At 69.5% G+C, this 57512-nt stretch carries 47 protein-coding genes and 1 pseudogene (2 of these 48 cut by a window edge); 22 read left to right on the top strand and 26 right to left on the bottom strand.

Features of this window, described 5'->3' with window-relative positions; translation table 11 throughout:
- Nucleotides 1-1373, bottom strand: partial view of a glucan 1,4-alpha-glucosidase gene (locus WAE60_RS02290; RefSeq protein ID WP_337684751.1) — the 5' portion only. The gene continues 976 nt to the left of window position 1, outside the view; only the first 1373 of its 2349 coding nucleotides appear in the window; it begins with the start codon at nt 1371-1373; its stop codon lies beyond the left edge, outside the window.
- 40 nt (nt 1374-1413) lie between these two features.
- Complete coding sequence (locus WAE60_RS02285; protein WP_337684750.1) at nt 1414-2967, bottom strand: MFS transporter; 1554 nt, start codon at nt 2965-2967, stop codon at nt 1414-1416.
- Between the two features lie 298 nt (nt 2968-3265).
- Here WAE60_RS02285 and WAE60_RS02280 point away from each other — a divergent pair, with 298 nt between their 5' ends.
- Together WAE60_RS02280 and WAE60_RS02275 are read left to right on the top strand one after the other, a co-directional pair.
- Nucleotides 3266-4339 (top strand): LacI family DNA-binding transcriptional regulator, encoded by a 1074-nt coding sequence (locus WAE60_RS02280; protein ID WP_231499553.1) that lies wholly within the window; start codon nt 3266-3268, stop codon nt 4337-4339.
- A gap of 317 nt (nt 4340-4656) precedes the next feature.
- Nucleotides 4657-7008: a hypothetical protein gene (locus WAE60_RS02275; protein WP_337684748.1), complete on the top strand. Its 2352-nt coding sequence runs from the start codon at nt 4657-4659 to the stop codon at nt 7006-7008.
- Between the two features lie 191 nt (nt 7009-7199).
- Here the strand turns inward: WAE60_RS02275 and WAE60_RS02270 are convergent, their stop codons facing one another.
- Nucleotides 7200-8825, bottom strand: coding sequence for an alpha-amylase family glycosyl hydrolase (locus WAE60_RS02270; RefSeq protein WP_337684746.1), 1626 nt, complete (start codon nt 8823-8825; stop codon nt 7200-7202).
- Between the two features lie 492 nt (nt 8826-9317).
- Between WAE60_RS02270 and WAE60_RS02265 the strand changes: the two genes are divergently transcribed.
- The 4 genes from WAE60_RS02265 to WAE60_RS02250 all read left to right on the top strand — a co-directional run bounded on the left by WAE60_RS02265 (nt 9318) and on the right by WAE60_RS02250 (nt 16864).
- Nucleotides 9318-12080 (top strand): TonB-dependent receptor, encoded by a 2763-nt coding sequence (locus WAE60_RS02265; protein ID WP_337684744.1) that lies wholly within the window; start codon nt 9318-9320, stop codon nt 12078-12080.
- 115 nt (nt 12081-12195) lie between these two features.
- Nucleotides 12196-13695, top strand: coding sequence for a tryptophan halogenase family protein (locus WAE60_RS02260; RefSeq protein ID WP_337684742.1), 1500 nt, complete (start codon nt 12196-12198; stop codon nt 13693-13695).
- Nucleotides 13696-13732: 37 nt separating this feature from the next.
- Nucleotides 13733-14938 (top strand): winged helix-turn-helix domain-containing protein, encoded by a 1206-nt coding sequence (locus WAE60_RS02255; RefSeq protein WP_337684740.1) that lies wholly within the window; start codon nt 13733-13735, stop codon nt 14936-14938.
- A 108-nt stretch (nt 14939-15046) separates the two neighbouring features.
- The gene (locus WAE60_RS02250) at nt 15047-16864 is read left to right on the top strand and encodes a DEAD/DEAH box helicase (protein WP_029917075.1); all 1818 of its coding nucleotides are present in this window, start codon (nt 15047-15049) and stop codon (nt 16862-16864) included.
- 64 nt (nt 16865-16928) lie between these two features.
- Here the strand turns inward: WAE60_RS02250 and WAE60_RS02245 are convergent, their stop codons facing one another.
- Nucleotides 16929-18083, bottom strand: coding sequence for a glycosyltransferase 61 family protein (locus tag WAE60_RS02245; RefSeq protein ID WP_337684737.1), 1155 nt, complete (start codon nt 18081-18083; stop codon nt 16929-16931).
- Between the two features lie 752 nt (nt 18084-18835).
- Nucleotides 18836-20293, bottom strand: coding sequence for a coniferyl aldehyde dehydrogenase (locus WAE60_RS02240; protein WP_337684736.1), 1458 nt, complete (start codon nt 20291-20293; stop codon nt 18836-18838).
- Nucleotides 20294-20468: 175 nt separating this feature from the next.
- On the opposite strand from WAE60_RS02240, the gene WAE60_RS02235 reads away from it, so the two are divergent.
- Nucleotides 20469-21530 carry a GGDEF domain-containing protein gene (locus tag WAE60_RS02235; RefSeq protein ID WP_029917069.1) on the top strand — a complete coding sequence of 354 codons (1062 nt, stop codon included), beginning with the start codon at nt 20469-20471 and terminating at the stop codon, nt 21528-21530.
- A 101-nt stretch (nt 21531-21631) separates the two neighbouring features.
- A complete protein-coding gene (locus tag WAE60_RS02230) occupies nt 21632-22435 on the top strand; it encodes an enoyl-CoA hydratase/isomerase (protein ID WP_029917061.1) in 804 nt (267 codons plus the stop codon).
- 84 nt (nt 22436-22519) lie between these two features.
- Here the strand turns inward: WAE60_RS02230 and WAE60_RS02225 are convergent, their stop codons facing one another.
- Both WAE60_RS02225 and lipA read right to left on the bottom strand, forming a co-directional pair.
- Nucleotides 22520-22969: an SRPBCC family protein gene (locus WAE60_RS02225; protein ID WP_029917059.1), complete on the bottom strand. Its 450-nt coding sequence runs from the start codon at nt 22967-22969 to the stop codon at nt 22520-22522.
- Between the two features lie 2 nt (nt 22970-22971).
- On the bottom strand, nt 22972-23949 hold the full coding sequence (gene lipA, locus WAE60_RS02220) for a lipoyl synthase (protein ID WP_029917057.1): 978 nt from the start codon (nt 23947-23949) through the stop codon (nt 22972-22974).
- A gap of 83 nt (nt 23950-24032) precedes the next feature.
- Here lipA and WAE60_RS02215 point away from each other — a divergent pair, with 83 nt between their 5' ends.
- From WAE60_RS02215 to WAE60_RS02205, 3 genes are all read left to right on the top strand, one after another.
- The gene (locus WAE60_RS02215; RefSeq protein ID WP_337684734.1) at nt 24033-25091 is read left to right on the top strand and encodes an alpha/beta hydrolase; all 1059 of its coding nucleotides are present in this window, start codon (nt 24033-24035) and stop codon (nt 25089-25091) included.
- A gap of 143 nt (nt 25092-25234) precedes the next feature.
- A complete protein-coding gene (locus tag WAE60_RS02210; RefSeq protein ID WP_051696083.1) occupies nt 25235-26788 on the top strand; it encodes an AMP-binding protein in 1554 nt (517 codons plus the stop codon).
- Nucleotides 26789-26884: 96 nt separating this feature from the next.
- Complete coding sequence (locus tag WAE60_RS02205; RefSeq protein ID WP_029917052.1) at nt 26885-27280, top strand: DoxX family protein; 396 nt, start codon at nt 26885-26887, stop codon at nt 27278-27280.
- A 71-nt stretch (nt 27281-27351) separates the two neighbouring features.
- Here WAE60_RS02205 and lpdA read toward each other — a convergent pair whose 3' ends face one another.
- From lpdA to secG, 12 genes are all read right to left on the bottom strand, one after another.
- On the bottom strand, nt 27352-28752 hold the full coding sequence (gene lpdA / locus WAE60_RS02200) for a dihydrolipoyl dehydrogenase (protein WP_029917051.1): 1401 nt from the start codon (nt 28750-28752) through the stop codon (nt 27352-27354).
- Nucleotides 28753-28837: 85 nt separating this feature from the next.
- On the bottom strand, nt 28838-29314 hold the full coding sequence (locus tag WAE60_RS02195; RefSeq protein ID WP_029917050.1) for a glutathione peroxidase: 477 nt from the start codon (nt 29312-29314) through the stop codon (nt 28838-28840).
- A gap of 21 nt (nt 29315-29335) precedes the next feature.
- Nucleotides 29336-30643 (bottom strand): pyruvate dehydrogenase complex dihydrolipoamide acetyltransferase, encoded by a 1308-nt coding sequence (locus tag WAE60_RS02190; RefSeq protein ID WP_337684729.1) that lies wholly within the window; start codon nt 30641-30643, stop codon nt 29336-29338.
- Nucleotides 30644-30655: 12 nt separating this feature from the next.
- Nucleotides 30656-30763 (bottom strand): hypothetical protein, encoded by a 108-nt coding sequence (locus tag WAE60_RS02185; protein WP_231499552.1) that lies wholly within the window; start codon nt 30761-30763, stop codon nt 30656-30658.
- 385 nt (nt 30764-31148) lie between these two features.
- Nucleotides 31149-32507 carry a pyruvate dehydrogenase complex E1 component subunit beta gene (locus WAE60_RS02180; RefSeq protein WP_337684727.1) on the bottom strand — a complete coding sequence of 453 codons (1359 nt, stop codon included), beginning with the start codon at nt 32505-32507 and terminating at the stop codon, nt 31149-31151.
- On the bottom strand, nt 32504-33535 hold the full coding sequence (pdhA, locus tag WAE60_RS02175) for a pyruvate dehydrogenase (acetyl-transferring) E1 component subunit alpha (protein WP_029917042.1): 1032 nt from the start codon (nt 33533-33535) through the stop codon (nt 32504-32506). Before pdhA ends, WAE60_RS02180 begins: the two co-directional genes overlap by 4 nt.
- A gap of 163 nt (nt 33536-33698) precedes the next feature.
- A complete protein-coding gene (locus WAE60_RS02170) occupies nt 33699-33995 on the bottom strand; it encodes a septum formation initiator family protein (protein ID WP_029917040.1) in 297 nt (98 codons plus the stop codon).
- A gap of 353 nt (nt 33996-34348) precedes the next feature.
- A complete protein-coding gene (gene eno, locus WAE60_RS02165; RefSeq protein WP_029917039.1) occupies nt 34349-35629 on the bottom strand; it encodes a phosphopyruvate hydratase in 1281 nt (426 codons plus the stop codon).
- Nucleotides 35630-35733: 104 nt separating this feature from the next.
- A complete protein-coding gene (locus WAE60_RS02160) occupies nt 35734-36762 on the bottom strand; it encodes a retroviral-like aspartic protease family protein (RefSeq protein WP_337684724.1) in 1029 nt (342 codons plus the stop codon).
- Nucleotides 36763-36968: 206 nt separating this feature from the next.
- Nucleotides 36969-37151: a 50S ribosomal protein L32 gene (gene rpmF, locus WAE60_RS02155; protein WP_007671126.1), complete on the bottom strand. Its 183-nt coding sequence runs from the start codon at nt 37149-37151 to the stop codon at nt 36969-36971.
- 116 nt (nt 37152-37267) lie between these two features.
- Entirely contained in the window at nt 37268-38920 is a 1653-nt protein-coding gene (locus tag WAE60_RS02150; RefSeq protein WP_029917035.1) for a CTP synthase, read from the bottom strand.
- A 77-nt stretch (nt 38921-38997) separates the two neighbouring features.
- A complete protein-coding gene (gene secG, locus WAE60_RS02145; RefSeq protein WP_337684705.1) occupies nt 38998-39528 on the bottom strand; it encodes a preprotein translocase subunit SecG in 531 nt (176 codons plus the stop codon).
- Nucleotides 39529-39681: 153 nt separating this feature from the next.
- Here secG and WAE60_RS02140 point away from each other — a divergent pair, with 153 nt between their 5' ends.
- The gene (locus WAE60_RS02140; protein WP_029917032.1) at nt 39682-40200 is read left to right on the top strand and encodes a GNAT family N-acetyltransferase; all 519 of its coding nucleotides are present in this window, start codon (nt 39682-39684) and stop codon (nt 40198-40200) included.
- Between the two features lie 1014 nt (nt 40201-41214).
- Entirely contained in the window at nt 41215-41496 is a 282-nt protein-coding gene (locus WAE60_RS02135; RefSeq protein WP_156035778.1) for a hypothetical protein, read from the top strand.
- A gap of 3 nt (nt 41497-41499) precedes the next feature.
- Here WAE60_RS02135 and tpiA read toward each other — a convergent pair whose 3' ends face one another.
- Entirely contained in the window at nt 41500-42261 is a 762-nt protein-coding gene (gene tpiA / locus WAE60_RS02130; protein WP_337684699.1) for a triose-phosphate isomerase, read from the bottom strand.
- A 168-nt stretch (nt 42262-42429) separates the two neighbouring features.
- Here tpiA and WAE60_RS02125 point away from each other — a divergent pair, with 168 nt between their 5' ends.
- Complete coding sequence (locus tag WAE60_RS02125; protein WP_337684697.1) at nt 42430-44403, top strand: peptidyl-prolyl cis-trans isomerase; 1974 nt, start codon at nt 42430-42432, stop codon at nt 44401-44403.
- Entirely contained in the window at nt 44400-45935 is a 1536-nt protein-coding gene (gene trpE / locus WAE60_RS02120) for an anthranilate synthase component I (protein ID WP_337684695.1), read from the top strand. Before WAE60_RS02125 ends, trpE begins: the two co-directional genes overlap by 4 nt.
- Nucleotides 45936-45988: 53 nt before the next feature.
- Here the strand turns inward: trpE and WAE60_RS02115 are convergent, their stop codons facing one another.
- On the bottom strand, nt 45989-46198 hold the full coding sequence (locus WAE60_RS02115) for a hypothetical protein (RefSeq protein ID WP_029913427.1): 210 nt from the start codon (nt 46196-46198) through the stop codon (nt 45989-45991).
- Between the two features lie 161 nt (nt 46199-46359).
- Here WAE60_RS02115 and WAE60_RS02110 point away from each other — a divergent pair, with 161 nt between their 5' ends.
- The 4 genes from WAE60_RS02110 to WAE60_RS02095 are packed head-to-tail and all read left to right on the top strand — an operon-like array spanning nt 46360 to nt 50100.
- The gene (locus tag WAE60_RS02110) at nt 46360-46956 is read left to right on the top strand and encodes an aminodeoxychorismate/anthranilate synthase component II (RefSeq protein WP_337684694.1); all 597 of its coding nucleotides are present in this window, start codon (nt 46360-46362) and stop codon (nt 46954-46956) included.
- 3 nt (nt 46957-46959) lie between these two features.
- Nucleotides 46960-47988, top strand: coding sequence for an anthranilate phosphoribosyltransferase (gene trpD, locus WAE60_RS02105; protein WP_337684693.1), 1029 nt, complete (start codon nt 46960-46962; stop codon nt 47986-47988).
- The gene (gene trpC, locus WAE60_RS02100; protein WP_337684691.1) at nt 47985-48773 is read left to right on the top strand and encodes an indole-3-glycerol phosphate synthase TrpC; all 789 of its coding nucleotides are present in this window, start codon (nt 47985-47987) and stop codon (nt 48771-48773) included. Before trpD ends, trpC begins: the two co-directional genes overlap by 4 nt.
- Before the next feature lie 4 nt (nt 48774-48777).
- Nucleotides 48778-50100, top strand: a complete 1323-nt coding sequence (locus WAE60_RS02095; RefSeq protein WP_337684690.1) for a serine hydrolase domain-containing protein — start codon at nt 48778-48780, stop codon at nt 50098-50100.
- Between the two features lie 6 nt (nt 50101-50106).
- Here WAE60_RS02095 and WAE60_RS02090 read toward each other — a convergent pair whose 3' ends face one another.
- Complete coding sequence (locus WAE60_RS02090) at nt 50107-50706, bottom strand: isoprenylcysteine carboxylmethyltransferase family protein (RefSeq protein WP_337684689.1); 600 nt, start codon at nt 50704-50706, stop codon at nt 50107-50109.
- Between the two features lie 89 nt (nt 50707-50795).
- Nucleotides 50796-52540 (bottom strand): annotated as a pseudogene (locus WAE60_RS02085) (amidohydrolase family protein).
- 251 nt (nt 52541-52791) lie between these two features.
- Here WAE60_RS02085 and lexA point away from each other — a divergent pair.
- Together lexA and WAE60_RS02075 are read left to right on the top strand one after the other, a co-directional pair.
- Nucleotides 52792-53496 (top strand): transcriptional repressor LexA, encoded by a 705-nt coding sequence (gene lexA / locus WAE60_RS02080; RefSeq protein WP_029913406.1) that lies wholly within the window; start codon nt 52792-52794, stop codon nt 53494-53496.
- A 168-nt stretch (nt 53497-53664) separates the two neighbouring features.
- The gene (locus WAE60_RS02075) at nt 53665-54066 is read left to right on the top strand and encodes an energy transducer TonB (protein WP_337684686.1); all 402 of its coding nucleotides are present in this window, start codon (nt 53665-53667) and stop codon (nt 54064-54066) included.
- A gap of 4 nt (nt 54067-54070) precedes the next feature.
- Here the strand turns inward: WAE60_RS02075 and WAE60_RS02070 are convergent, their stop codons facing one another.
- Genes WAE60_RS02070 through WAE60_RS02060 form a run of 3 tightly spaced genes read right to left on the bottom strand, consistent with a single transcriptional unit; the run spans nt 54071 to nt 57199 of the window.
- Nucleotides 54071-54478 (bottom strand): GFA family protein, encoded by a 408-nt coding sequence (locus WAE60_RS02070; RefSeq protein ID WP_337684684.1) that lies wholly within the window; start codon nt 54476-54478, stop codon nt 54071-54073.
- A gap of 28 nt (nt 54479-54506) precedes the next feature.
- On the bottom strand, nt 54507-55154 hold the full coding sequence (locus WAE60_RS02065) for a glutathione S-transferase family protein (RefSeq protein ID WP_337684682.1): 648 nt from the start codon (nt 55152-55154) through the stop codon (nt 54507-54509).
- 2 nt (nt 55155-55156) lie between these two features.
- Nucleotides 55157-57199 (bottom strand): ComEC/Rec2 family competence protein, encoded by a 2043-nt coding sequence (locus WAE60_RS02060; RefSeq protein ID WP_337684679.1) that lies wholly within the window; start codon nt 57197-57199, stop codon nt 55157-55159.
- Nucleotides 57200-57365: 166 nt separating this feature from the next.
- On the opposite strand from WAE60_RS02060, the gene gltX reads away from it, so the two are divergent.
- A protein-coding gene (gene gltX / locus WAE60_RS02055) for a glutamate--tRNA ligase (RefSeq protein WP_337684677.1) crosses the window boundary here: on the top strand, nt 57366-57512 show its beginning. 1275 nt of this gene lie beyond the right edge of the window; the window shows 147 of its 1422 coding nt (coding positions 1-147); it begins with the start codon at nt 57366-57368; the stop codon falls past the right edge of the window.

Raw genomic sequence — 57512 nt, 5'->3', positions numbered from 1 at the left:
TAGTAGGCCTTCAGGTCGGCTTCCGAGAGCCAGCCCAGCTTCCACAGCTTCCAGCCCAGCATGATCGGCATGGCCGTCTGGTCCAGCTGGACGCCGACCCATTCGGTGGTGCCGTCCACCCAGGTCTTCTGCAGGAACCAGCCGCCGACCCCGGTATTGCCCTTGGTGCCGGCCTTGACCTGCACCTGCGGCAGGTAGTGGAAGGCCGCCAGCGGGGTCTGCTTGTCGCCCAGGGCCGCCAGGGCCATGGCGCACTGGTAGAAGTCGCGCGGCCAGACGGCCTTGTAGCCCGTCGAGGGCTTGGAGGCGTCGACCGTGTCGCCCCACGGGTTGGACAGCGAGGCGATCAGGGCGCCGGCATAGGTGCGGTCCTCCTGCACCTTCAGCATCAGGGCGCTGGCCTGGACCAGCTTGCCGCCGTCCTCCGAGGCCTCGCGCAGGCGCGGCAGCTCGGTCAGCGAAGCCAGATAGTCCTCCCACCCCACGCGGTCGCCTTCGCCGTTGTAGCGGGCCAGGACCTCGTCATAGCCGGTCTTCAGCGTGGCCGAGGCGGCCTGGTCGGCGGCGGCGGCGTTGGGGCCGAAACCGATGGCGTAGTCCACCGTCACTTCACCGTCCTTGATCTCGGCGACGCGACCCGTGAGCATGATCGCGCCACGGACATTCCCGGTGTCAGCATGGAGGTCGTTCAACTGGCCGTCGGCGGCCAGGTCCGTGAGCCCGTCCGTCTTGCCCAGGAAGCCCGCGCTGGCCGCGCTGAACGGTTGCGACCCCTTCAGGGCCAGGAACACGTCCTTCTCATTCGCGGTCAGGGCTGTGTTGCTGGCCGTCCCGGCGTCGTCGCCGCCGGTATTGGCCATATGCGGCTCGAGCAGCAGATAGGGCGTGATCGGTCCCTTCAGGGCCCGGAAGGTGACGCGAACGAACAGCGACTGGCGATCGGGATCCGTGAAGATCCGTTTCTCGATCTCGAACGCGCCGCCCTTGTGCGTCGTGGTGACCTTGTAGGCCGGCGATAGAGGACGTCCCGCCGCATCGACGTGGAGATACTCGGTCTTCGTCGTGGTGTCCGGTCCCTCGATCGCGATCCCGCGCGAGAACCGCACGGCAAAGCGCAGCTGCTTGATCTGGGCCTCGTGGATCAGGCCGTACATGGTCTCGGTCAGGGTCCCGTCGGCGATCGAGAACCACACCTTCGACACCGCGCCCGTCGGGCCGCCGTCCTTGTAGGCGCCGTCGACATAGGCCTCGTAGGACGCCCCGACGCCGGTCTTGGCGGCATAGGCCCAGGTGGTCGGGGTCTGGGCGTGAGCGGCGGCGCCCAGGGCGACGGCGGCCGTTGAAGCGAGCGCGAGCATCTTCAGGCAACGCATGGAACTACCTCGTGAAATGACGGCGTCGATGAGACGCGATTCAAGCTTTTGACAGGACTTCGGGCGCCGGGACGGCGGCCGGCGCGGCCTTGGGCTCGCCCACGTCGCGGACCAGGAACACGCAGGCGGCGGCGGCCAGCATCCCGCCCGCGCCCAGGACCAGGGCCCAGATCGCCTCGCCGCCGAAGAACGCCCTCAGCAGCAGGCCCAGGATGGTCGCGGCCAGCAGCTGCGGGATGACAATGAAGAAATTGAAGATGCCCATGTAGACGCCCATCTTCCGCGCCGGCAGGGCGCCCGACAGGATCGAGTACGGGGCCGACAGGATCGACGACCAGGCGAAGCCCACGCCGATCATCGGCAGCCACAGCAGGCCGGGGTCGCGGATCAGCGGGAAGACCGCCAGGCCCAGGCCGCCCAGGCCCAGGCACAGGGCGTGGCTGGCCTTGCGGCCGACGGCGCGGGCGATCGTCGGGATCACCAGGGCCGCCAGGGCCGCCACGCCGTTGTAGATGGCGAACAGCACCCCCACCCAGTCGGCGCCGTCGTTATAGGCCCGCGAGGCGGTGTCGGCGGCGTGGTAGTGGAAGGCGGCGACGGCCGGGGTCGTGTAGATCCACATGGCGAACAGGCCGAACCACGAGAAGAACTGGACCACCGCCAGCTGCTTCATGGTGGCGGGCATGCGGAACAGGTCCTCGACCACTTCCGAGAAGCCGTTGGCGGTCCGTCCGCCCCGCCGCAGCAGGCCGGCGACCAGTTGCGCCGCGCCGAACAGACCGACCATGCCGGCCAGGACATAGACCTCCTTCTCCAGCCGCGTCGCGAAGATCGCGGCGGCCAGCAGCAGGCCGGCCACGGTCCAGACCAGGCCGCCGACGATGTAGGCGCGGACCGTGCGGGTCGGGGCGTCGGCCTCCGCCGCGGCCTTGCGCGCGGGGTCGGACGCCTCGAAGGCGGCCAGCTGGTCGGGGCTGTATTCGCGGCTGGTGAACACCGTCCACAGCACGGCCAGCAGCAGGCCCGCCGCGCCGGCGTAGAAGGCGATGTGCACCGACGGCGGCACGCCGCCGCCCTCGGCCACGTTGCTGACCGAGAACCAGTGGGTCAGCATCCACGGCAGGGCCGAGGCCAGGACCGCCCCGACGCCGATGAAGAAGCTCTGCATGGCGTAGCCCGAGGCGCGCTGCTCGTCGGGCAGGTTGTCGCCGACGAAGGCCCGGAACGGCTCCATGGTGATGTTTATCGAGGCGTCCATCACCCACAGGGCGGCCGCGGCGATCCACAGGACCGGGGCGTTGGGCATGACCACCAGGGCGGCGCTGGTCAGGATCGCGCCCCACAGGAAGTACGGGCGGCGGCGGCCCAGGCGGCCCCAGGTCTTGTCGCTGAGATAGCCGATGATCGGCTGCACCAGCAGGCCGGTGGCCGGGGCGGCGATCCACAGGATCGCCAGGTGGTTCACCTCGACGCCGAGGCTCTGGAAGATTCGCGAGGTGTTGGCGTTCTGCAGCCCGAAACCGATCTGGATCCCGAAGAACCCGAAGCACATGTTCCAGATCTGGAAGACATTCAGTCGAGCCTTGGTCGCCATCGCTCCCCTTCCCCGCCCCGTTGACCGGAACTTTGCGCAAATTTTTTCAGCGCTTTGTGAGGCGGCATTTGTGCATGCGCCGTTCCGGCTGGCAACGGGATTTTCCAAATTTTCCGGGCTCGAAGTGCGGATACATGAGGAATTCCACGGAACCCTCGGGGCTCGGAGCCCATCCCGCAGCCAAGGAAGATGGCAGAAGATTGCATAAATTTTCAAGATCGCGCGACGGAACGCGGCCGCGCCTCGTCCATGACGCTTGAAAAGCATGTCCACGGCGCCTTAACAAAGGTCTGAAAAGATTTGCGGCAAATTTTGCAGCGCATCTCGACACAGAGATTCGACGGGACGGGGCGGGACAGTGACCAAGGGCGCGACGCGGCTTGAAGACCTGGCCAGGCTGGCCGGCGTATCGATCTCCACCGCCTCGCGGGCGCTGAACGACAGCCCGGCCGTCAACACGCGCACCAAGCAGCTGATCTGGAAGCTGGCGCGCGAGATGGACTATCCGTTCCGCCGCTACATGCCCGCCGGCCCGATCGGCGCGGAAGGCACGATCGCCATCGTCGTCCCCCGCCCCCAGGGCCGCGAGGGCCGGCTGTCGGACCCGTTCTTCCTCGAGCTGCTGGCCGGCGTCGGCGAGGCGGCGCGCGAACGCGGCTGCGACCTGGTCATCAGCCACGTGGCCCCGACCAGCTTCGAGGACCTGTCGGTGGCCATGACCACCAGCCGCGCCGACGGCGTGATCTTCCTGGGCCAGAGCTGGCTGCACACCGCCTTCAACCGCCTGGCCGAGACGGAAGGCCGCTTCGTGGTCTGGGGCGCTCAGCTTCCGGACCAGGCCTATTGCTCGGTGGGGTCGGACAACCCGCTGGGCGCCAAGCGCGCGACGCTGCACCTGGCGCGCCTGGGCCGCAAGCGCATCGTCTTCCTGGGCGACACCGAGGCCCCCGAGGCCATGCAGCGCCATCGCGGCTATCTGGACGCCGTCGAGCAGTTCGGCCTGGGCGTCGATCCGGAGCTGATCGTGCCGGCCCATTTCGAGGTCGAGTCCGCCGAGGCCAGCGTCGATTCCCTGATCCAGCGCGGCGTGAAGTTCGACGGCGTGGTCGCCGCCTCGGACCTGATCGCCCTGGGGGCCATCCGCGCCCTGCAGCACGCGGGGATGTCGATCCCCGGCGACGTCTCGGTGATCGGCTATGACGACGTGCCCTTCGCCCGCTATTCGCGCCCGGCGCTCAGCACCATCTCGCAGGACACCGCCAAGGCGGGCCGGCTGATGGTGTCCAAGCTGCTGGACGCCAGCGGCCAGGGCGCCAGCCGCTCGGAGCGGGTGCCCACGGACCTGATCATCCGCGAATCCTGCGGCGGCTGACCGCCTGCCGGCTAGGCGATTTGCGGGGTCGGCCCTGAGGCGATGACCCTATGGAGCCCCTCCGCTCGCGAGGGAAAATGCCCGCTCACCCGGCGATCGCGCCTTCCTGGCCGGTCCGGAAATCCCGAGCGAGGCGGCCGTGAAGACCTTATTGGCGATGGGCCTGGCGCTGTCGATCACGGCGCCGGTCGGTTTGGCCGGGCTGTCCGGCGGCGCATGGTCCCCGGACGCGGCGACGGCGGCCGAGCCGGCCGCGACCACCGCCGCCAAGACCATCGACGCCCCGCCCCTGGCCCCGGTCCTACCAGGTCGACGGCGTGTCGTTCTCGCTCTACCGCCCCGAGGTCGATTCCTGGGAGGGCGACACCCTCAAGGCCCGGGCCGTGATGGCGGTGAAGACCGGCGAGACCAAGGACGCGTCGGGCAAGGCGGTCGCCCAGCAGGACTACGGGGTCCTCTGGCTGACCGCCCGCACCGAGACCGACAAGGAAGCCCGCGAAGTGGTGCTGGACCGGCTGACCATCGACCGCGCCAGCTTCCCGGCGGCCAAGGACCAGGAGACGCGCTACCTGGCCCTGGCCCGCAAGGTCGCGCCGACCACCAGCCTGGTGGCCAGCCTGAACCAGCTGGAAGCCTCGCTGGCCCTCACGGAGGCGGGCCGATCGCCCGAGGTCTCGCAGCCGGTCGACAACGCCCCGCCCGAGATCCTGTTCGCCTTCACCCCGACCCTGCTGGTGCTGATCGACGGCCAGCCGGTGCTCAAGCCCTCGGGCGTGGCCAGAGTCGAGCGGGTGATCAACACCCGCGCCGTGCTGCTGAAAAGCCAGGGCGCCTTCTACCTGACGCGGGACGGCAAGTGGGCGACGGCGACCTCGCTGGACGGGCCGTGGACCCTCGTCGCCAAGCCGCCGGCGGCCGTGACCCAGGCGGCCGCCAAGCTGGGCCCCGCCAAGCCGCCGCCGGCCCAGGCCGACCGGCAGGTCGATCCGGCCGCCGCCCAGCCCAAGGCCACGATCCTGGTCCGCACCCATCCGGCCGAGCTGATCAGCGTCGAGGGCGACCCGGCCTTCGTCCCGATCCCCGGCACGTCCCTGAAGTTCGTGTCCAACACCCCCGCCGACGTGCTGATCGACGGCGCGGGCGGCTGGTACGTGCTGATCGCCGGGCGCTGGTTCACGGCCGCCTCGTCCAAGGGACCCTGGCGCTGGGTCGATCCCAAGATCCTGCCGGCCGACTTCGCCAAGATCCCCAGCGACGGCCCCAAGGGCGCGGTCCTGGCCTCGATCCCCGGCACGCCCGAAGCCCGGGAGTCGCTGGTGGCCAACGCCGTCCCGCAGACGGCTACTGTCAACCGCAACGAGGCCCGCTTCGACGCCCTCTACGACGGCGAGCCGAAGTTCAAGCCGATCCAGGGCACGGGGCTGAGCTACGCGGTCAATTCCCACGCCCCGGTGATCAACGCCGGCGCGTCCGGCTACTACGCCCTGGAGAACGGGGTCTGGTTCAGCGCCGCCGCGCCGAGGGGACCGTGGGCCGCCGCCACCCAGGTGCCGCCCGAGATCTACAAGATCCCCAGCGCCTCGCCCCTGCACTACGTGACCTATGTCACGATCTACGGGACCAACGGCGACGAGATCTATGTCGGCTACACCCCCGGCTACTACGGCACCGTCGTCAGCGACGGGGTCGTGGTCTACGGCTCGGGCTATCCCTGCGACAGCTGGGTCGGGACCGAGTGGTACGGCTGCCCCACGCCCTACGGCTATGGCGCCGCCTTCGGCTACGGCGCGGCCATGGGCTGGGCGCTGGCGTTCGGGTGGGGCTGGTACGATCCCTGGTACGATCCGTGGTGGGGCCCCTGGTATCCCTACTATCCGGGCTACTATCCCATCGGCGGCGTCGTGGCCGGCAATGTCTACGGCCGCTGGGGGAACAGCGTGGTGGCCGGCACGGGCGCGGCCTGGGCCAATCCCTGGACTGGCAACTACGGCCGGGCCGGACAGGGCGGCTACTACAACACCCGCACCGGCGGACGGGGCTACGGCTACGCCGGCCGCAACACCAACATCTACACCGGCATCTCGACCGCGGCGGCCGGCGGGGTGCGCTACAATCCCCAGACCGGGCGGGTCGTGGCCGGCCAGGGCGGCTCGATCTCGAACATCTATACCGGCGAAGGCGTGGCGGGCGGCTCGCGCACCGTGGTCAACACCGAGACCGGCCGCGTGACCAACCAGGCCGGCGCGGCCGGACGCGGCCAGGAGGGCGCGGGCGCGATCGGCGGGTTCAACACCCAGGGCCCGGGCGGCGGCGAGGCGAAGGGCGCGGGCTACATCCACTACGACCGCGACACCGGCGACATCTCCAAGGGCGGCGTCGTCGACATCAACGGCAACATCTACGCCGGCAAGGACGGCAATGTTTACAAGCACGGCGAAGACGGCTGGGAACAGGCCGGGGCCGGCGGCAAGTTCTCGAAGACCGACCGCCCCGACCCGTCGCTGGACCGCGAGCGGGTCAGCCGCGACCGCGGCTTCGAACGCGACCGCAGCGGCGGCGCCGGCTTCGAACGCTCGGCCGCCAGCCGCCCATCCTTTGACCGGGGAGCCTACGGCGGCGGCTTCGGCGGCCACATGGGCGGCATGCGCGGCGGCGGGCGCCGGCGCTAAGGCTTCGCTCTCGACCTGCGGCGCGGATATTCTGGCGAGATCAGAACCCAAACCGTTGTCTTCCCGGAAGCCTCGCAGAGGCTGTCCGGGCCCCAGGGGACTGGGCGAAGGCGGTGCGGTCCACCTGGATTCCGGGTCTACGGCCCGCTACGCGGCCTCCGCCCGGGATGACAAACAAAGTCGGATGCGCCCTAGGCCTTGCGCGCCACCAGCCCGGCCATGGGCGGCAGCACGCCCTCCCCGGCCAGGTTGACGCTGTCGACGATCGCCCAGCCGGCCGGCAGGTCCCAGGCCGCGGCCTCGAAGCCCAGGTTGAAGGCGCACAGCACCTGGTCCGCGCCCTCGCCCCGCAGGAACACCAGCAGCGGCTCGGGCGCCTCGACCAGGGTCATGCCGCCCGTCCGCAAGGCCGGCAGCCGGCGGCGCAGCGCGACCACGCGGCGGGTCAGGTTCAGGGTGGAGTCGCCGTCGCGCTCCTGGCGGTCGACGGCCAGGTCGATGTGCGACGGATCGATCGGCAGCCAGGGCTCGACCTTGGAGAAGCCCGTGTGGGCGGCCACGGCCACCCAGGGCATCGGCGTGCGGGCGCCGTCGCGCCCCAGGGTCTCGGGCCAGTTGGCGATCGCCTCGGGGTCCTGCAGGCGGTCGTAGGGCACCTCGGCCTGGGGCAGGCCCAGCTCCTCGCCCTGGTAGATGAAGACGTTGCCGCGCAGGCAGACCAGCAGCAGCAGCGACATGTCGGCGAAGGCCTTGGGATCGCGACCCCGGGCCCAGCGCGACACCGCGCGCGGCGCGTCGTGGTTCGAGAAGGTCCAGGACGGCCAGCCCTGGCCTTCCTCGCCCGACCACATGGCGGTCCCCTGCCGGATCAGGTCGGCCGCCAGGGTGTCGGCGTAGAGGTAGAGGAAGCCGTAGGCGCTGTGCAGGCGATCGGGGCCCTGGGTGTACAGCTTCATCTCGCTGTCGGCGCGCTCGCCCCCGACCTCGGCCACCATGAAGCGGCCGCCGTACGACTCGCCCAGCAGGCGCAGCCGGGTCAGGAAGGCGGGGATGTCGTCGTGCGACTGATTGTGGAAATGGTGCTGGAAGTCGAACGGCCGGGTGCGCTTGCCCTCGCCGCTCAGGATCGGCGGATTGTCGGTCAGGGCCTGGTCGTGCATCGCGAAATTGATCGCGTCGAAACGGAAGCCGTCGACGCCGCGCTCCAGCCAGAACCGGGCCGTGGCGATCAGGGCGTCCTGCACCTGCGGGCTGTGGACGTTGAGGTCCGGCTGGGCCGACAGGAAGTTGTGCAGATAGTACTGGCGGCGGCGCGCGTCCCAGGTCCAGGACGGCCCGCCGAACACCGACTGCCAGTTGCTGGGCGGCGAGCCGTCGGGCTTGGCGTCGGCCCAGACGTACCAGTCGGCCTTGGGGTTGCTACGGTCCTGGCGGCTGGCCTTGAACCACGGGTGCTCGTCGGAAGTGTGCGAGAACACCTGGTCGATGATCACCTTCAGGCCCAGGGCGTGGGCCTTCTCGATCAGGCGGTCGAAGTCGGCCAGGGTCCCGAAGATCGGATCCACGTCCTCGTAGTTCGAGACGTCGTAGCCGAAGTCCTTCATCGGCGAGGTGAAGAACGGCGACAGCCAGACGGCGTCCACGCCCAGCGAGGCCACGTGCTCCAGGTGGGCCGTGACGCCCGGCAGGTCGCCCACCCCGTCGCCGTTCGAGTCTGCGAAGCTGCGCGGATAGATCTGGTAGATCACCGCGCCGCGCCACCAATCGTGGTCCTGGGCCAGGTCGACGGACGGCTTTGAAAGGGTCTCGACCGTCACTGGCCAACCTCCGGAACGCAAATCGTGTGAGCGGACGCATCGGCGAGACCGCCGCGATCATTGGTCGCGTCGTCGCCGAGCAGGCGGTCGGGCAAGACGAAACCGGCCGCACGGCGGGACGTCCCGACCCGCGCGACTCCGGCGGCCAAGACCTCGGGAGCGGCGAACGCGGCGTCCGCCGATCGACTCATCCCTGCCCCCGAAATGCCCACGCCCCTCGCCCTTCCCGCTTATCGAAGACCGGTCGATAGAACGCCGATCCATTGTTTGCAATCTTTTGCAGAAACCCCGCAAACCTGTCAATCGACCTTATCGCCCCACGAAACGCGCCAATTTCCCAACTTTCGGCGCTTCATCTGGACCGAAAAGCCACAGATGACATTTTGTCCATTTTTCCAGTTGCAATCCGATGCGTTTATTTGCAGTAATTTTCACAACGAAGCTTGGATCACCGCGGCGCAACCGCGGGAGCCGATTGGGAGGGAGCCTCAAATGACGACCAATTCGATGCCGCGCCGAGCGCGGCTGATGAGCGGAGCGGCCACGGGCCTGGCCCTGCTCCTGACCACCGCCGGCGTCGCCCACGCTCAGGACGCGGCCGCGCCCAGCACCGACACCGTCGAGGAAATCACCGTCACCGGCATCCGCGCCGGCATCCAGAACTCGATCGCGCTGAAGAAGACCTCCAGCTCGATCGTCGAGGCCGTGTCGGCCGAGGACATCGGCAAGCTGCCCGACACCTCGATCGCCGAATCCCTGGCCCGCCTGCCCGGCCTGACCGCCCAGCGCCTGGACGGCCGCGCACAGTCGATCTCGGTCCGCGGCCTGGGTCCCGACTACAACACCGTGCTGTTGAACGGCCGCGAGCAGGTCTCGACCGGCGACAACCGCGGCGTCGAGTTCGACCAGTATCCGTCGGAAATCCTCAGCGGCGTGCTGGTCTACAAGACCCCCGACGCCGCCCTGATCGGCCAGGGCCTGGCCGGCACCGCCGACCTGCAGACCATCCGCCCGCTGAAGTACGGCAAGAAGGTCCTGTCGGCCAACGCCCGCTACGAGTTCAACGGCGAGAAGAAGCTGAACCCGGACGCCAAGGACACCGGCCACCGCCTCAGCGCGACCTGGGTCGACCAGTTCCTGGACGACACCCTGGGCGTGGCCGTCGCCGTGTCGGACATCTCGACCCCGACCCAGAGCCGCCGCTTCAACGCCTGGGGCTATCCCAACGTCTCGACCGGCGGCCCGCTGGTGATCGGCGGCGCCAAGCCGTACGTGCAGTCCAACAACCTCAAGCGCACCGGCGTCATCGGCGTGCTGGAATACGCCCCGACCGACAAGCTGCGCAGCTCGCTCGACCTCTACTATTCGAAGTTCCGCGAGAAGCAGATCCTGCGCGGCATCGAGCTGCCGCTGTTCTGGAGCTCGGCCACGCTGCAGCCCGGCTACACCGTCCAGGACGGCCTGATCACCCAGGGCGCCTACACCGGCGTGAAGGGGGTCATGCGCAACGACCTCAACACCCGCCACACCGAGCTGAAGTCGGCCGGCTGGAACATCGCCTACGAGACCGACAACGGCTGGACCCTGGCCGCCGACCTCAGCTACTCGGCCGCCGACCGCACCGACGTGATCTTCGAGTCCTATTCGGGCACGGGTCCGGCCGGCGTCGGCGCCACCGACACCCTGACCTTCAACACCACGCCGGGCGCCGGCACCACCTTCGGCTCGAGCCTGGACTACACGAACTCGACCCTGTTCGTGCTGACCGATCCCCAGGGCTGGGGCGCGGGCGCGGCCGGCGGGGCGCTGACCCAGGCGGGCTTCTACAACACGCCCGCGATCAAGGACGAGCTGGACGCGGTCCGCCTGATGGCCAAGCGCGACCTGGAGTGGGGCCCGATCAACAGGGTCGAGTTCGGCTACAACGCCAGCCGCCGTGAGAAGTCCAAGGAAGTGCACGAAAGCTTCCTGACCTTCGGCGGCCGCATCGCCGACGGCGCGCCGACCAGCCGCGCGATCCCCAAGGAAGCCCTGGTCGGCACCGTCAGCCTGGACCTGATCGGCATCAAGGCCATGCTGGCCTACGATCCGATGTACCTGCTCAAGAACAACTACTACACGCTGATCGCCGACCAGAACCCGGCCGTCCAGACGCGCAACTGGTCGGTCGAGGAGAAGGTCCAGATCGGCTACGTGAAGTTCGACATCGACAGCAAGGTCGGCTCGGTGCCGGTCACCGGCAACACCGGCCTGCAGGTGGTCTATACCGACCAGTTCTCCAAGGGCACGCGGATCAATCCGGCCGACACCGCCCACCCGACCAGCAACGACGGCGGCGACACCTACACCTACGTCCTGCCCAGCCTGAACCTGACGTTCGACCTCAGCAACGAGACGTTCCTGCGGTTCGGCGCGGCCCGCACCCTGGCCCGCGCCCGGATGGACGAGATGCGCGCCAGCCAGTCGTTCAACACGAACTTCAGCAACCTGACCTCGACGGATCCGTCCAACGCCTTCTTCAGCACCGAAGGCGGCAATCCCCTGCTGCGGCCCTACATCGCCGACGGCCTGGACCTGTCGCTCGAGAAGTATTTCGGCCGCTCGGCCTACCTCTCGGCCGCCGCCTACTACAAGAAGTTGTCGAACTTCGTGAACTCCAACTCCTCGCACCCCGAGGACTTCTCGGCCTTCGCGGCGCTGCTGCCGCCGGCGGTGCGGTCGCAACTGGGCACGACCCAAGGCGTGGCCAAGGGTCCGGAGAACGGCAAGGGCGGCTACATCCGCGGGATCGAGCTGTCGGCCTCGGTCACGGGCGACATCTTCTTCGAACCCCTGCGCGACTTCGGCCTGATCATCAGCGGCTCGTACACCGACAGCGAGGTCAAGCTGGACGACAACAGCGACCCGATCTCGATGCCGGGTCTGTCGAAGAAGGTGATCAACACCACCTTCTACTACGAGCACAACGGCTTCAACGCCCGGATCAGCAACCGCTATCGCAGCAAGTTCCTGGGCGAAGTGGCCGGCCTCAGCGCCGCGCGGATCTACCGGACCGTCGACACCGAGTCCGTGCTCGACGCCCAGATCGGCTACGAGTTCCGCGAGGGTCCGCTCGACGGCCTGTCCCTGCTGCTGCAGGCCAACAACATCACCGACGAGCCGTTCAAGACCTACGAGAACAACGATCCTCGCCGGACCATCGACTACCAGAAGTACGGCACCACCTACATGGTCGGTCTTTCGTACCGGTTCTAACGCGATCTCCCCTGCGACTCCCCGCCGGCGCCTGCACGCCGGCGGGGATTTTCTTTTGCGGGGAGAGGCATAGGGACTCGTCCGGAGAGGCGGGCCCGGAAGAGGGAAACCAGGGATGGGCGACGACAGGATCAAGTCCGTGGTCGTGGTCGGCGGCGGGACCGCCGGCTGGATGAGCGCGGCCGTGCTGGCCCGGGCCCTGGGCGACAGCGTCCGCATCCGCCTGGTGGAGTCCGAGGAGATCGGGACCGTCGGGGTCGGCGAGGCCACGATCCCCCAGATTCGCAACATCAACGCCTTCCTGGGCCTGGACGAGAACGCCTTCCTCGCCGCCACTCAGGGCACGATCAAGCTGGGCATCCAGTTCGTCGACTGGCGCGCGCCCGGCCACGCCTACCTCCACGCCTTCGGCGAGATCGGCCGCCCGCTGGGCGCCGTGCCCTTCCACCACTACTGGCTGGCGGGCCGTCCGAAGGGCGACGAGCGATCGCTGTGGGACTATTCGCTGAACGCCCGGGCGGCCTTCGCCGGGCGCTTCGACCGGGCCGTCCGCCGGCCCGGCGGCGCGGTCGAGCCGCTGACCTACGCCTTCCAGTTCGACGCCATCCTCTACGCCCGCCACCTGCGCGCCCACGCCGAGCGCCTGGGCGTGGTCCGCACCGAGGGCAAGATCGTCGACACGTCCCTGCGCGAGCCTGACGGCTTCATCCGTTCGGTGACGCTGGAGAGCGGCGAGGTGGTCGAGGGCGACTTCTTCATCGACTGCTCGGGCTTCCGCGGCCTGCTGATCGAGCAGGCTCTCGGGACCGGCTACGAGGATTGGTCGGGCCTCCTGCCCTGCGACCGCGCCGTCGCCGTGCCCACGGCCAACGCCGGCCCGCCCCGTCCCTACACCCAGGCCATCGCCCGGCCCGCCGGCTGGCAGTGGCGCATCCCGCTGCAGCACCGCACCGGCAACGGCCACGTGTTCTGCAGCCGCTTCGTCAGCGAGGACGAGGCCGTCGCCCAGCTGATGGCCAATCTCGAAGGCGAGGCCCTGGCCGAGCCCCGGACGCTGAAGTTCCTGACCGGCCGCCGCAAGCGGTTCTGGAACCGCAACGTCCTGGCCCTGGGCCTGGCCAGCGGCTTCATGGAGCCGCTGGAGTCGACCAGCATCCATCTGGTCCAGTCCGGGCTGTCGCGCCTGCTGAACCTGTTCCCGGACAAGGGTTTCGCCCAGCGCGACATCGACGAGTACAACCGCCAGACCGGCCTGGAATACGAGCGCATCCGCGACTTCCTGGCGCTGCACTACTGGGCCAACCAGCGCCAGGAGCCGTTCTGGCAAGCCTGTCGCGAGATGGCCGTCCCCGCTGAACTGACCCGCAAGGTCGAGCTCTTCCGCACCCACGGCCGGCTGTTCCGCGAGCCCGACGACCTGTTCCTGGAGGCCAGCTGGCTGCAGGTGCTGATCGGCCAGGGCGTGATCCCGCAAGCCCATCACCCCCTGGCGGACCAGCTCACCGACGACCAGCTTCAGGGCTTCCTGGCCGACCTGCGCAAGATCACCGCCGACGGAGCGGCCGCCCTGCCCGCCCATGGTGACTTCCTTCGTCAGCAGTGCGCGGCCCGGTAGCTTGTCACCGGCCGCCCGGCCATGCTCACTCGGGGGCATGGTCGAGACCCTGTCGCACAAGCAAGCCCGCCGCGTCGCCCTGGCCGCCCAGGGGTTCGCCGACAAGCGCCCCGCCGCCCCGACCCGACGGCATCTGATCGCCACGATCCAGCGGCTGGCCCTGCTGCAGATCGACAGCGTCAACGTCGTCTCGCGCTCGCACTACCTGCCGCTGTTCTCGCGCCTGGGCGCCTATCCGCGCCCGCTGCTGGAGGACCTGGCCTGGGGCCGCAAGCCGGCGCTGTTCGAATACTGGGGCCACGAGGCCTCGCTGATGCCGCTGGACCTGCAGCCCCTGCTGCGCTGGCGCATGGAGGACGCGCGCCGGGGCGTCGGGGTCTGGGGCAATGTCGCCAAGTTCCTGGCGAGCCACCGGCCGTTCATCGACAAGGCTCTGGCGGCCATCCACGAGCGCGGCCCGCTGTCGGCCGGCGAGCTGGGCCTGGGCGAGCGCGGCCAGGCCGGCTGGTGGGGCTGGAGCGAGGCCAAGCGGGCGACCGAATGCCTGTTCTGGGCCGGCGAGCTGACCACCGCCACGCGACGCGGGACCTTCGAGCGGGTCTACGGCCTGCCCGAGGAAGTCCTGCCCAAGGCGATCTGGTCGGCGCCGACCCCGTCCCGCGCCGAGGCCCACCGCGTCCTGCTGCGCCGGGCCGCCCGCGCCATGGGCGTGGCCACCGAACGCGACCTGCGCGACTATTTCCGCATGGGCCTGGCCGACGCCCGGCGCGGCGTGGCCGAACTGGTCGAGGCCGGCGATCTGGTCCCGGTCGAGGTCCGGGGCTGGGACCAGCGGGCCTATCTGGCGCCCGACGCCAAGCGGCCGCGCGGCGTGAAGGCCAGCGCCCTGCTCTCGCCGTTCGACAACCTGATCTGGTTCCGCGAGCGGGCCGAGCGCCTGTTCGACGTCCGCATCCGGCTGGAGATCTACACCCCGGCCCACAAGCGCACCCACGGCTACTACGTGCTGCCGTTCCTGCAGGGCGAGGCGATCACGGCGCGCGTGGATCTGAAGGCCGACCGCAAGGCGGGCCTGCTGCGGGTGCTGTCGGCCCATCGCGAACCGGAGGCGAACGCCGAGACCGTCGCCCTCCTGGCGACCGAGCTGCGGCTCATGGCCGCGTGGCTGGGCCTTGCCGGCGTTGCGGTTGCGCCCAGCGGCGACCTGAGCGCGGCCCTGGCGGCGGACGTCGCCGGACATTGACTTTGGCTGGCCAAAGCCTATTTATCCCCAGCTTCGGAGCAGGCTTGGCGAATCCGCGCCACCCGTTCGCCCAAACACGGGTGGCTCCGGACTTCAGACCAGCGTGAAATGACAGAATTTTCCGAACTCGGGCTTTCGCCCACGACCCTCCAAGCGGTCGCCGACACCGGCTATACCACCGCCACCCCGATCCAGGCCCAGGCGATCCCGGTCGCCCTGGCCGGACAGGACGTCCTGGGCATCGCCCAGACGGGCACCGGCAAGACCGCCGCCTTCACCCTGCCCATGGTCGACAAGCTGGCCTCGGGCCGCGCCAAGGCCCGCATGCCGCGCGCCCTGGTCATCGCCCCGACCCGCGAACTGGCCGACCAGGTCGCCGCCAGCTTCGAGAAGTACGCCAAGGGCACCAAGCTCTCGTGGGCGCTGCTGATCGGCGGCGTGTCGTTCGGCGACCAGGAGAAGAAGCTGGACCGCGGCGTGGACGTGCTGATCGCCACCCCGGGCCGCCTGCTCGACCACTTCGAACGCGGCAAGCTGCTGATGACCGGCGTCCAGATCATGGTCGTCGACGAAGCCGACCGCATGCTGGACATGGGCTTCATCCCGGACATCGAGCGCATCTTCAAGCTGACGCCGCCGAAGAAGCAGACCCTGTTCTTCTCGGCGACCATGCCGCCGGAGATCACGCGTCTCACCAAGCAGTTCCTGAAGGATCCGGTGCGGATCGAGGTCGCCAAGCCGGCCACGACCAACGCCAACATCACCCAGCTGCTGGTCAAGGTCCCCTCCTCCGATCCGAAGGCCAAGCGCCTGGCGCTGCGCGCCCTGATCGAGAAGGCCCAGATCGAGACCGGCATCGTGTTCTGCAACCGCAAGACCGAAGTCGACATCGTCGCCAAGTCGCTGAAGAGCCACGGCTTCGACGCCGCCGCCATCCACGGCGACCTGGACCAGAGCCAGCGCATGAAGACCCTGGCGGCCTTCCGCGACGGCTCGCTGAAGATCCTGGTGGCCTCCGACGTCGCCGCGCGCGGCCTGGACATCCCGGCCGTCAGCCACGTCTTCAACTACGACGTCCCGCACCACGCCGACGACTACGTGCACCGCATCGGCCGCACGGGTCGCGCCGGCCGCACCGGCATCACCTACATGCTGGTCACCCCGGCCGACGACAAGGGCTTCGACAAGGTGGTCAAGCTGATCGGCTCGACCCCGGCCGAAGAGAAGCTGGACCTCGACTATTCCAACGCCGTGACCGTGCGCCGCGAAGGCGACAGCAAGCGCGGCGGCGGCCGGGATCGCGACCGCTCGCGCGGCGGCGAGCGTGGCCGCGACCGCGATCGCAACCGCGCCCCGACCGTGCCGTCCGACGTCGCGGCCGCCAATCTGGAAGCCGCCATCGCCGGCGAACCGATCCCCTCGGCCCCGGGCGAAGCCCCGACCAAGCGTCCGTCGCGCAGCCGCAAGCCGCGTGGCGAGCAAGCCGCCGTCGAGACCGTCGAGGCCCAGGCGCCGGCCGCCGAGGAAGCCGCTCCCGCCGAACGCGCCCCGACCGAGCGCAGCCGTCGCGATCGCGGCGGCTCGTCGCGCGACCGCGGCCGCCAGCCGCGCGTCGAACAGGACGCCGTCGTCGAGGCCGCTCCCGCCGAACAGCCGGAACGGACCGAAGGCGAACGCCCGGCCCGCCGTGAACGCGGTCGTGACCGCGATCGCCGCCCCGAGCGGACCGAACAGCCGCGCGCCGAAGCGGCCCCGGCCGAGCGCCCGTCGCGCGCCAACGCCCCGATGCCGGTGCGCGGCGTCCAGCCGGTCCGTGGCCGCGAGGACGACGACGACCGCCGCGTGGTGGGCTTCGGCAACGACGTCCCCGCCTTCCTGATGCGCGCCCCGCCGCGCCTGGCCCCGGTCAGCGACAGCGAAGACTAGGGTCGACGGAAGACCTGGAATCGAAAGGGACGCACGAGGCTCGTGCGTCCCTTTTCTTTTGTCGTCAGAGCGCCGCGTCGACGAAGGCCAGGAAGTCGTCCAGCGGGACCTCGTAGCCGAAGCGGAACCCGCGGCGGAGGCGATGACGCCACGCCACCGCGCCGGGATCGACGGGCGAGGCGCAGACATAGCCGCGCCATCGCGCGCCCGCCTGGCGGGCGGCCGCCCACACCCACTGGCTGGTGAAGTTCTGGGGCTGGATCTCGACGATCGTGGCCCCGGCCGGCGCGAACAGGGCGTTGGTCATGGCCGCGCCGGTCGGCCCGACGATGATCCCCGCCTCCTGCGCCATCCGGACCTGCTCCGCCGCGCTCAGGCGTTCGGGCCTGACGATCTCGAAGCCCCGCGCCCGCAACGCCGTCTCCAGCGCCGTCTCGTTGACCATCACCCGCATCGAGTGCCAGCGGCGCGAGAAATAGAGCCTGCGGCCGCTGGTCCGGGGCTTGGGCGCCGCCGCCAGGATCCGCGCCCGCGTGCGCGCCAGCAGGTCGCCGGGACCGTGCAGATAGTGGTCCATGCTGGTGGCGTGGGCGGCGGCGGCGATCCGGACGACCTTGGCCTTCACCTCCCGCACCGGCCGCCCCGCGGCCATGGCGACCAGGTCGCGCTGCCAGGCGGCCAGGGGCGGCGCGATCGGCGGATAGCGCACCAGCAGCCCCTGCTCGTCGAGGGCCACCAGCGATGGCAGGCAATCGAGCACGAAGTGCCCGTAGTTGAAGTTGCCGCCCCAGGCCTGGAACACCGACGCGCGGTCGAGCGTGGGGATAGCGTCGGGAAGCGTCAGGCGCGTGACGCCGTCCACGACCTCCGCGCCCGGCAGGCCGGAAAGGTCCGGCCAACGCTCCACCGCCTCGCCGGCCGAAGCCCTCAGAACGGCGCCGTCGGGCGACAGGATCGCGCCGAAGCCCGGCAGGTGGAGGACGTCGCGGGTCAGGCACAACGCGGTCGGCCGCACGGACGGCGGGCGGTGCTCGAACGGCCAGGCGGCCAACGCCGCCCCGCCCAGGGCGAAGGCCTCGGCCGCCGCGCCTTCCCCTTCGGGCAGGTCCAGCCTCGCCGGCCCGCCGGCCTCCGCGGCTTCCCGCGCGAAGACCTCGGCGTTCACCGCCGGCAGGACGTTGACCTCATCGACGATCCGGAGCGGCGTAGGCTGGCCCATAGCGGCCTTCGATCACGGGAATCGATGCGAGGCAATCCGGGGGGGGCCGTCGCAGCCGGGGACATGCCCTTGCGGCGTGTCCCCAAGACCTGGCTCCGCGGATGCCGATGGGGACACGCCCAAGGGCATGTCCCCGGCTGAGCGACTTACGCTCGGCGGATAGCGGATGGAGCTCAGCGATTCCAATGCCTTGAACTTTTTCGACTGAACTTGTCCTCACCCTACCCGGCGCCCGTATCCTGATGTCACCTGAAGGCATGGGAAGGGCGTCCGGCCGGCGACCGATGCGGCCTTCGGGGGTGGACGAGCGGGAAGGCTTTGTCCGTCGTGTCTCCTCGGGGACGCCCTGGGTTGGAGTTGGAGCAGGTTCGCCTCAGTCGCGACGAAGCTTCGGCGCTCGGGGAGACGGAGAAGCCGCCAGGCCTGGGCTGAAATCGCCCAGGCGGTCCGGGGTGCGGCCAGCACCCCGCCCGTCGGGGGCCTCCATCGGAGCGGGTTAAAAATCCGCGATCCGAAGGCTTCCGGATAACGGCTCCACGCGAAGCGCCTGTCTTCGTCGAAACGGTAACAACATCAAAGCTACTCCGGGCGAGGCCCGGGCGCTTCGCACCCTTCCCACCACCCGCCGGGCTCCCCGGCCGGGGACATGCGCTCGCGCGTGTCCCCAAGTCCTGGCGCCGTGGAGGCTGATGGGGACACGCCGCAAGGGCATGTCCCCGACCGAAGCCTTGAGGAAAGACCTTGGAAAGCCCCTACTTCTTGATCTGCCCCGCCAGGTACTTCCGGATCCCCTCCCCGTACGGCGGGCGCAGGGCCAGCATCGGGGCGATGTCCTTCTTCAGCTGGGTGAACACCGCCTTCTTGTGGCTAAACTCCAGGAAGCCGTCGCGGCCGTGGTAGCTGCCCATGCCCGCCGGGCCGACGCCGCCGAACGGCAGGTCCTCCTGGGCGACGTGGAAGATCACGTCGTTGACCGTCACCCCGCCGCTGGTCGTGCGGTTCAGCACCATGTCGCGCTCGGCGGTGTCGGTCCCGAACCAGTAGAGCCCCAGCGGCCGATCGCGGCCGTTGATGTAGTCCACCGCCTCCTCGACCTTGCCGTAGGTCTTCACCGGCAGCACCGGACCGAAGATCTCGTCCTGCATCACCGTCATGTCGTCGGTCGGGTCCAGGATCAGGGTCGGCGGGATCTTGCGGTGCTCCTGCTGGCTGAAATCCTCGCCGGCCGGATTGATCTCGACGATCCTGGCGCCCTTGGCCCGGGCGTCGTCCACATGGCCCTTGATCCGGTCGTAGTGACGCTGGGCGACCACGGCGGTGTAGTCGGGATTGTCCTTGATGGTCGGGAAGGTCCTGGCCACCGCGGCCTTGGCCTCGGCCACGAAGGCGTCGACCTGGTCGGCCGGGGCCAGCACGTAGTCGGGCGCCAGGCAGATCTGGCCGGCGTTCAGGGTCTTGCCGTTCATGATCCGCGCCGCCGCCGTGGCCATGTCGGCGCCGCGCGACAGGATCACCGGGCTCTTGCCGCCCAGTTCCAGGGTGACCGGCACCAGGTTCTCGGCCGCGGCCCGCATCACATGGCGCGCCACCGAGGTCGCGCCGGTGAAGACCAGGTGGTCGAACGGCAGGCTGGTGAAGGCCTGGCCGACTTCCGGGCCGCCGGTGATCACCGCGATCTCCTCCTCGGAGAAGACCTTGGCGAACATGGTCTTCATCAGCTCGGACGTGACCGGCGTGAATTCGGACGGCTTGATCATCGCCCGGTTGCCGGCCGCCAGCACCCCGGCCAGCGGCGCGAAGGTCAGGTTGACCGGGAAGTTCCAGGGGCTGATCACCCCGACCACGCCCTTGGGCTGGTACTGGACCTCGGCCTTGGCCCCGAACAGGCCCAGGATCGCCGGGGTGGTCTTGCGCTTCTCGGGGCGCATCCACTTGGCCAGGTTCTCCTTGGCGAACTTGAGCGGACCGATCGAGCCGGCGATGTCGGTCAGGCCCGTGGCGTCCTTCGAGCGCGCGCCGAAATCGGCGTTCAGGGCCTCGGCGATCTCGGCCTGGTGATCGACCAGCAGGCCGATGCAGCGGTCCAGCCATTCGATGCGCCGCTCGGCCGTCGGGGCGCCTTGTCGCAGGTGCGCGGCCTTCTGCGCCTCGAGGATTCGAGACATCGCGGCTTTCGCCGATTCCAGGTTGAGGTTGGCGGGCGCGTTCACGGTCAGGTTCCTCCCAGCGGCCTGCAGGCTCATCTTATCACCGTTCACAATGCTCGGGACGGAGGGATCACGCAAGTGAACGTCGTTCGTTCTTAACGGCTCGTTTGAACTCTTCGGCCTAGATTGGAGCTCCAAGCGCGCATCCGGGCGATGCGGCGCTGTTGGGGGACTGGAAATGTCGGACGTCGAAACCACGCTGCGCGGCCCTGAGGCCTATAAGATCGCCGGCCGGGCGCTGGGACTGATGGAGCGCCATCAGGTGTGGCCGACCGCCCTGAACTTCGAGCTGTGGACCCACTTCGTCGCCGATCCGGACGGCGCCCTGGCCCGCGAGCTGACCCGCCTGATCTCGTTGGGCGAGCCGCTGACCGAGCTGCTCAGCGAGGAGCTGGCCGCCACCTACCTGCCCAAGGCCAAGCTGAACGAACAGATCCGCGACGCCGGCGACCTGCTGAGCAAGGAACTGGAATCGGTCTCCAAGGCCATCCAGGACGCCCAGAAGAGCAACGCCGCCTACGGCAAGACCCTGAACGGCGCGGCCAAGGAGCTGGACGCCTCGCAGGACGTGGGCAAGCTGAAGGCCGTCGTCAGCGGCCTGGCCGACGCCACCCGCCGCGTCCAGAAGGAAAACAAGTCGCTGGAGACCCGCCTGGCGGAGTCCACCGCCGAGGTCGACCGTCTGCGCGAGCACCTGGAACAGGTCCGCCGCGACGCCACCACCGACGGCCTGACCAACCTGGCCAACCGCAAGGCCTTCGACGAAGAGCTGGACCGGGCCTGCAGCGAGGCCGACGAGGCCGGCACCACCATCTGCCTGGCCGTGCTCGACATCGACCACTTCAAGGGCTTCAACGACACCTGGGGCCACCAGACCGGTGACCAGGTCATCCGCTACGTCGCCAGCGTCATCGGCCGCGTCGCCGCCCCACCCCGCTTCGCCGCCCGCTACGGCGGCGAGGAGTTCGCGATGATCTTCCCTCGCGAGTCGGCCGCCATGGTCGCCGGCACCCTGGAGGAGATCCGCGTCGAGGTGTCTTCGCGCATGCTCAAGCGCCGCTCGACCAACGAGGACCTGGGCGCGATCACCATCTCGTCGGGCTTCGCCGAACGTCGTCCGGGCGAGACCGGCCACTCGGTCATGGAACGGGCCGACGCGGCGCTCTACACCTCCAAGCGCGGCGGCCGCAACCGCGTCACCGCCGCCGAAAGCAAGCCGGACTCGGCCAACGCGGCCTAGTCGCGAGCGCCCTGAACGGGGCGTCTCAGATTTTTCTGGTCTTCCCCAAGGTTAGTCGCGCCTAGACTCCAGGCGACAACGACGAGCCTTGGGAGGACGCCATGACCTACGAGAAGATCCGGCTGGAAGCCGCCGACGGCCTGGCCGTCGTCACCCTCGCCGATCCGTCCACCCTGAACGCCGCCAGCCTGGAAATGGCCCGCGAACTGGCCCACGCCTTCGGCTCGATCGCCGCCGGCAAGGTCGAGGCGCGCGCCGTGATCCTGACCGGCGAAGGCCGCGGCTTCTGCTCGGGCGCCAACTTGTCGGGCGGCGGCGCGGCGGGCCGCGAGGCCGACGTCGACGGCAAGCCCGACGCCGGCTCGGCCCTGGAAAGCACCTACAACCCGCTGGTCAGCCTGCTGCGCGACTTCCCCCTGCCGATCGTCACGGCGATCAACGGGCCGGCGGCGGGCGTCGGCTGCTCGATCGCCCTGCTGGGCGACATCGTGGTGGCCGCCGAGAGCGCCTATTTCCTCCAGGCCTTCCGCCGCATCGGCCTGGTGCCGGACGGCGGCTCGACCTATCTGCTGCCGCGCCTCGTCGGCAAGGCGCGGGCCATGGAGATGATGCTGCTGGGCGACAAGATCCCGGCCGCCACCGCCCTGTCCTGGGGCCTGATCAACCGCTGCGTCCCCGACGCCGAACTGATGCCGACCGCCACGGCCATCGCCAAGGAGCTGGCCGCCGGCCCGGCCGCCCTGTCGGCGATCCGCAAGCTGGTCTGGAACAGTCTCGACGCCGACTGGGTGGGCCAGCTGAACGCCGAGCGCCACGCCCAGAAGCACGCCGGCAAGACCGACGACTTCATCGAAGGCGTCAGCGCCTTCCTCCAGAAGCGCCCGGCGGCGTTCAAGGGGCGGTGACGGGGACATCCCCTTGCGGCGTGTCCCCAAGTTCGAGCGCCGCGCCAGCCGATGGGGACACGCCGCGAGGGCATGTCCCCGGCTTTATTTCGGCCCGTAGATCGCCCGGGCCCGGTCCTCGAAACAGCCGATCAGCGTGTTGGCCGCCCGGTCCAGATTGGCGGCCAGCATGGCGTCGAGGATCTTGGACTTGAACGCGAAGTCGATGACGAACTCGACGGTCGTGCCGGCTTCGTGCGGCAGGAACCGCCACTGGTTCGCCAGCCGCTTGAACGGGCCGTAGAGCAGGCTGACGTCCACCGTCAGGGCCGAGGCGTCGCGCCGGACCCGGGTGGCGAACTTCTCGCGCAGGAACGAGAACCCGACCTGGGCCTCGGCGTCCACGGTCGAGACCTGGGCGTCGGCGCGTCCGTTCCAGGTGCGCATAGCCGTGATCCACGGCACGAACTGCGGATAGGCCTCCACGTCCCCGACCAGCGTGAACAGCTGCTCGGGCGCATAGGGCAGCACCCGGGTGACGACGTGGCGGTGCAAGTCTAGGCGCTCTTGGCGTCCAGCGCCCGGCGCGCGGCCTGCAGCTTGGCGAAGTCCTCGCCGGCGTGGTGCGACGAGCGGGTCAGCGGGCTGGACGAGACCATCAGGAAGCCCTTGGCCCGGGCGATGGCCTCGTAGGCCTTGAACTCTTCCGGCGTCACGAAGCGGTCGATGGCCGCGTGCTTGCGGGTCGGCTGCAGGTACTGGCCGATGGTGATGAAGTCGACGCCGGCCGAACGCATGTCGTCCATCACCTGCATCACCTCCTCCTTGGTCTCGCCCAAGCCGACCATCAGGCCGGACTTGGTGAACTGGGAGGGATCGCGTTCCTTGACCCGCTCCAGCAGGCGCAGGGAGTTATAGTACCGGGCGCCGGGGCGGATCTTCAGGTAGAGCCGCGGCACGGTCTCGAGATTGTGGTTGAAGACGTCCGGCCTGGAGTCGATCACCACGTTCTCGGCACGGTCTTTGCGCAGGAAGTCCGGGGTCAGGATCTCGATGGTCGTGCCCGGCGAGGCGGCGCGGATCGACGTGACCACCTCGGCGAAGTGGCGGGCGCCGCCGTCGATCAGGTCGTCGCGGTCGACCGACGTGATGACCACGTGCTTGAGGCCCATCTTGGCGACGGCCTCGGCCACGCGGCGCGGCTCGTCGGGGTCCAGTTGGGTCGGCAGGCCGGTGGCGACGTTGCAGAAGGCGCAGGCCCGGGTGCAGATCTCGCCCATGATCATCATGGTCGCGTGCTTCTGGCTCCAGCACTCGCCGATGTTCGGACAGGCGGCTTCCTCGCAGACCGTGGTCAGCTTGTGCTCGCGCACGATGCCCTTGGTCTCGTTGTACTGACCCGAGCCCGGGGCGCGGACCCGCAGCCAGTCGGGCTTGCGCAGCACCGGCGTATCGGGGCGGTTCTGCTTTTCGGGGTGGCGAACGGCGCGATCTTCGGGAGAGCGGGCGTTCAGCGTGTCGATCAGGGTGACCATAACGGCCTAGATCGGACTTCCTGGCCTCCAGATCAAGCATGCGTTCTTGCATGTGACGCTAAGGCGCGAAAAGAGTGCCTGGAATGCGTCGCCGCCTCCTGAGTCTGCTGCTGCTTTTGCCGCTCGTCGCGTGCCGCGACGAGGGCGTCCGCGCGCCGTTCGCGGAGAGCCGCACGCCCCCGTCCCTCGACGTGCGCTTCCAGCCGCCGGCGGGCTGGGCCTGGGGCTATGTGAAGGTCGGCGACGACCTGGTGCAGCGTTATGGAGTCTCCGCCCCACGGGGCGTGGCGCGGGGCCAGATCCTGATCCTGCCGGGCTATGGCGAGTCCGCCGAGGGCTGGTTCGAGACGGCGGCCGACCTCAACGGCCGGGGCTATGTGGTCTGGATCCTGGAGCGCCAGGGCCAGGGCGGCTCGGAACGGGCCACGCCCTGGCGGGACCTGGGCCATGTCACCAGCTTCGCTCCCGACGTCACCGCGACCCGGGCCATGGTCAAGGCCGTGATCCGGCCGCCCCAGGGCGGCGTGGGGGCCCGCGACCCGTTCGTGATCCTCGGCGCCGGCGACGGCGGCCTGGTGGCGCTGCGGGCCTTGGAGGAAGGGGTTCTGGCCGACACGGTGATCCTCTCCTCGCCCAATTTCGATCTCGCCGACCCGCCCCGTTCCAAGACCGAGCTGATCCGCATCGCCCGCTGGGCCCGCGGCCTGAAGCTGGGCTTCGTGCGCTATCCCGGCCAGGCGGGCTGGAAGCGCGAAGGGCCCGACGGCTTCGGCGCCAGGCTGACCCACGATCCGGCGCGCGGCGCGGTGCAGCAGGCCTGGCGGCTGGCTAATCCCGACCTGCGGATGGGCGCGCCGAGCCTGGCCTGGTACGCGGCCTTCTACGACGCCGTGGACGCTGTCGGGCGCGACCTCAAGCGCGTGCGGACGCCCGTCGTGATGCTGGACGCCGGCCAGGACGTCAAAGCCCTGCCCGGGCCCCAGCGCACGGTCTGCGCCGCCCTGCCCCGCTGCGTCGAGACTCGCTACCCCGGCGCCCGCCACGCCCTGCACCTGGAGACAGATTCGGTGCGCGCTCCATGGCTGCAAAAGATGGATCAAGTTCTGCGCTCTCGCACGGCTTCACCGCCCGCCAAGCCTTGAACGACAAGGGCTTGAGCGCATTTTAGAAGGACCGGTGCGCTTCCGCGCGCGTAACGGGTGTTTGCAAAGCGACACGCCGTCGCTAGGGTCCCGCTTCAATCAGACGAGGGCGCGACGTCGCGCTTCCGGGAGGTTTCGCCGGCATGCCGGTAGTTTTCAATGCGCAGGACGGCCAGAAGGCCATCTTCGACGCCCTGCTCGACGCCCGTGACAAGTACGGCGCCAAGAAACTGATCCTCGAGGATCAGGATCGCAATCCACTCAGCTACACCGACTTGGTGCGGGCGAGCTTCGCGCTCGGCCGCAAGATCGCGGCCATGACCAAGCCGGGCGAGCATGTCGGCGTGCTGCTGCCGTCCGGCGCCGGCGCGGTCGTCACCTTCTTCGCCCTGCACGCCTTCGGCCGCGTGCCGACCATGCTCAACTTCACGGCCGGCCTGCGCAACCTGCGCGCCGCCTGTGAACTGGCCGGGGTCAAGCGCGTGCTGACGGCCCACAAGTTCATCGAGCTGGGCAAGCTGCACGACATCGTCGATGCGCTCGAGCAGAAGGCCCAGATCACCTATCTGGAGGACGTGCGGGGCACGATCGGCCTGGCCGACAAGCTGTTCGCCGCCGCCGCCGGGATCTTCCCGCGCCAGTTCCGCGCCTCGGCCAAGCCCTCGGATCCCGGCGTGGTGCTGTTCACCTCGGGCAGCTTCGGCGCGCCGCGCGGCGTGGTGCTGAGCCAGGCCAACCTGGTCTCCAACGCGATCCAGATCGCCGCCCATATCGAGCTGGACCCGGCCTGGGTGTTCTTCAACCCGCTGCCGGTGTTCCACTGTTTCGGCCTGACCGGCGGGGTGATCCTGCCGCTGCTGACCGGCATGAAGGCCTTCCAGTACCCCTCGCCGCTGCACACCAAACAAATCCCGCCGCTGCTGAAGGATGCCGGCGCCTCGGTGCTGCTGGCCACCGACACCTTCGTCAACCAGTACGCCCGCGCCTCGGAAAGCGACGAGCTGAGCGGCCTGAAGTTCGTCGTCTGCGGGGCCGAGAAGGTCCGCGAGGAAACCCACAACCTGATCGCCGAGAAGTTCGGGAACGTGCCGGTGCTCGAAGGCTACGGCGCCACCGAGGCCTCGCCGGTCATCGCGGTCAACAAGCCCGACGACAACCGCCGGGGCACGGTCGGCGGCCTGCTGCCCGGCCAGGACTGGAAGATCGAGCCGGTCGAGGGCATCACCGAGGGCGGTCGCCTGCTGGTGCGCGGTCCCAACATCATGACGGGCTACCTGCGGGAGGACGGCGGCGTCGACGCCCCCGAGGGCGGTTGGCACGACACCGGCGACGTGGTGACGGTCACCGACGACCTGTGGATCACCATCAAGGGCCGCGTGAAGCGCTTCGCCAAGATCGGCGGCGAAATGGTCTCGCTGACCGCCGCCGAGGACCTGGCCTCGGCCGTCTGGCCCGATGGCCGCCACGCCGTGATCTCGATGCCCGACAAGAAGAAGGGCGAGCGGCTGGTGCTGGTCACCGACCGCCAGGACGCCGACGTCTCGCCCCTAGTCGCCCATGCCCAGAGCATCGGCGCCCCGGAGCTGGCGGTGCCGCGCAAGATCCTCAAGGTCACCCAGGTGCCGGTGCTGGGCAGCGGCAAGACCGATTACGTCGCCATCCAGAGGATGGCCGATCAGGACGCCAAGGCCGCTTGATGAACCTGGCGGACATCGCCTCTTTCGAAACCCCGGCGGGCCGCCCTGGCCCGTCGGGGTTTTTCGTTTTGACCGTCGACTAGGAGGGAGATCGACATGGAACGACTGATCGTCTGGACGCCGCGCGTCCTCAGCCTGCTGCGGATCATCGCCGCCCTGCTCTTCATGGAGCACGGCCTGATGAAGGTGTTCCACTTCCCCGGGCCGCAGCCGGGCGCGCCGGACCCGCTGCCGCCGATGCTGGTGGCCGCCGCGTGGCTGGAGATCATCGGCGGGACCCTACTGGTGCTGGGCCTGTTCACGCGGCCCGTGGCCTTCGTCCTGTCGGGCCAGATGGCCGTGGCCTATTTCCTGGCCCACGCCTCGCAGGGCTTCTGGCCGGCCCTGAACGGCGGCGAGGCGGCGATCCTGTTCTGCTTCGTCTTCCTGTACCTGGTGTTCGCCGGGCCGGGCGAGTGGAGCGTCGACGCCCAGGTGCGCAAGCGGCCGTAAGGTCGCTGCGAGCCAAACAAAAAGGGCGGCGCTCCGGAGCGCCGCCCTTCTCTTTTGCCGCTAGGCCAAGCCTAGATGTGCAGGACGCGGCCGTAGGCGTCGAGCGCGGCCTCGTGCATGGCCTCCGACATGGTCGGGTGGGCGTAGACGATGCCGTGCAGGTCTTCCTCGGTGGCCTCGAGCGTGATGGCCGTGACGAAGCCCTGGATCATCTCGGTGACCTCGTGGCCGATCATGTGGGCCCCGATCAGGGCGCCGGTCTTGCCGTCGAACACCGTCTTGACGAAGCCCTCGACCTCGCCCGCCGCCACGGCCTTGCCGTTGACGCGGAACGGGAAGCGGCCGGCCTTGACGTCGATGCCGGCGGCCTTGGCCGCGGCTTCGGTCAGGCCCACCGAGGCCACCTGCGGGTTGGCGTAGGTGCAGCCCGGGATCGGCGAGTTGACGTGCGGGGTCTTGAAGCCGGCGATGAACTCGGCGGCGTGGATGCCTTCGTGGCTGGCCTTGTGGGCCAGCCAGGGCGGGCCGGCGGCGTCGCCGATGGCGTAGAGGCCCGGCACGTTGGTCTCGCCGTGCTTGCCAGTGACCACGTGGCCGCGGTCCATGTTCAGGCCGATCGCTTCCAGGCCCTCGGTGTTCGGGGCGATGCCGACGGCGACGATGCACTTCTCGGCGGTCAGGGTCTCGGCCTTGCCGCCGACCTCGACGGCCACCGAGACGCCGTCCTTGGTCTTCTCGACCTTGGTCACCTTGGCGCCGATGCGGAAGGTGATGCCGCGCTTCTCGAAGGCCTTCTGGGCGGCCTTGGAGACCTCGGCGTCCTCGACCGGCATGATGCGGTCGACGGCTTCCACGACGGTCACCTCGGCGCCCAGGGCGCGGTAGAAGCTGGCGAACTCGATGCCGATGGCGCCCGAGCCGATGACGACCAGCGACTTGGGCATGGCCTTGGGGGCCAGGGCGTCGCGATAGGTCCAGATCTTGTCGCCGTCCGAGACCGCGCCGATGGCCGGGATGTTCCGGGCCCGGGCGCCGCTGGCCAGGATCACGTTCTTGGCCTGGATGGTGCGGCTGCCGCCGGCCTTGAGGGCCACGACCACCTTCGGCGAGGGGTTGCCCTTCTCGAGCTTGGCCTCGCCTTCCACGACCTCGATCTTGTGCTTCTTCATCAGGAAGGCGATGCCCGAGGACATCTGCTTGGCCACGCCGCGCGAGCGCTCGATGATCTTGCCGAAGTCGAACGAGGCCTTCTCGACCGACAGGCCGTAGCCGCCCAGGTGCGACAGCTGCTCGTAGATCTCGCCGGACTTCAGCAGCGCCTTGGTGGGGATGCAGCCCCAGTTCAGGCAGATGCCGCCCAGGCTCTCGCGCTCGATGATCGCCGTCTTCAGGCCCAGCTGGCTGGCGCGGATCGCGGCCACATAACCGCCGGGGCCGGCTCCGATGACGACGACGTCGAATTCCGTGGACATGTCTTTCGTATCCTAGCTTTTGACGCCGTCGGGGGGAGCCGGCCGGCGTCGGTCGATCGGTCCCGAGGACCGGTCCAGGAGAGCGTTACAGCAGGGCCTCGACGGCCTGCTTGAGGTCTTCAGGCTTGGTGGTCGGGGCGAAGCGTTCGACGACTTCACCGTCGCGACCGATCAGGAACTTGGTGAAGTTCCACTTGATCGCCTCGGTGCCCAGGAGACCCTTCTGCTCGTGCTTGAGATAGGCGTAGAGCGGATGGGCCGACGGGCCGTTGACGTCGATCTTGGCCAGGACCGGGAAGGTCACGTCGTAGGTCAGCGAGCAGAAGTTCGCGATCTCCTCGGCGTTCCCAGGCTCCTGAGCCCCGAACTGGTTGCAGGGGAAGGCCAGGACGGTGAAGCCCTTGTCCTTGTACTCCCGGTACAGCGCCTCCAGCCCCTCGTACTGGGGGGTGAAGCCGCACTTGCTGGCCGTGTTGACGATCAGCAGCACCTGGCCGCGATAGTCGGCCAGGCTTGCGTCCTGGCCGTCCAGCGTCTTGGCGGAGTAGTCGTAGACGGACATCCCTGCCCTCCCCTATGCCGCTTAGACGATCAGGGTCAGCGGCTCTTCGATCAGCGGCTTGAAGGCAGCCAGGAACTTGGCCCCGATCGCGCCATCGACCACGCGGTGGTCGCAGGTCAGGGTGACGGTCATCACCGTGGCCACGGCCAGCTGGCCGTCCTTGACCACCGGACGCTGCTCGCCGGCCCCGACGCTCATGATCGCGCCTTGCGGCTCGTTGATGATCGAAGCGAACTGCTTGATGCCGAACATGCCCAGGTTGGAGACCGAGAAGGTGCCGCCCTGGAATTCCTCGGGCTTCAGCTTCTTGGCCTTGGCGCGGGCGGCCAGGTCCTTCACCTCGGCCGAGATCTGGGCCAGGCCCTTGGTCTCGGCGGCGCGGACGATCGGGGTGATCAGGCCGCCGTCGATGGCCACGGCCACGGCGATGTCGGCGTGCTTGTGCAGGGCGATGCCTTCGGGCGTGTAGGAGGCGTTGGCCTCCGGCACGCGCTTCAGGGCCACGGCCGCGGCCTTGATGATGATGTCGTTGACCGACACCTTCACGCCCTGGCCTTCCAGCAGGTGGTTGATCTTGGCGCGCGCGGCCAGCAGGGCGTCGATCTCCAGATCGATGACCAGCGGGAAATGCGGCACGTCGCGGAAGCTGTCGGTCAGGCGGCGCGCGATGGTCTTGCGCATGCCGTCCAGCGGGACCAGGTCGTACGAGCCGGCCGGGATGCCCTGCTGCTCCAGCGACTGGACCTTGCGCGGCTCGGCGGCGGCGGCCGGAGCCGAGGCGCCGGCGGCCGGAGCGGCCTTGGCGACGGGCGCGCCGCCCTTCTGGGCGGCTTCCACGTCGGCCTTGACCACGCGGCCGTGCGGGCCGGTGCCGGGGATCGACTTCAGGTCCAGGTTCGCGGCCGAGGCCAGGCGACGGGCCAGCGGCGAGGCGAAGACGCGGTCGCCGGTCGGCGTAGCCGCGGGAGCGGCCTTGGCGGGCGCGGCGGTCTCGCCGGCGGCCTGGGCGGGCGCGGCCGGAGCCGGAGCGGCCTTCGGCGCCTCAGCGGCCGGAGCAGCCTTGGCGGGAGGCGGCGCCGGGCTCTCGCCCTCGCCGGCCAGCTTGGCGATCGGAGCGTTGACCTTGACGTTCTCGGTCCCGGCCTCGACCAGGATGGCCTCGACCACGCCTTCATCGACGGCTTCGACTTCCATCGTCGCCTTGTCGGTCTCGATCTCGGCGATCACGTCGCCGGCCTTGACGGTGTCGCCGACCTTGACGTGCCACTTGGCGAGGGTCCCCTCCTCCATGGTGGGCGACAGGGCGGGCATCAGGATGTCGATCGACATTGAGCTTCTTCCTCAAGCGTTCGGGACGGCTTCGACCAAGGTGGTCGGCGTCCATTTGGCCTTGCGACGGGCAAGGCGTTGTTCGTCCGTTTCGTCGTGATAGTCCAGCCGTTCGGGCACGCGATCGGCGAAACCCGGCAGGTCGGTCCCCACGACGTTGAGGGTGGCGTAGGCCTGGCCCTCGTCCTCGATCATCGCCGCCACGTAGCAGACGCATTCGCGACAGATCAGGAAGTCCACCGCCCGCCGCCCGAACCGGTAGCGCATCAGCGCCCCCGGGGCGGCGGTGATGTGCAGGCGGCTGGCCGGATCGCTGGTCGTGCGCCCGCCCTGCCGACGGCAGAATGAGCACTGACAGGCCCGCAGCGGCAACTGGTCCAGCGGCTTGCCGGGGTCCAGTTGCACATGCACCGCGCCGCAGTGGCAGGAGCCGTTGAGGGTCTGGGTCATGAGCGCCTCCGAGCCCGTTCACACAGGCCAGGGCCTAGGTGAACGGGCCGGATGATCACCGGTAGCAGACCGTCTTGGCCGCCTTGACGATCTTGGGGACCGAAGGCAGCGACAGGGCTTCCAGGTTCGCCGCATAGGGCAGCGGCACGTCTTCCTGGTGCACCCGCAGCGGCGGGGCGTCCAGGTAGTCGAAGCCGAACTCGGTGATCCGGGCGACGATCTCGGCGCCGACGCCCATCGGGCCCCAGCCTTCCTCGACGGTCACCAGGCGGTTGGTCTTCTTGACGCTTTCCAGGATGGTGTCGTGGTCCAGCGGACGGATCGTGCGCAGGTCGACGACCTCGGCGCTGATGCCTTCCTTGGCCAGTTCCTCGGCCGCCTGCAGGGCGAAGCCCACCATGCGGCTGTAGGCCACCAGGGTGACGTCCGAACCTTCGCGACGAACCTTGGCCTTGCCGATCGGCACGATCCAGTCCTCGACGTCCGGGATGTCGAACTCGTGGCCGTACATCATCTCGTGTTCGAGGAAGACGATCGGGTTCGGGTCGCGGATGGCGGCCTTCATCAAGCCCTTGGCGTCGGCCGCGTCGTACGGCGCGATGACCTTCAGGCCCGGGATGTTGCCGTACCAGGCCGCGTAGTCCTGGCTGTGCTGGGCGCCGACCCGCGAGGCCGCGCCGTTGGGGCCGCGGAACACGATCGACGACTTGATCTGGCCGCCCGACATATACAGCGTCTTGGCGGCCGAGTTGATGATCTGGTCGATCGCCTGCATGGCGAAGTTCCAGGTCATGAACTCGACGATCGGCTTCAGGCCGGCCATGGCCGCGCCGACGCCGAGACCGGCGAAGCCGTGCTCGGTGATCGGCGTGTCGATGACGCGCTTGTCGCCGAACTCCTGCAGCAGGTCGCGGCTGACCTTGTAGGCGCCCTGGTACTGGGCGACTTCCTCGCCCATCAGGAAGACCTTGTCGTCGCGGCGCATTTCTTCGGCCATGGCGTCGCGCAGGGCGTCACGGACCGTGATCTTCTTCAGCGGCGTGCCTTCCGGGATCTCCGGATCGGCGAAGGTCGAGGCGGCCGAGATCGGCGCGGCGGCCGGAGCTGAGGCGGCGACCGGCGCGGGCGGGGCCTCAGCGACCGGAGCGGCGGCGGGAGCCGGCGAAGCGGCTTCGCCCTCGCCCTTCAGCTTGGCGATCAAGGTGTTGACCTTGACGTTCTCCGAGCCGGCCGGAACCAGGATGGCTTCGATCACGCCCTCGTCCACGGCTTCGACTTCCATCGTCGCCTTGTCGGTCTCGATCTCGGCGATCACGTCGCCGGCCTTGATGGTGTCGCCTTCCTTGACCAGCCACTTGGCCAGGGTCCCCTCTTCCATCGTCGGGGACAGGGCGGGCATCAGGATGTCCGTCACTGGGCGGCCTCCAGGTATACGTCGGTGTACAGTTCGGAAGGATCGGGCTCGGGGCTGGTGCGGGCGAATTCGGCCGCCTCGGCCACGATGCGCTTCACCTCGGCGTCGACGACCTTCAGGTCGTCCTCGGTGACGCCGGCCTTGGCCAGGCGCTCCTTCAGGTGGTCGATCGGGTCGCGGGTCTGCTTGACGTTGTCGACCTCGTCCTTCGTCCGGTACTTGGCCGGGTCGGACATCGAGTGGCCGCGATAGCGATAGGTTTTCATCTCGAGGATGAACGGACCCTGGCCGCTACGGGCGTGCTCGGCGGCGCGGGCCCCGGCCTCGGCCACGGCGATCACGTCCATGCCGTCGACTTCCTCGCCCGGAATCCGGAACGACGTGCCGCGCTTGTGGAAGGCGGTTTCCGACGCCGAACGCTCGACGCTGGTGCCCATGGCGTACTGGTTGTTCTCGATCACGTACACGACCGGCAGCTTCCACAGCTGGGCCATGTTGAAGCTCTCGTAGACCTGGCCCTGGTTGGCCGCGCCGTCGCCGAAATAGGCGAAGGCCACATTGCCGTTGCCGCGGTAGTGGTTGTTCAGCGCCAGGCCGGTGCCGAGCGACACCTGGGCGCCGACGATGCCGTGGCCGCCGTAGAAGCCGGTCTCGATGTCGAACATGTGCATCGAGCCGCCCTTGCCGCGCGACGAACCGCCCGCGCGGCCGGTCAGCTCGGCCATGACTTCGTTGGGGTCCATGCCCGCGGCCAGCATGTGGCCGTGGTCGCGGTAGCCCGTGATGATCTGGTCGCCCTTGACCTTGATCGACTGCATGCCGACGGCGATGGCTTCCTGACCGATGTAGAGGTGGCAGAAGCCGCCGATCAGGCCCATGCCGTACAGCTGGCCGGCGCGCTCCTCGAAGCGGCGGATCAGCAGCATGTCCTGGTAGAATTTCAGAAGCTCGTCCTTGCCGACGAAGGTGTTGACACCGGTGGCATCACCCTTCCCCGCGGGGGCTTCACCCTTGCGCGTACGCGCCATTCAACTCTCCCTGGCCAATCTTCATCGCGGCCTACTCCTGAACGCCCACCGCCGAATGAACCTTCGGTTCCGCGTTAGATGGGCGCCCGTTGTCAAACCCGAAACGGGCCAGGCTCACCTGATCCGTCGGCAGAGCCGCGGGACCGGTTCCCGTACCAAACGCTCAGCGCGGGGTGCGGATCACATAGTCCTTGGGGTCGGCGTATCCCAGGAGCGAACGCGCGCGTTCTTCCAGAAGGTCCGCCGACAAACTGCCGCTGCGTAATAGACGAGCACGGGCCTCCAGGTCCATCCTTTCGGCGCGGATCTTCTTCAACTCCAGCGTCTTGGCGGCGAGATCTGCGTTGCGCTGCGACGTCGATAAGAGGCCGCGCTCGCCCGTCAGGGCGTGAAACACGAAGTAAGTGATCAGCAGAAGGAGCGCCGCGGTCGGCAGGAAAGGTTGCAGTCGGGCGAACATCAGCGATTCCCAGGAGGGGAAGTTTACCCTGCCCGATCATGCTTAACGCCTTACTAAACGGGGGGTTTGCGAAGGTCGGGACAAGATGTCGAAAGCAGCTCCCTAACGCTTTCATTTGAGATGGTTTCAAGGGCATCTAGATACCGCGTCGCAGCATCTGAACGGCCGTTTGGAGCCATTTTTTGCGGCGGTGCGGCGAGCCGCCGTTTTTGCTTTTAGAAAAATTGTTGGTGAATTTTGGCGCCCGGCGCCTCGAAAACGGGCGTCCGGACCTTCGGGGACGAGAATCGTAACATCCGAAACGAAAAAGGCGGCGCTGGAAGCGCCGCCTTTCGTCGTCCGGAGCCTTAAAGCTAGCGGCCCTTGAGCACCGCGCGGCCGGCGTAGACGGCCTGGTCGTCGAGGGCCTCCTCGATGCGCAGCAGCTGATTGTACTTGGCCAGACGGTCCGAGCGGGCCAGCGAGCCGGTCTTGATCTGACCGCAGTTCAGGGCCACGGCCAGGTCGGCGATGGTCGAGTCCTCGGTCTCGCCCGAACGGTGGCTCATGACGCTGGTGTAGGCGTTGCGGTGGGCCAGGTCGACGGCGTCGATGGTCTCCGACAGGGTACCGATCTGGTTGACCTTGATCAGGATCGAGTTGGCCAGGCCCTTGTCCAGGCCCAGCTGCAGGCGCTTGGGGTTGGTGACGAACAGGTCGTCGCCGACCAGCTGGACCTTCTTGCCCAGGGTGTCGGTCAGCAGCTTCCAGCCTTCGAAGTCGTCTTCCGACATGCCGTCCTCGATCGACAGGATCGGGAACTTGTTCGCCAGGTTGGCCAGGTAGTCGACCATCTGGGCGGGGTCGAGGCTCTTGCCCTCGCCTTCCAGCTCGTACTTGCCGTTCTTGAAGAACTCGGTGGCGGCGACGTCCAGGCCCAGGACGAAGTCCTCGCCCGACTTGTAGCCGGCCGCTTCACCGGCCTTGACGATGAAGGCCAGGGCGTCTTCGGCCGAGCCGAGGTTCGGGGCGAAGCCGCCCTCGTCGCCGACGTTGGTGTTGTGGCCGGCGTCCTTCAGAGCCTTCTTCAGGCCGTGGAAGATCTCCGCGCCCATCCGCAGGGCTTCGGCGAAGGTCGGGGCGCCGGTCGGCAGGATCATGAATTCCTGGATGTCGATCGGGTTGTCGGCGTGGGCGCCGCCGTTGATGATGTTCATCATCGGCACGGGCAGGACGCGGGCCGAGACGCCGCCGACGTACTTGTAGAGCGGCAGGCCGGCCGACTCGGCGGCGGCCTTGGCGGTGGCCAGCGAGACGCCGAGGATGGCGTTGGCGCCCAGGCGGCTCTTGTTGGGCGTGCCGTCCAGCTCGATCATCAGGTTGTCGATGCGGCGCTGGTCCTCGGCGTCGACGCCCGACAGCGCGTCGAACAGTTCGCCGTTGACCGCCTCCACGGCCGCCTTGACGCCCTTGCCGCCGTAGCGGGACTTGTCGCCGTCGCGCTTTTCGACGGCTTCGTGAGCGCCCGTCGAGGCGCCCGACGGCACGGCGGCGCGGCCGAAGGCCCCGTCTTCCAGGACGACATCGACCTCGACCGTCGGATTGCCGCGGCTGTCCAGGATTTCGCGGGCGATGATGTCGACGATCTCGGTCATGGGAGCTCCCCTTTCAAAAGGCGCCTCCCCTTAGCGGCGTGGGCCGCGAACCGCAACCAGCGCTCGCCGGATCGTCGGTCAGATCGTCGGAACGAACGTTCGGGTCAGGCCTCGAGGATCGGCGGCGTCCAGCCCTTGCCGAGGCGGAACTTCACGCGGTCGGAGCCGAAGTCCAGCTCGACCCGGGCGAACATCTTCAGCACGTCGACCCCCAGCAGCACGGCGGGGCGGCTGTTGAGGTTCCAGATATCGAAGATGTGCAGGTCGGCCAGCACCAGCGGCAGGTTGGTCATCCGCAGGGCGCCCATCTCGATCGAGCGGACGACGCGCAGTTCGCCCACGGTCGCCTCGCCCGCCGCGCCGACCAGGCGGATGGCCATGGACGGTTCGGGCTTGCGGCGCACCCGCAGCTTGATCGCCTCGGCCAGGGCCATGTTGCCCATGCTGGCGCCGGAGCCGGAGTCGATGAAGGCCACGCAGCGCACGCCGCTGACCCGGGCGTTGGCCACCGCCAGCCGGCCGAAGCGGGCGTCGGCGACCACCGAGACCTCGCGCACGCCGGGATAGGCGGCCGTCATCGAGGTGCTGCGACGGACCTCCAGCCGCTTGCGGCGGAAATCCATGATGACGTTTCGGTCGTCCAGCATGTCGACGCCCAGCAGGCCGTCCACGCCCAGGCGTTCGGGGCTCAGCACCGGCAGTTCGGCGTTCCTCATGCGGGAATCGCCGGCCACCATCAGCGGCACCTTGGCGGTGGGCGTCAGGGCCGAGCCGCCCACCCCGTGCAGCATCACGTCGGGCCCACGCTCCAGCGCCAGCTTCGCCGCCAGGGTCGTCGACAGCGCGCTGCGGTCGGCCCCCGTGTCGACGACGAAGGCGAAGGGCCCCTGCCCGTTGATGAAGACCTCGACCGTCATGCGGTCGATCGCGTCCAGGGCGGTGTCGAGGAAGATCGGCGGCGCCTCCTCGACCGGGGGCGTCACGCCGGGCGGCGGCGCGGGCGGCGGCGGCATCGGCGCGGTCTGCAGCGAAGCCGGCTGCAGCAGGGCCGCGGGCGTCGAGGATCGAGCCCAGGCCTGCTCGGCCATCAGCGACAATCCCAGTCCCGCCGCGATGTTTCGGCGTGTGAGCATGGGTGAATCTCCCTGCCGTCAAGATAACACGGTTATTCGACGACGTTGTCGAAATCCGCATCCAGCCAAGCATGGGAGCCGCCGCGCCACTTGGGGAAAGCTGCGCCGAAAAGCGAAAAGGCGGCGGTCCGGGGACCGCCGCCTTTCAGGCTTCGTCTTGTCGCCCGACCCCGGCTATTTCGCCGGGTCGAGGCTGACCGGAAGGACTAGTCTTCCTTCGGGGTCAGGATCTGCTTGCCGTTGTACAGGCCGGTCTTCAGATCGACGTGGTGCGGACGGCGCAGTTCGCCCGAGTCCTTGTCCTCGACGAAGGAGTTGGCGCCCAGGGCGTGGTGCGACCGGCGCATGTTCCGGCGAGAAGGCGAAGTTTTTCTTTTAGGAACGGCCATCGAAGTGACTCTGCTCGCTGAGCGTGAAAATCGGAAGCGGCGACTCGGGAAAGACCCAGGCCGCCGCGTGAGGGCGCGCTTATGCCCGAATCTGTTCGGAGATGCAACCGCGCTTGTTAGACGAGTCGTCCCTGCTCTTTCGCCGCCGCGATGAAGCTGGCGAACAGGGGGTGCGGGGCGAACGGACGGCTCTTCAGTTCGGGGTGATACTGCACCCCGATGAACCACGGATGGTCCTCGCGCTCGACGATCTCGGGCAGCACGCCGTTGGGCGAGCGGCCGGTCAGTTTCAGGCCGGCGTCCTCCATCAGGTGGGCGTAGCCGATGTTGACCTCGTAGCGGTGGCGGTGGCGCTCGCTGATCTCGGTGCCGCCGTAGATCTCGGCGACCTTCGAACCGGCCGTCAGGACAGCCTCGTAGGCCCCCAGGCGCATGGTGCCGCCCAGATCGTCGTTGCTGCGCCGCTGGACGGTCTCGTTGCCCTTGATCCACTCGGTCATGATGCCGACCACCGGACGCTCGGTGGGGCCGAACTCGCTGGACGAGGCGTCCTTGATGCCGGCCACGTTCCGCAGGGTCTCGATGACCGCCATCTGCATGCCGAAGCAGATGCCGAAGTACGGCACCTTGCGTTCGCGGGCGAACTGGGCGGCGCGGATCTTGCCCTCCGCGCCCCGCTCGCCGAAGCCGCCGGGCACCATGATGGCGTGGGCGTTCTCGAGCCGCGCGGCGGCAGCGCCCTCCTCGCCCTCGAAGGTCTCGCTCTCGACCCAGTCCAGGTTGACCTTGACCTTGTTGGCCAGGCCGCCGTGGTGCAGGGCCTCGATGAGGGACTTATAAGCGTCCTTCAGGACCGTGTACTTGCCGACCACGGCGATGGTCACTTCGCCGTCGGGGTGGTTGACGGTCTGGTCGATCGCTTCCCAGCGCGACAGGTCCGGCTTGGGCGCGTCGCTCATGCCGAACACGTCCAGCACCTCGGCGTCCAGGCCTTCCTTGTGATAGTCGATCGGCACGGCGTAGATCGACGAGCTGTCCATCGCCTGGATCACGGCGCTGGGGCGCACGTTGCAGAACTGGGCGATCTTGCGCTTTTCCTCGACCGGAATCTCCTGCTCGCAGCGACACAGCAGGATGTCGGGCTGGATGCCGATCGAGCGCAGTTCCTTGACCGAGTGCTGGGTCGGCTTGGTCTTCATCTCGCCGGCCGTCTTGATGAACGGCAGCAGGGTCAGGTGCACGTAGCAGCTCTGATTGCGCGGCAGGTCCTGCCGCAGCTGGCGGATGGCCTCGAAGAACGGCAGGCCCTCGATGTCGCCGACGGTGCCGCCGATCTCGACCAGCACGAAGTCGACCGGCTTCTCGCCCGTCTCGTCCATGGCCGGCGACAGGACGAAGTCCTTGATCTCGTTGGTGACGTGCGGGATCACCTGGACGGTCGCGCCCAGATAGTCGCCGCGGCGTTCCTTCTCGATGATCGTCTTGTAGATCTGGCCGGTGGTGATGTTGTCGGCCTTGGTGGCCGACACGCCGGTGAAGCGCTCGTAGTGGCCGAGGTCCAGGTCGGTCTCGGCCCCGTCGTCGGTCACGAAGACCTCGCCGTGCTGATACGGGCTCATCGTGCCCGGATCGACGTTGAGATAGGGGTCGAGCTTACGAAGGCGGACCTTGTAGCCGCGTGCCTGAAGAAGCGCTCCGAGCGCCGCGGAGGCGAGGCCTTTTCCCAATGAGGAAACCACGCCGCCGGTGATGAAGATGTACCGGGTCATGGGCGATCAGATTAGCCGTGATTCGTCCTCGCCGGGGAAAAGACCGGCGTTCATCAACAGTAAAATGCCGCCGGCCCTTACTGGGCCGGCTTCTGGTCGGCCGCGGCCGGGGCGCTGATCACCGGAACCGGCGCGGCGGCCGGCGCCTTGGGGGCCGGAGCCTTGGCGGCCGGCACGGGCGCCGAGACGGTCGGGGCCGGGGCGCTGATCTGCGGGGCCGGGGCCTGGATCGTGGCCGGGCCGGCGGCGGTCGGAGCCGAGGGGACCGGAATGGTCGTGGTCGGGGCCGGGGCGGTCGGACCGGCCGGCAGCGGCGCGGCGTTCAGGGTCTTGCTGTCCAGGCCGTCGAGCTTCAGTCGGTCGACCACGGAATTGGTCGAGCCCTGGCGACCCGTCAGGACGGTCAGCACGATGCTGATGATCAGGAAGATCGAGAACAGGATCCAGGTCGTGCGGGTCAGCAGGTCGCCGGCGCCGCGGGCGGTCATGAAACCGCCGCCGCCGCCGCCCATGCCTAGGGCGCCCCCTTCGGAGCGCTGCATCAGCACCACGCCGATCAGGACGACGCAAACGATAATGTTGATGGCCAGCAGAACGCCGATGAGCATGTCTAAATCGATCTCGATCCGGGCGACGGACGCATCCGCCGCGAAAAACGAAGCGGCCCCTCTATCACTTGCGACGAGCCCGCGCCATAGCTGGGGACGAACCGTCCGCACTCAAGACCATTCCCCACGTCCGTATCAGGTCCTTTCCGCCGCATGATCCTCGAGACCGAACGCCTCAGGCTGACGCCGCTGACGCTTGAGGACGCCCCCCTTGTCTACCCGTTCATGAGCGATCCGGAGGTGATGGCCCACTGGGACCGCGCCGCCATCGAGGATCCCGACGAGGTCGCCGCCGCCGTCGCCGCCCAGGTCGCCGAAATGGCCGAGCGCCGGGCGCTGTACTGGGCGATCCGCCACGCCAAGAGCGACTGGTTCCTGGGCTATTGCGAACTGGTCGACCTGGACTGGCGGCACCATCGCGGCGAGCTGGGCTTCATCATCACGCGCGACGCCTGGGGCCAGGGCTACGCCACCGAGGCCGCCGCCGCCCTGCTGGCCCACTGCGCCTCGTCCCTGGGCCTGAAGCGGATGATCGCCCGCACCCATGTCGGCGACAGCCGGGCGGAGAAGGTGCTGGAGAAGCTGGGCTTCGAGCAGGAAGGCTATCTGAAGGGCCATGTGGACCGCGACGGGGAGCGGCGGGATTGCCGGCTCTACGGGTTGCTGTTCTAGGGGTTTCCTCGAGACTGCTTCGGTCGGGGACATGCCCTTGGGCGTGTCCCCAAGTCTTGGCTCGGCGCTTTCTGATGGGGACACGCGCGAGCGCATGTCCCCGGCCGGGAAACCCGGCGGGTGATGGGAAGGGTGCGAAGCGCCCGGGCCTCGCCCGGATGATTTGCAGTTTTGAATACCGTTTCGACGAAGACAGGCGCTTCGCGCGGAGCCGTTACCCGGTGAGCGTTCGAGACGCGGGGTTTTAACCCGCTCCCGCTTTACGCCCCCGACGGGCGGGGTGCTGGCTGCACCCCGGACCGCCTGGGCGATTTCAGCCCAGGCCTGTTGCGTCCGCCGATCCTCCGCCGCCTGGGTTTCGTCTTCACAGAAGAACCTGCCCAGGACCGCCGCGAAGGCGTCACTCAAGACCACCGGCGAGCGCTTCCCGCTCGTCCACCCCTGAGAGCCGTTCGGTCGCCGGCCGGACGCCCTTCCCGTGCTTTCAGGTGGGATCAGGATACGGGCGCCTGGAAGGGTGAGGATAAGTTCGGTCGAAAAAGTTCAGGGCGTTGAAAACGCTGAAGTCTGTTCGCTATCCGCCGAGGATAAGTCCGACCGGGGACATGCCCTTGCGGCGTGTCCCCAACCGCATGGCGCCGCGCGAGACCTGGGGACACGCCCAAGGGCATGTCCCCGTCAGCGGACGACTTGGGGGACACGCACTCACATCGCACGCCCCGCGAACCTGGCCGGCGCACCGCCCTGAGTGCATGTCCCCTCCGCGCAAGCACAACCCGTGGGAGCGCTAACAACCGAAAATCGATATGGCGACGCCAGCTTCACAACCTAAGGTGCGGGAAAAACGGCGGCCGAGACCAGGGTTTTCCCCGATCTCAAAAATCGGGAGATGGCGGAATATTGGGCTCCGGCGTTAGGAGTTGTACTATGTCGAGTTCCAAACACATCTCTGATCATCTCAAAGCGGTCCGTAAGATCGCTGTCGAAACCTCTCCAGAAGATGTCGCCGGAACGGTGGCGTTGGCGATCCAGCGGGTCCGGGTAACCCTGCAGAACCTCGCCCTTCTGGCCAACAAGACGCCCGACCTCGAAGCGGCCGCCCGCGACGTGGACGCCTGCCTCCCCGCGTTCGTGGGCGGCCAGTGGTCGGGGATCTTCTTCGGCGACGAGCTGCTGGACGCGCTGGACGCCTTCGAGGAGGCGCTGGACGCCGCCGGCCCCAGCGAGGTGGCCCGGCGGATCGGCGCCTGGTCGGCCCGGCCCGCGCCGCCCATGGCCGCCCAGCTCGCTCCCTAGGTCTTAAGCCGCCTCGATGATCGCCAGGAAGTCGGCCGCCTTCAGCGAGGCGCCGCCGACCAGGGCGCCGCCGACCTCGGGCGCCGCCAGGATTTCCCGCGCGTTGTCGGGCTTGACCGAGCCGCCGTAGAGGATCGGCACGGTCGCGCCGTGCTGGCCAAACCGTTCGACCAGCACGGCCCGCAGGGCCTCGTGGATGTGCTCAATGTCTTCCGGGGTCGGGGTGCGGCCGGTGCCGATCGCCCAGACCGGCTCGTAGGCCACGGCGAAGGCCTGACCCGCCAGGGCGGCCGGCAGCGACCCGCGGGCCATGCCCGTGACCACCGCCTCGGCCTGGCCGGCGTCGCGCTGGGCCAGGGTCTCGCCGAAGCAGACGATCGGCTCCAGGCCGGCGGCCAGGGCGGCCTCGACCTTGGCCGACACCAGGGCGTCGCTCTCCTTGTAGGCGGCGCGGCGTTCGGAATGGCCGAGAATCACCAAGGTGGCGCCGGCGTCGGCCAGCATCGCCGCCGAGATGTCGCCGGTATGGGGCCCCGCCGCGGCCGGATGGCAGTCCTGGCCGCCGACGATCACCGCCTCGCCCGCCATGGCCTCGGCCATCCGGCTCAGCAGGGTGGCCGCCGGGCAGATGGCCACCCGGGCGGCGGGCGGCTTGGCCGCCAGGGCCGCCGCCACCGCCCGCGCCTCGTCCAGCGAGGCCTCCAGCCCGAACATCTTCCAATTTCCGGCGATCAGCGGCCGGGGCGTCGTCAGCGAAAGGGTCATGGACCCGGTTTGGGACCCTTGGCGAGACGGAAGTCAAGACCGGTCGAACCCGCCGCCGCTTGCCCGGCGCCCCGCGGCTCTACTATACCCGCTGCTCGCGTCCGCTTCTTCGCTAGGGCCTTGGCCCTGCGGAGAACCCGCGATTTTCGAGGAAGGTTTCTCCCAGTCATGCTCGCCGGCTTCCGCTCCTTCGCCAAATCGCCGTTCGCGGTGGTCCTGTTTGGTCTGCTCATCGTCAGCTTCGCGGTGTTCGGCATCAGCGACGTGTTCCGCCATCCCCCCGGCAAGTGGGTGATCGCGGCCGGTTCGCGGAACATGAGCCCGGAGGACTTCAAGGCGCAGTTCGAGAACTTCCGGAAGCGCGAGCAGGCCCAGGGCCAGACGATCACGCCGGACATCGCCGTCCAGCAGGGCGTCGATCGCAAGATGCTGACCCAGTTGGCCCTGCAGGAATCCCTGGCCGAGCTGCTGCACAAGATGGGCGTGCGCGCGTCCGACAAGCTGGTGGCCGACACCCTGCGCGAGCAGCTGGCCGCCCTGCCCCCGGGCCAGCGTCCGTTCGACCCGATCACCGGCAAGTTCGACAACCAGCTGTACCAGCGCCTGCTGGCCCAGAACGACCTGACCCCGGCCCGCTTCGAAGCCTCGCTGCGCGACGACATCGCCCAGACCCACACCTTCAGCGCCGTCGCCGCCGGTCTGCGCGCGCCGCGCCTCTATTCGGCCCTGCAGGCCGCCTACGCCCTGGAAGGCCGCGACTTGGCCGCCTTCGCGATCAATCCGGCCACCGTCGAGAAGCCGGGCGCGCCGACCGACGCCCAGCTGCAGGCCTTCATGAAGGAGCACGCCGCCCAGCTGACCCGACCTGAGACCCGGGTCCTGTCGGTGGCCCGCTTCAGCGCCAAGGCCCTGGAGGCCACGGTGACCGTGCCCGAGGCCGAGATCGTCAAGACCTACAACTTCCGCAAGGACACCCTGGGCACGGCCGAGACCCGCTCGTTCGTCCAGATCCAGGCTCCCGACGCCAAGGCCGCCGCGACGATCGTCCAGCGCCTGACCAAGGGCGACGCGCCCGCCGCCATCGCGAGCGCCTACGGCAAGCAGCCGCTGGTGATCGACTCCAAGCCCAAGACCGCCCTGCCCGACCGCAAGGTGGCCGACGCCGTGTTCGCCCTGGCGGCCGGCCAGGTCAGCGCCCCGATCGCCGGCGAGTTCGGCCTCTCGGTGGTCAAGCTGGTCAAGATCAACCCCGCCACCACGCCCAGCCTGGAATCGCAGCGCCCCGCCATCGAGGCCGAGCTGAAGGCCCAGGCCGCCCAGGCCAAGGCCTATGAACAGACCCAGGCCTACCAGGACGCCCACGACGGCGGCGCCAACCTGATCGACGCGGCCACCAAGGCCGGCGCCTTCGTGCGGACCACCGCGCCGGTCGCCGCCACGGGCGTCGACCAGGGCGGTCAGCCCGACCCCGCCCTGACCCCGGACGCCCTGAAGACCGCCTTCGAACTGCCCGCCGGCGGCGAGAGCGAACTGATCGAGGCCGGCAAGGGCGAGTATTTCGCCGTCCGCGTCGAGAAGGTCATCCCGTCGGCCATGCCGCCGCTGGCCGAGGTCCGCGCGCCCCTGGCGCAGCAGTGGCAGCTGGACCAGCTGTTCCAGCGCATGAAGGCCAAGGCCGACGCGCTGAGCGAGCGGGTCAAGAAGGGCGAGTCGCTGGAGGCCGTCGCCGCCGCGTCCCAGACCCAGGTGCAGCGCGTCCCCAACATCACCCGCCAGAACGCCCGCCAGTTCCAGGGCCTGGGCCGCGACCTGCTGATCAGCACCTTCGGCGCCAAGCCGGGCCAGCCGTTCGTCGCCCGCGGCCCGCAGGGCGGCTACCTGGTCGCCATGGTCGAGAAGATCCACTCCGGTTCGCCCGAGCAGATGGCCCAGATCACCGAGGCCATGCGCCCGCAGGTCTCGCAGGGCCTGTTCCGCGCCATCGGCCAGTCGGCCCAGGACGCGGCCAAGACCGAGCTGAAGACCAAGGTCAACCTGACCCTGGCCCGCCAGGCGATCGGCGTCGACACCAGCGCCCTGCCCTCCGAGGACGGCAAGACTCCGGCGAAAAAGGAAAAGGCTCCTAAGGGTCTGGCTCAATGAGCCTGGAGCCCGCGCTCGACGCCTTTACCGCCGCCTACGAGTCCGGCCGCCCGCAGGTGGTCTGGACCCGGCTGATCGACGACCTGGAGACCCCGGTCTCGGCCTATCTGAAGATCGGCCACGGGCGGCCCTACGCCTTCCTGTTCGAGAGCGTCGAGGGCGGCGCCTGGCGCGGGCGCTATTCGATCGTGGCCATGAAGCCGGACCTGGTCTGGCGCTGTCGCGGCGACAAGGCCGAGATCGCCGAGGGCGACGACATCGCCGCCGGTCGCTTCACACCCCAGGCGGGCGGCGCGCTGGACAGCCTGCGCGACCTGATCGCCCGCTCGCGGATCGAGCTGCCGGCCGGCCTGCCGCCGCCGTCGGCCGGCGTGTTCGGGGCCCTGGGCTACGACATGGTCCGCCTGGCCGAGCGCCTTCCGGACGTCAACGAGGACACCCTGGGCCTGCCGGACGGGATCATGACCCGGCCGTCGATCGTGGCGGTATTCGACGCCATCGCCCAGGAGATCATCCTGGTCACCACCGCCCGGCCCCAGGCCGGGGTGTCGGCCGCCGACGCCTACGCCGCCGCCCAGGCGCGGATCGAAAGCGTGATGGCCGACCTGCGCGGCCCGCTGACCCAGTCGGCCCCGCGCCAGAGCCACGGCCAGGCCGAGTTCACCACCCCGGTCAGCCGGGCGGACTACGCCGAGGTGGTCGCGAAGGCCAAGGACTACATCCAGGCCGGCGACATCTTCCAGGTGGTGGCCAGCCACCGCTTCCGCGCGCCGTTCCCGCTGGAGCCGTTCGCCCTCTACCGCTCGCTGCGGCGGACCAATCCGTCGCCGTTCCTGTTCTTCCTGGAGCTGGACGGCTTCAACCTGGTCGGCTCGTCGCCGGAGATCCTGGTGCGGCTGCGCGACGGCAAGATCACCATCCGCCCGATCGCCGGCACCCGTCCGCGCGGCGCCACGCCCGAGCAGGACCTGGCGCTGGAGAAGGAGCTGCTGGCCGATCCCAAGGAGCGGTCCGAACACCTGATGCTGCTGGACCTGGGTCGCAACGACGTGGGCCGGGTGGCGATGCTCAAGCACGCCGGCAGCAACGATCCGGCGACCAAGGGCAAGAGCGCCAACGTCCGCGTCACCGACAGCTTCAAGATCGAGCGCTACAGCCACGTCATGCACATCGTCTCCAACGTCGAGGGCGACGCGCCCGAGGGCGTGGACCCGGTCGACGTGCTGATGGCCGCCCTGCCCGCCGGCACGCTCTCGGGCGCGCCCAAGGTGCGGGCCATGGAGATCATCGACGAGCTGGAGGTCGAGAAGCGCGGCATCGGCTACGCCGGGGCGGTGGGCTATATCGGCGCCGACGGCTCGGTCGACACCTGCATCGTGCTGCGCACGGCCCTGGTCAAGGACGGCATGATGTACGTCCAGGCGGGCGGCGGCATCGTGGCCGACAGCGATCCGGACGCCGAGTACGACGAGACCCTGCACAAGTCGCGGGCCCTCAAGCGCGCGGCCGAAGAGGCTTGGCGCTTCGCCTAGAATTGGGCGCTTCGCCTAGAATTGGGCGCTTCGCCTAGAATTGGGCGTTTCGCCTAGTTTCCGTCGAGGCGGTCGGACGGCAGGTGCTGGACGACCGCCGGCGGGGCCACCACCATCACCACCGCGAAGGTCACGGCGCTGAACGCCGCGAAGGCGGCGGCGGCCAGGACCGGTCCCATCTTCTGCCGGCGCATCGGCTTGCGCAGCAGAGCCCGGGCGTAGGCGATCGCGGCGGAATCGAGGGCGGAATCAGCGGGGTTCATGGCGTCAGCATGCCCCAGCCCCCAGATGAAGCAATGCGACGCTTTCGCGCTGCCCGGCGCGCTGGCCGGCCGGCTGAGCGTCCCCGCAGAAAAACTTGCCGCGAAGACCCTCACCTTTTCGGTGAAACCGGCTAGAAGGCTGAACCTGGAAAGGCGGCGTCATGATCCTGGTCATCGATAACTACGACAGCTTCACCTACAACCTCGTCCACTATCTGAACGAGCTGGGGGCCGACACCGTCGTGCATCGCAACGACGACCTGTCGGTGCAGGAAGCCCTGGGTCTGCGGCCGAACGCGGTCCTGCTGTCGCCCGGCCCCAAGGCCCCCGACCAGGCCGGCATCTGCCTGCCGCTGCTCCGCGGCGCGCCCGACGACCTGGCGATCCTGGGCGTGTGCCTCGGCCACCAGGCCATCGGCCAGGCCTACGGCGGTGACGTGATCCGCGCCAAGGAAGTGATGCACGGCAAGACCAGCAAGATCTTCCACAACGACCAGGGCGTGTTCAAAGGCCTGCCAAACCCGTTCATCGCCACGCGCTACCACAGCCTGGCGGTCGACAAGGCCACCCTGCCCGCCGACCTGGAGATCACCGCCTGGACCGAGGACGGCGAGATCATGGGCGTGCAGCACAAGACCCGCCCCGTCTACGGCGTGCAGTTCCACCCCGAGTCCATCGCCACCGAGGGCGGCCACCAACTGCTGGCCAACTTCCTGGACCTGGCCAAGGTCAAGCGCGACGCGGCGATCTGGGTCTAGCCGATGTCAGACGCCTTCAAGCCCCTGCTGGCCAAGCTGGCCGACGGCCAGACCCTCGACGAGGACGACGCCGAGATCTTCTTCGCCGCCTGCCTGCGCGGCGAACCCACCCCGGCCCAGGTGGCCGCGGCGGTCACCGCCATGCGCCTGCGCGGCGAGACCGTGGGCGAGATCACCGCCTGCGCCCGCGCCATGCGCCGCGCGGCCATCCACCTGGACCACCCCTATGACGTGGTCGACGTCTGCGGCACCGGCGGCGACGGCCTGCACACCCTGAACATCTCGACCGCCGTGGGCTTCGTCGCCGCCGGCGGCGGGCTGAAGGTGGCCAAGCACGGCAACCGGGCGATCACCAGCAAGTCCGGCACCGCCGACGTCCTGGCCGCCCTGGGCGTGAACATCGACGCCAGCCTGGCCCAGCAGCGCCATGCGCTGGACACGGCCGGCATCTGCTTCCTGTTCGCCCAGTCGCACCACGGGGCGATGAAGCACGTCTCGCCGATCCGCCAGCAGCTGGGCTTCCGCACGATCTTCAACCTGCTGGGTCCGCTGACCAATCCGGCCGGCGCCAAGCGCCAAGTCGTGGGCGTCTCGGCCCACCGCTTCGTCGAGCCCGTGGCCAAGGCCCTTGGCGCGCTGGGCGCGGAACGCGCCTGGTCGGTGCACGGGGCCGGCATGGACGAGCTGACCACCACCGGCGAGACCGAGGTCGCCGAATGGCGCGACGGGTCCCTGCGCCTGTTCACGATCACGCCGGAAGCCGTGGGCCTGCCCCGCGCCGCCCTGGCCGACATCACCGGCGGCGAGCCCGCCTACAACGCCGCCGCCCTGACCGCCCTGCTGGCCGGCCGCGAGGGTCCGTACCGCGACATCGTCATGCTCAACGCCGCCGCCGCCTTCCTGGTGGCCGACAAGGTCGAGACCCTGCGCGAAGGCGTGGAACTGGCCGGCGCGGTGCTGGACGACGGCCGCGCCGCCGCCGCCCTGGCCGGGCTGGTCGCCGCCACCAACAGTGAAACGCTTCCCGCATGACCGACATCCTCGCCAAGATCGCCGCCTACAAGCGCGAGGACGTCGCCGACCGTAAGCGCCGCCGCGCCTTCGCCCAGGTCGATTCCGCCGCCCGCGCCGCCAGCAGCCCGCGCGGCTTCAAGGCCGCCCTGGAGGCCACCCACGGCCCCGGCAAGCTGTCGCTGATCGCCGAGATCAAGAAGGCCTCGCCGTCCAAGGGGCTGATCCGCGCCGACTTCGACCCACCGGCCCTGGCCCGCGCCTACGCCGCCGGCGGCGCGGCCTGCCTGTCGGTCCTGACCGACGGCCCCAGCTTCCAGGGCGCCGACGGTTATCTGATCGACGCCCGCGCGGCCGTCGCCCTGCCCTGCATCCGCAAGGACTTCCTGGTCGATCCCTGGCAGGTGGCCGAGAGCCGCGCCCTGGGCGCCGACGCCATCCTGGTCATCCTGGCCATGATCGACGACGCCCTGGCCGCCGACCTGATGGCGGAAGCCGCGCGCCTGGGCATGGACGCCCTGGTCGAGGTGCACGACGAGGCCGAGATGGACCGCGCCGGCCAACTGGGCTCGACCCTGGTCGGGATCAACAACCGCGACCTCAAGAGCTTCGTGGTCGACCTGGCCGTCACCGAACGCCTGGCCGCCCAGGCCCCCAAGGACGCCCTGCTGGTCACCGAGAGCGGCCTGTTCGTCCACGACGACGTGGTGCGGATGGAGGCGGCCGGGGCCAAGGCCATGCTGGTCGGCGAGAGCCTGATGCGCCAGGCCGACGTGGCCGCCGCCACCCGAGCCCTGCTGGGATAGGGCGTTGAACGAATTCGATCCGATAGAGCTGGACGCCCGCAAAGGTCGGTTCTGGCGCGACTGGCGCGTGGTGCCGGGCCTGGCCGTCGTCGCCGTCGTCGGCCTGGCGGCGCTGATCCTGGCGACGCAGCACCGCGGGCGCGCGACCGAGCCGACGTCCGAGCCCGCCGTCGCGACCGCCGTCACCGCCCCGCCGACGCCCGCCGTCCTGCCCCTGAAGCCCGACGCGTGGCGCGGCCAGATCGATTACCGCGCCCTGGACGCCCGCATCCGGACGATGATGACCGACCGGTCCATGCAGGGCCTGGCCATCGCCGTGGTCGAGGACGGCCGCCTGTCGTTCGTGCAGGGCTACGGCTTCACCACGCCGGGCGACGGCGAGAAGGTGGGCGCCGACACCGTCTTCCGCTGGGCCTCGCTGTCCAAGACCGTGGCCGCCACGCTCAGCGCCCGCCTGGCGAACGAAGGGGCGTTCTCGCTGGACGACCCGCTGGGCAAGTTCGGCGTCAGCCTGCGCCTGCCGAACGACGCCCAGAACACCCTGACGGTCGAGCAGCTGCTGTCCCAGCGCACCGGCCTGCCCCGCAACGCCTATGACGGCTGGCTGGAGGGCGGACGCGATCCGAAGATGATCCGCGAAAGCCTGGCGGCCGTGCCCCTGCTGTGCCCGCCGGCCACCTGCCACAGCTACCAGAACATCGCCTACGACACGATCCGCGAGGTCGTGGAGGCCGCCACCCACCGATCCTACGCCGACGAGGCGCGCCAGCGGCTGTTCGCGCCGTTGGGCATGACCAGCGCGACCATCGGCCTGGACGGCCTGCGGGACGCGCCGCACTGGGCGCCGCCCTCGCGCTGGGGCCACACCGCGCCCCTGACCGACTTCTACTATCGGGTGCCCGCCGCGGCCGGGGTCAATTCCAACATCGTCGACCTGGCGCGGTGGATGCAGGCCCAGATGGGCCAGGCGCCCGCCGTCCTGCCCGCCGGGGTGCTGGCCGACATCCAGCGCCCGCGCGTCAACACCGGCCGCCCCTACGGCAACTCGCCGCTGGGCCGCTCGCTGCAGCATCCGGGCTACGGCCTGGGCATGCGCAGCTTCACCTACAAGGGCCACCGCCTGGTCGGCCACAGCGGGGCGGTGACCGGCTATCGCTCGACCATGATGTTCGACCCCGCCACCCGGACGGGCGTGGTGATGCTGTGGAACAGCGAGGCCAACCTGCCCTTCAAGCTCCAGGCCGAGGTCTTCGACCTGGCCTACCACCAACCGTTCCAGGACTGGCTGCAGCTGAAGGCCAAGGACCGGTCCGACCTGGCTCCCTGAGCCGGCCTACCAGATCAGCGGGATCAGCGCGGCCTTGCGTTTGCGATAGGCTAGATAGGCCTCGCCGAAGCGCGCGGTCATGGCCGCGTCCTCGACCCGGATCCGCTGGCCGAAGGCGATCAGGCCGGCGACCGCCAGGACCACGGCCGAAAGCCAGCTGCCCAGGCCCAGCCCGACGCCGACCAGGGTCAGCAGGCTGCCCAGATAGGCGGGGTTGCGGACGATCCGGTACGGACCCGAGGTGACCATCCGGTGGTCGTCGTGCAGATGCACCGTGCGCCGGAAGAAGGCCCCCAGCGTCAGGATCGCCCAGAGGCGCAGCACGAGCCCGCCCCAGATCAGGACGAGGGCCGCCAGCCGCGCCTCGGCCTTCCAGGCCGTCAGCCGGGCGAAGGCGGTGGAGGGCGTATAGGCCACGAAGAAGGCGACGAAGATCCCGGCGGCGATCACCGCCACCAGGGCCCGCAGGCTGCCCCGGTCGGCGTCTTGTCCGCTCGCGCCGCGCCGGTCGCGCAGCCAGACCCACACCTCGAACAGCGCGAAGGCCGCGTAGCTGACCCAGAAGGCGCGCGGCCAGCCCGCGTTCAACAGCCAGATCCGATCCATGCCCGCCCATCCGATGGTCGCCCAAGGCACTACAGGCAGGGCGGCGCGCGCGGTCAACCTCCGACTGATCTCCCGCGTCCCGACTCGCCCTATTCGGCCGCCAGGGCCGCAGGCGCCGCCCGCGCCCCGCGCACCAGGCGGCCGGGCAAGGCGCCGGTCGGTTCGCCGTCGCGCCGGGTGACCACCCCGCCCACGACGGTGGCGACATAACCGTGCGCCTTCTGGCTCAGGCGCCGCCCGCCGGCCGGCAGGTCGTAGGCCACGGCGGGCGCCTCCAGCCTCAGCCCCTCGTAGTCGATGACGTTGAGATCGGCCCGATAGCCGGGCGCGATCAGGCCCCGGTCCAGCAGACCCACGGCGACGGCGGTGTCGCGGGTCTGCATCGCCACCATGGTCTCCAGCGGGATGCGCGGCCCGCGCGTGCGCTCGCGCGTCCAGTGGACGAGGTTGCTGGTCGGGAAGCTGCCGTCGCAGATCATGCCCACATGGGCGCCGCCGTCGGACAGGCCCGGCACGGTGTCGCGATGCAGCAGCATGGCCAGGCTGGGGTCCAGCGATCCGTCGGCGTAGTTCAGGAACGGGTGATAGAGCATGCCGCGCCCGCCGTTCCGCAGCATGGCGTCCAACGCCACGGCGGCCGGGTCGCGTCCCTCCCGCGCCGCGATCGCCGCCACCGTCCGGTCGGCGGTCGGCTCGTAGTCGGGGACGGCGTCCATCGGGAAGAGGTTGTCCCAGGCGCGCAGCGCGCTGCCGGCGAACGGTCCCTTGGCGTCGCCGTCGTGGACCAGCAGCCGGGCGCGGAAGTCGGGATCGTCCAAGGCCGCGACCTTGTCGGCCAGGGACGCCCTGGCGATCTCGGCGAAGACCGGGTTCTGGCTGAACGGATTGAGGGTCAGCTCCAGGCCGAACAGCACGCCCACCGGCCGGCCGCAGACCTGGGCCTTCATCGGCAGGCCGGCGTCGACGGCCTCGGCCAGGCCCGCCAGCATCGCCTTCCAGCCCTCGGGCGACTTGGGCTCTGGACCAGCGAGAACGACAGCGGCCGCCCCGACCGCTCGACGATCCGCCGCAGCATGGCCAGCTCGGCCGGGCCGTCGGGGAAGAAGTCCGAGACCAGCTGCAGCACGCCCTTGCCGGCGGCGGCCAGGCCCAGTGCGATGCCGGTCAGCTCGTCCTCGCCCGCCGTCAGGGTGGGGGTCGGCTGGCCGTCGCTGGTGCGGTGGTTCAGCGTCCGCGAGGTGGAGAAGCCCAGGGCTCCCGCCTCGACCGCCCGCCGGGCGATGGCGGCCATGGCGGCGATGTCGCCGGGCGTCGCCGGCTCGCGATCGGCCCCGCGCTGGCCCATCACGAACACCCGCAGCGCCGCGTGCGGCAGCTGGGCGCCGATGTCGACGTCGAAGGCGCGGCCGGCCAGGAAGTCCAGATAGTCGGGAAAGCTCTCCCAGGCCCAGGGCAGGCCCTCGGTCAGCACCGGGAACGGGATGTCCTCGACGCCCTCCATCAGACGGATCAGCCGGTCGCGGTCCTCGGGACGGCAGGGCGCGAAGCCCACGCCGCAGTTGCCCATCACCACGGTGGTGACCCCATGCCCGGCGCTGGGCGTCATCGACGTGTCCCAGGTGGCCTGGCCGTCGTAGTGGGTGTGGATGTCGACGAAGCCCGGGGTGACCAGGCGGCCGCGCGCATCGATCTCCTCGCGGCCCGACGCCAGGCCCGGCCCGATCGCGGCGATCAGGCCGTCCCTGACCGCCACGTCGGCGACGAAGCCCGGGCCGCCGATCCCGTCCAGCACCGTCCCGCCGCGCAGGACCAGGTCGTAGGCGCGCTCGGCCATGGGTCGCGTCCTCCCGTGACTTATCGTTGTTCAGGAGGCTCCGCCTCGGGCGGCCGGCCGTCAAGCCGGGCAGGCCTCGATTCGGCCGGACCGCCGTCGAGCGTCACCAAGATCCCGGATCGGGGCCTGTATTTCCTAGCGTTTTCGCCCGCCGTTCCGGCGAACACCGTTAACTTGACATCAACGAAGAACACCTAGAGAACATTCGTAGAGGTTTGCGGTTTGTTCCGCGACGACTGGCGAGGCCGGACATGCTTACGCGCAAGCAGCACGAGCTGCTGATGTTCATCCACGAACGGATCAAGGAGACCGGCGTCTCCCCCTCCTTCGACGAGATGAAGGAGGCGCTGGACCTGGCGTCCAAGTCCGGCATCCACCGCCTGATCACCGCGCTCGAGGAACGCGGTTTCATCCGCCGCCTGGCCCACCGGGCCCGGGCGCTGGAAGTGGTCAAGCTGCCTCAGCAGGCGACGACGGCCTCCCCGCCCAAGGGACGGGGCGCCTTCAAGCCGCAGGTGGTCGAGGGCGGCGGGCAGGCCCCGTCGATCCCGGCCGCGCCGATCGCCGCCGACAACACCCGCGAGCTGCCGATCCTGGGCCGCATCGCCGCCGGCACCCCGATCGACGCCATCCAGCACGAACGCGAGCGCCTGCCGGTGCCCGAGACCATGCTGGGCGGCGGCGAGCACTACGTGCTGGAAGTCCAGGGCGACTCGATGATCGAGGCCGGCATCCTCGACGGCGACTATGTGATCATCAAGAAGGGCGACACGGCCAACAGCGGCGAGATCGTCGTGGCCCTGGTCGGCGAGGAAGCCACCCTCAAGCGCCTGCGCAAGAAGGGCGGCTCGATCGCCCTGGAAGCGGCCAACCCCAAGTACGAGACCCGCATCTTCGGCCCGGACCAGGTCGAGGTGCAGGGCAAGCTGGTGGGCCTGATCCGGCGCTATCACTAGGTTTCTGGTCCGCTCATCCCGGCGAACGCCGGGACCAAGATCGAAGGCGCTGAGTCTGGCTGACCGGACTCAGCGCTTTTTTGTTTTGGGTTCCAGATTGCGGGAGCGTGGTGGACGGCGATCCATGCTCAAGCTACCCAAGGACGACGTCACCTCAAGGAACACGCCTTGATCTTACCGTTCATCCTGGCCCTGCAGGCGACTCCGGCCGTCGCCGATTCGACCGCCTCGGCTTCACCCCAGGCCCCGCTCGGCGCGCAGGATGTGAAGATCAACACAGGCAAGTTCCGGGCTGATCAGTACTATCCCGACTACGCCCAGCGCATGGGCGTGTCCGATGTCGTGGAAACGACCTGCACGATCGGCCGGAAGGGCGCGTTGGAAGACTGCTTCCTCGGTTCGCCACGGACCAGCGGCTACGGTTTCGACCAGGCCGCGGCGAAGCTGCTGGACGCCTCAAGGGTCGCCGCCAGGGTCAAGTCGGGCGAATCGATCGAGGGACGCACGCTGCATCTGACGATCCGCTTCACGTCCCGCAGCTACAGCAGCTTCAGCGTGCGTTTCGAATAGCCCCTCAGGTCGGCATCCCCGCCGGCCGGTTCTCGACATATTGCGGCACGTTCAGCGGCGCCATCCACGGCTCGCGGCGCTTGACCCAGACCTCGTACTGCGGCGTGAACTGGCCGACCTCGTCCAGCCCGCCCAGGTGGATCTCGATCTCGTCGTCGTCCTGGTCGGTCGCCGTCCAGAACAGGGGCGAACCGCAGATCGGGCAGCCGTGCAGCAGGCCGTGCTCGGCGCCGGCCCAGACCTGGGTCCGTCCCTCGATCCGCACCTTGTCGGCGCGAAAGGCCGCGAAGGCGTTGCAGGGCGCGCCGTGGCGCTTGCGGCAGGTCAGGCAGTGGCACAGGCCCACCCGCAGCGGTCCGCCGCTGGCCACATAGCGCACCGCCCCGCAGGCGCAGCCGCCCTGTCGTTCCATGATCGCCTCCGTCGTTCGCCCACAAGGCTCAGAACGCCAACCGCCCCTTCAGGTCCCCGAACGGGACCATCACGTGCTCGCGATAGGCCGCCCGCGCCTTCAGCCGCTCGAACCAGGCCGCCAGGCGCGGAAGGTCCGGCCGGTCGATCTCCAGCTCGAAATATCGATAGAGATGGGTCCCGATGGCGATGTCGGCCAGGGACAGGGTCTCGCCGCCGACGAAGGGACGATCCGCCAGCAGACGATCGACGTGAGCCAGGCAGGCGACCGTCCGGTCCAGGGCCCGCGCCACGGCCCCGACGTCGCGCTGGGCCTCCGGCGTGCGGTATCCGCCCCAGAACAGGCCGGTGAGGAAGGCCGGCTGCAGCGCCGTCTGCGCCCAGTCCATCCAGCCGTCGATCGGCGCCCGGACGGCGGGATCGGCGGCCCAGAAGCGGTCCGCGCCATGGACGGCCGCCAGGTAGCGCAGGATGGCGTGGGACTCCCAGACCACCACCCCGCCGTCGTCGATCACCGGCACCTTGCCGTGCGGGTTCAGCGCCCGGAACGCCGGATCGTCCAGCCCGCCGAAGTCGCCGCCGGCCGGAACATGCGTGTGCGGAAGGTCCAGTTCGCCGACGAGCCACAGCACCTTCTGGACATTGGCCGAGCTGCGCCGTCCCCACACTTTCAGCATGGCTATCCCCTCGCCGCGCCGCTCCAGGGGCGGACGCCCCGCAGCGGCTGGGCCCAGACGATCCACCATTCGTCGCCGCGCCGATAGAGCTCGGCCGCGCCGCCGGCCGCGAAGTCGTCGGCGTCGAGCACGATCCGGTCGCGGCAGGCCGGCGGCACGGCCGCCGCGGCGCCGCGCAGGACGACGATCTCGGCCTGGCCGCACATCGCCGCCAGGTCGGTGAAGTCCGGCGCCGTCTTGCTCCATGACAAGGCCAGGGCCACGGGGGCTCGAGCGGTCGGGGCGCAGGACCGGCGGTCGCAGGCGTAGAGCAGGCTGGGCGCGGCGCTCTCCGGCACGACCAGGCCCCGGCGGCGGCCCCACAGCTCGGCTCCGAACCGGCGGGCGTCGGGCCGCAGCAGCACCGCCTCTCCGCCCTGGCGCACGGCCGCCGTGCTGCCGTCCGGCGCGATCCAGACGTCGGGCGGGGTCGGACGCGGCCAGAGGGCCACCGCCAGGGCCAGGGGCGCGCCCAGCCAGCGCAGGCGTCCCCGCCACAGGCACAGCAGCATCAGCCCCACGAACGCCAGGGCCAGGGTGAAGGGCGGCCCGCTGGCCACCACGTGCTGGGCCCCGCCGAGGCCGGCGAAGGCCTGGGCGATCCCCATCATCGCGGCGATGCCCCAGCCGGCCACGGCCAGGAACGGCGCGCCCAGGCCGAAGGGCTCCAGGGCCGCGCCCAGGGCCAGGAACGGCATGATCACGAACGACGACAGCGGCGCCACCGCCAGGTTCGCCGGCAGGCCCCAGACGGCCACGCGGTTGAAGTGCTGCATGGCGAACGGCCCGGTGGCCATGCCCGCCACGAAGCTGGCCCCGACGCTGACCGCCAGCCAGCTCGCCCCGCCCTGGATGGCCCGGATCCACCAGGGCGTGGAGATCTCGCGCACCGAACGCGGCCAGGCCTCGGCCAGGGCCACCAGGGCGGCGGTGGCGGCGAACGACATCTGGAAGCCCGGCGCGCCCGCCGACTCCGGCTGGACCAGCAGGATGACCAGGGCCGCGATCGCCAGGCCGTGCAAGGTGATGGCCTGGCGGTCGAAGAGGATGGCGGCGAAGGCCACGGTAGCGGTGATCGCCGCCCGCAGGGCCGGCGGCGGCGCGCCGGACACCGCCAGATAGGTCCCGACCGCCGCCAACCCCGCCAGGGCCGCGACCTTCTTGCCGGGGACCCGCAGCGCCGCCCACGGCCAGGCGGCGATCAGCAGGCGCACCAGGCCGAAGGCGAAGCCGCCGACGATGGCCATGTGCAGGCCCGAGATCGACAGGATGTGGGCCAGGCCCGAGGCGCGCATGGCGTCGGTCTGGTCCTGGGTGATCCAGGCCTCGTGACCGGTGACCATGGCGGCGGCGATCCCGCCGCGCTCGACGCCCATGTCCCGGACGATCCGGCTGGCCAGCCGCCAGCGCAGCGCGTTGACGGCCATGGCCGTGCGCAGCCGCCAGGGCGGCGGGTCCAGCGCCACGGGCCGCGTCTGGCCGATCGCGAACCCGACCCCGCCCACGCCGTGGAACCAGGCGTCGCGGGCGAAATCGTAGGCCCCGGGCGCGGCCGGCGGCGGCGGCGGTCCCAGCATCGCCCGCAGACGGATCGCCTGGCCCGCCGCGACGATGTCCTCGGCCTCGACGGTCACCCGCACCCGCTTGGGCGTGTCCTCGGGCGCCAGGCCGCTGATCGAGACCGGGGCGATCAGCAGGCGCGGCCCGCCGGCGCCCGGGCTGACCACGTCGACCACGAAGCCGTCGAGGGTCATCACCGCCCGCTCGCCCGAAAGGATCGGCGCGGCGACGGCGTGGGAGCGGACCTTCCCCGCCAGCGCCCCGGCCGCCAGCAGCGTCGCCAGCGCCAGGAAGACCGGCAAACCGCGCGTCGCGCGACGGCCGATCAGCCCCGCCAGGACGGCCAGGCCCAGGGTCGCGCCAACGAGCAGCGCCCACGACGGCTCGGCCTTCAGCTCCAGATAGCCGGCCGCCCCCAGGCCGAACGCCACGGGCGCCCACAGCATCCAGCGCTCGCGATTGGGGGCGATCTCGGAGATCAGCGAGCGTGTTACCGCTCCCAGGCTAGGAAGCGCGCGAAGACGCGTGCTAAGACGCGCCGCCCAGCCACCGGACCCGTCCGGCAGCGTCCTCGCCACGTCCGTGGCCTCCAGTTCGTCAGCCTTGATCCCGATGACCAATCCCCCCTCGCCCGTTTCGGGCGTCGTCACCCGCTTCGCCCCGTCGCCGACCGGCTTCCTGCACATCGGCGGCGCGCGCACGGCGCTGTTCAACTGGTTATATGCACGCCATACGGGTGGAAAGTTCCTTGTTCGCGTC

The sequence above is a fragment of the Caulobacter sp. CCG-8 genome, from assembly GCF_037402475.1.
Lineage (GTDB): Bacteria > Pseudomonadota > Alphaproteobacteria > Caulobacterales > Caulobacteraceae > Caulobacter.
The sequence above is the reverse complement of the archived record's forward strand: the minus strand, read 5'-3'. Positions and strand labels throughout refer to the sequence as shown.

What these genes read in the sequence shown, in the direction of transcription:
- WAE60_RS02285 (WP_337684750.1), bottom strand. Translation starts at nt 2,967, where the DNA reads ATGGCGACCAAGGCTCGACTGAATGTCTTCCAGATCTGGAACATGTGC.
- WAE60_RS02265 (WP_337684744.1), top strand. Translation starts at nt 9,318, where the DNA reads ATGACGACCAATTCGATGCCGCGCCGAGCGCGGCTGATGAGCGGAGCG.
- WAE60_RS02260 (WP_337684742.1), top strand. Translation starts at nt 12,196, where the DNA reads ATGGGCGACGACAGGATCAAGTCCGTGGTCGTGGTCGGCGGCGGGACC.
- WAE60_RS02255 (WP_337684740.1), top strand. Translation starts at nt 13,733, where the DNA reads ATGGTCGAGACCCTGTCGCACAAGCAAGCCCGCCGCGTCGCCCTGGCC.
- WAE60_RS02250 (WP_029917075.1), top strand. Translation starts at nt 15,047, where the DNA reads ATGACAGAATTTTCCGAACTCGGGCTTTCGCCCACGACCCTCCAAGCG.
- WAE60_RS02245 (WP_337684737.1), bottom strand. Translation starts at nt 18,083, where the DNA reads ATGGGCCAGCCTACGCCGCTCCGGATCGTCGATGAGGTCAACGTCCTG.
- WAE60_RS02235 (WP_029917069.1), top strand. Translation starts at nt 20,469, where the DNA reads ATGTCGGACGTCGAAACCACGCTGCGCGGCCCTGAGGCCTATAAGATC.
- WAE60_RS02230 (WP_029917061.1), top strand. Translation starts at nt 21,632, where the DNA reads ATGACCTACGAGAAGATCCGGCTGGAAGCCGCCGACGGCCTGGCCGTC.
- lipA (WP_029917057.1), bottom strand. Translation starts at nt 23,949, where the DNA reads ATGGTCACCCTGATCGACACGCTGAACGCCCGCTCTCCCGAAGATCGC.
- WAE60_RS02215 (WP_337684734.1), top strand. Translation starts at nt 24,033, where the DNA reads ATGCGTCGCCGCCTCCTGAGTCTGCTGCTGCTTTTGCCGCTCGTCGCG.
- WAE60_RS02210 (WP_051696083.1), top strand. Translation starts at nt 25,235, where the DNA reads ATGCCGGTAGTTTTCAATGCGCAGGACGGCCAGAAGGCCATCTTCGAC.
- WAE60_RS02205 (WP_029917052.1), top strand. Translation starts at nt 26,885, where the DNA reads ATGGAACGACTGATCGTCTGGACGCCGCGCGTCCTCAGCCTGCTGCGG.
- lpdA (WP_029917051.1), bottom strand. Translation starts at nt 28,752, where the DNA reads ATGTCCACGGAATTCGACGTCGTCGTCATCGGAGCCGGCCCCGGCGGT.
- WAE60_RS02195 (WP_029917050.1), bottom strand. Translation starts at nt 29,314, where the DNA reads ATGTCCGTCTACGACTACTCCGCCAAGACGCTGGACGGCCAGGACGCA.
- WAE60_RS02190 (WP_337684729.1), bottom strand. Translation starts at nt 30,643, where the DNA reads ATGTCGATCGACATCCTGATGCCCGCCCTGTCGCCCACCATGGAGGAG.
- pdhA (WP_029917042.1), bottom strand. Translation starts at nt 33,535, where the DNA reads ATGGCGCGTACGCGCAAGGGTGAAGCCCCCGCGGGGAAGGGTGATGCC.
- WAE60_RS02170 (WP_029917040.1), bottom strand. Translation starts at nt 33,995, where the DNA reads ATGTTCGCCCGACTGCAACCTTTCCTGCCGACCGCGGCGCTCCTTCTG.
- eno (WP_029917039.1), bottom strand. Translation starts at nt 35,629, where the DNA reads ATGACCGAGATCGTCGACATCATCGCCCGCGAAATCCTGGACAGCCGC.
- WAE60_RS02160 (WP_337684724.1), bottom strand. Translation starts at nt 36,762, where the DNA reads ATGCTCACACGCCGAAACATCGCGGCGGGACTGGGATTGTCGCTGATG.
- rpmF (WP_007671126.1), bottom strand. Translation starts at nt 37,151, where the DNA reads ATGGCCGTTCCTAAAAGAAAAACTTCGCCTTCTCGCCGGAACATGCGC.
- WAE60_RS02150 (WP_029917035.1), bottom strand. Translation starts at nt 38,920, where the DNA reads ATGACCCGGTACATCTTCATCACCGGCGGCGTGGTTTCCTCATTGGGA.
- secG (WP_337684705.1), bottom strand. Translation starts at nt 39,528, where the DNA reads ATGCTCATCGGCGTTCTGCTGGCCATCAACATTATCGTTTGCGTCGTC.
- WAE60_RS02140 (WP_029917032.1), top strand. Translation starts at nt 39,682, where the DNA reads ATGATCCTCGAGACCGAACGCCTCAGGCTGACGCCGCTGACGCTTGAG.
- tpiA (WP_337684699.1), bottom strand. Translation starts at nt 42,261, where the DNA reads ATGACCCTTTCGCTGACGACGCCCCGGCCGCTGATCGCCGGAAATTGG.
- WAE60_RS02125 (WP_337684697.1), top strand. Translation starts at nt 42,430, where the DNA reads ATGCTCGCCGGCTTCCGCTCCTTCGCCAAATCGCCGTTCGCGGTGGTC.
- trpE (WP_337684695.1), top strand. Translation starts at nt 44,400, where the DNA reads ATGAGCCTGGAGCCCGCGCTCGACGCCTTTACCGCCGCCTACGAGTCC.
- WAE60_RS02115 (WP_029913427.1), bottom strand. Translation starts at nt 46,198, where the DNA reads ATGAACCCCGCTGATTCCGCCCTCGATTCCGCCGCGATCGCCTACGCC.
- WAE60_RS02110 (WP_337684694.1), top strand. Translation starts at nt 46,360, where the DNA reads ATGATCCTGGTCATCGATAACTACGACAGCTTCACCTACAACCTCGTC.
- trpD (WP_337684693.1), top strand. Translation starts at nt 46,960, where the DNA reads ATGTCAGACGCCTTCAAGCCCCTGCTGGCCAAGCTGGCCGACGGCCAG.
- trpC (WP_337684691.1), top strand. Translation starts at nt 47,985, where the DNA reads ATGACCGACATCCTCGCCAAGATCGCCGCCTACAAGCGCGAGGACGTC.
- WAE60_RS02090 (WP_337684689.1), bottom strand. Translation starts at nt 50,706, where the DNA reads ATGGATCGGATCTGGCTGTTGAACGCGGGCTGGCCGCGCGCCTTCTGG.
- lexA (WP_029913406.1), top strand. Translation starts at nt 52,792, where the DNA reads ATGCTTACGCGCAAGCAGCACGAGCTGCTGATGTTCATCCACGAACGG.
- WAE60_RS02070 (WP_337684684.1), bottom strand. Translation starts at nt 54,478, where the DNA reads ATGGAACGACAGGGCGGCTGCGCCTGCGGGGCGGTGCGCTATGTGGCC.
- WAE60_RS02065 (WP_337684682.1), bottom strand. Translation starts at nt 55,154, where the DNA reads ATGCTGAAAGTGTGGGGACGGCGCAGCTCGGCCAATGTCCAGAAGGTG.
- WAE60_RS02060 (WP_337684679.1), bottom strand. Translation starts at nt 57,199, where the DNA reads ATGCTGTGGGCGCCCGTGGCGTTCGGCCTGGGGGCGGCCGGCTATCTG.